The organism is Nocardia sp. NPDC047038, from assembly GCF_040644075.1.
Classification (GTDB): Bacteria; Actinomycetota; Actinomycetes; order Mycobacteriales; family Mycobacteriaceae; genus Nocardia; species Nocardia sichangensis.
Genome location: NZ_JBEYVQ010000015.1, coordinates 57672 through 113293, shown reverse-complemented (window position 1 = coordinate 113293; position 55622 = coordinate 57672). Strand labels below are relative to the sequence as shown.

Below are 55622 nucleotides of genomic sequence, written 5' to 3'. Positions count from 1 at the left end.
GGTACGGGCGCAACGGGCGGTCGACAATCTCGACAAAGCTTCGGCAGTGCTGCCGTGGGTGACGATCGCGGCCGCTGTGGCCGCGATCGCCGCGGCACCCGTCGGCCGTCGCCGCCGCGCCCTGGCCTTCGTGGGTCTCGCGCTTGCGGTGGGCATGCTGATCTTGGCGATCGCGCTGATGATCGCGCGAGCGGTGTATCTGGACAGAATGCCGCCCGATGTGCTGTCCCCGGACGCGGCCACCGTCCTCATCGACACGGTGCTGGTTCCGCTGCGGACCGCGCTGCGCGGGGTCGCCGTGCTCGGTCTCGTGATCGCGGTGGGCGCTTACCTCACCGGAGGGTCGGCCTCGGCCACCGTGGTGCGCCGCGATTTCGGGCGTGCCATGGACGCGGTACAGCGACTGCGGCGATCGCGTCCGCCGAACCCCGTGGAGACCTGGGCTTTCCGGGCGCGCACCGCGCTGCGCTGCGCGATCATCGGCATCGCCGCGCTGCTGCTGGTGTTCTGGCGCTACCCCACCGGTCTCGTGGTGGTGTGGATCGTCCTGGGCGCGCTGCTGGCGCTGCTCCTGCTGGAGCTGTTGATTCGTCCCGCTCGGGCCTGGCAACAACCAGCCGAGCCCGAAACGAAGGACGGGGCCACGGCCGGGACCGGTACGTGATGGCGGGAGCGGAGCGCCGCTCGGCGCAGCCGCCGATGGCTGGGCAGTGGTGGGCCAGGGCGGCATTCGCCGCCGTGATCGCCGCGGCCGTGCTGCCACTCGCGGTGGCCGGGCTGCTCGGTCTGCTCACCTTGCTGATCGCCGTGACGGGCGGCGTCGCGGTCGGCGTCGCCGGAATCTACTGGTCCTTGGTCAACCGTGGCGCGGTGCGGGTCGCTTCGGCGGCTCTGGCGATCCTGGCGCCGGTCGCGGTGGCGCTTCTCTTCGTCCGGGAGCGTCAGCTGTGGGTGGTGCTGGTCTCCGGAGCCCTGGTCGCGGTGGCCGTGGCGTGCGCACGCCGGGCATTGCGGAACGATCCCGGCGAGTCGCGACTGCCCGAGTTCCCCGCCGCCCCGGCACAACACCCGTTCCTGGTGATGAATCCCCGCTCCGGCGGGGGCAAGGTGGTCGAGTTCGATCTGCCACGCAAGGCCAGGGAACTCGGCGCCGAAGTGGCGCTGCTGTCCGGGTCGCATCCGATCGATGTCGCCGCGCTGGCCCGGCGAGCGGTTCAGCGGGGCGCCGACCTCCTCGGCGTGGCAGGCGGCGACGGAACGCAGGCCTCGGTCGCGGCGGTCGCCGCGGAACACCGGCTACCGTTCGTGGTGATCGGCGCCGGTACGCGAAACCATTTCGCGCGGGATCTCGGACTGGATACGAAGAACCCGGCCGCGGGCTTGGCTGCGCTGCGCGACGGTGTCGAGATCCTGGTCGACCTCGGCACCGTCAACGGGCGCACGTTCGTCAACAACGCCTCCTTCGGCGTCTACGCGGAGGTGGTGCGGAGTCCGCAGTATCGCGACGACAAGACCGGGACCGTGTTGCGCCTGCTACCCGACCTGCTCGGACGTGGTTCCGACACCGGGTTGCGAGCGCGCATCGGCAACGTGTCCGTGGACGGGCCCCAGGCGATCCTGGTCAGCAACGGCCCTTATGCCACCGGCGATCTCGCGGGCCTCGGCCGCCGCGCCCGCCTGGACGCGGGTCTGCTCGGCGTGGTGACGGTCACGGTGGCGAGCACGCGCCAAGCGGTGGGCCTGCTGCGGAGGGCGCACGATCGCGGTCTGGTGCGGCTCACCGCCACCGAGGTGGTCGTCGACGCGGACCGGGCCGAGATCCCGGCCGGTGTGGACGGCGAATCCCTCCGCCTCGAAACGCCGGTGCGCTGCGCGATCTCGCCGGGCGCGCTGCGGGTGCGGGTGCCGCGGACCCGGCCGGGCACGCGGGTGCCGCCACCGACGCTGAACTGGGCGCGGTTGCGAGAACTGGCCGGGCCGCGCAAATTTCGCTGACCGCTACCTGCGATGCACCCTGGCGCAAACCTGCTCGGTGAATTCGCTGGTGGATGCCAGTCCGCCGAGGTCGGCGGTGGCGATGCCCGCCTCGAAGGTCGCGGCGACGGCGCGTTCGATCCGCTCGCCCGCCCGCGCCAGGGCCATCTCGGCGTCCCGGGTCGCCAGCCAGCGCAAGAGCATCGCCGCCGACAGTTGCAGCGCCACCGGGTTCGCCCGGTTGTGCCCGGCCAGCGACGGGGCCGCGCCGTGCACCGCCTGCGCCATGGCCGTGGTGGCCGAACAGTTGAGCGACGCGGCCAGTCCGAGCGATCCGCTCAACTCACCGGCCAGGTCGGACAGGATGTCGCCGAACAGGTTCTCGGTGACCAGGACGTCGTAGTCGGAGGCGGCGCGGACCAGGTGCGCGGCCGCCGCGTCGACGTGTTCCTCGTCGACCTCGATTCCCGGGTAGTCCTGGCCGACCGCGCGGCAGACGTCGCGGAACAGGCCCATGGTCAGGGGCAGGACGTTGGCCTTGTGCACGATCGTCACCCGTTTGCTCCGGGTCGCGGCCAGCCGGAACGCCTGATGCGCGATCCGCTCGCAGGCGGCCCGGGTCACCAGTCCGACCGACATCGCGATGTCCGGCGTCGGCCGGAATTCCCCCGACCCGGCGAACATGTTGCGGTCGGCATAGAACCCCTCGCTGTTCTCCCGCACGATCACCAGGTCGATATCCGGGGCCGCCGCGTGCACACCCGCGAAGGCCCGCGCGGGACGGATGTTGGCGTAGAGGTCGAAATGCTTGCGGATCACCCCGCCCGGCGCGACGCGATGTTCGGCCGGATAGGACGCGTTGTCGTGCGGGCCGAGAATCCACGCGTCCACACCGGCCAGCTGCTCGAGCGTCTGCTCGGGCAGCGGAGTGCCGAACTCGGTGATGGCCTGGTGTCCCATGGCCAGTGGCACCCACTCGACCGGGGCGGCGCCCGCCGCGGACAGCGCCTCGTCGACGACCTGCCTGGCGGATCGCACCACCTCGGGGCCGATGCCGTCGCCGTCGATCAGGCCGAGTCGCAGTGCCCGGTGCGCCCGGGGTCGCTTCACGTCGTTCACCGGGACATCCTCCCGCCGGCGCGCCCGGCCGCCGGAACCGGCCCGCGGACACGCCGGTTGCGGCTACCTTCGGGAGACCATGGTGCAGTCGGTCGAACTACTCCTCGACGAGGCCGCCGACACGGAGATCCGCCGCCAGTGGCAACTGCTGGCGGAAGCAGGCGTGCCGAGCCTCGCCGCGCGCACCGACGAGTCCAACCGCCCGCACATCACCGCAGGGGTGGCCAGGCAGATCTGGCCGCGCATCGAGCAGGCGCTGGACGAGCAGGCCTTCGCGCCGATCCCCGTGCGGCTCGGCGGGCTGGTGGTCTTCGGCGCCCGCCGCTCCATCCTGGTGCGGATGGTGGTCCCGTCCGAGGCACTGCTCGCCCTGCACCGCCGGATCTTCCACACGATCTCCCCGTGCCCCGGCGTTCCGGCCAACCTGCATCCGGACGCGTGGACCCCGCACATCACCCTCGCCAGGCGGGTGCCCCCGCACCAGCTCGGCGAGGCCATCCACGCCGTCGCGCGGGACCGGGATTTCCCCGCGACGGTGCTGGGTATCCGTCGATGGGACGGGGATCAGCGGCGCGAGTGGCCGGTCGGCCGGATCCGTCGTGGAAGATAACCGAGGCAGCCCGCGTTGTAGCAGGCACACCGAAACGAGAGGACGTCATGGCCACCCAGACGCTGACCCAGCACAATTTCGATGAGGTAGTCACCGGAAACGACGTGGTACTCGTCGATTTCTGGGCCGATTGGTGCGGCCCGTGCAAGAGTTTCGCACCGACTTTCGAGGCCTCCTCCACCAAGCACCCCGACGTGGTGCACGGAAAGGTCGACACCGAATCCGAGCAGGGCCTCGCGGCGGCTGCCAACATCCGCTCCATCCCGACCATCATGGCTTTCCGGGAGGGCGTGCTGGTGTTCGCGCAGCCCGGCGCGCTGCCGCCCGCGGCGCTCGAGGACCTGGTGACCCAGGTCAAGGCGCTGGACATGGACGAGGTGCGCAAGCAGCTCGCCGAGCAGCAGAAGGCCGAACAGTAGTTCGCGTGGCGCGGTGCGGCACTGCGCCACAACGGAATTCACTCGGGCCCGGGGACGGACACGCGAAAGCGGCAGTCCGTGTCCGGGCCTGTCGCACGTCAGTGGCCGGGCGCGAACCTCGGGGCGGCAGGCCGCCGCCCCGAGGCCGAATGACCCGATGTCAGGACACGCCGAGCAGGTTGACGCCCGCGATCATGGCGCGGACCGTCGACTCGGCGCCGTCGTCGGCGATCGCCGCGCCCCAGCCGCGCCTGCCGTTGCATTCGCACTGCACGAAGGTGGCGGTGCCCTCGGCGGTGCGCCGCTGGTGGAATTGCAGGATCTCGACGGGGTAGCCCTCCTCGTAGAGGGCCGAGGTCATCGCCGCGACGGGGCTGCCGGTGGCGACGACGGTCCGCAGATGCCCGGCGAACTCCAGCGTGGCGGTGAACTCCGCGGTTCTGGCGCCCGCGGGCGACCACTCGCCGAGCCGGATCGGACCGCCGTGCGCACAGTAACGGCTGTGGAACTCCGCCGAGGTCAGCCCGGTGGCTTCGGCCCGTAGGCCCTTGGGCGCGGCGGCTTGGAACATGTCTGTATCAAGAGTCAGGATGGTCATTGAAAGTAGGTCTTCCCGAAGAATGTCGTGGCTCAGTTGACAGAGGGGACCAGCACTAACAAGTGGAAATGCCCGCAGCGAGGGGGCCGGCCCGAATCAGACCCCGCTACGGCGGGCTACTACGAGAACTCGGGGAAGCGGCGCCACCATCGCGGTGAGCGGAAGTAGCTCGGCGCGATCCTCGGACACGGAGGCGGTAGCCTGCGTTGCCACGGAGGGCCCGATGAGCGACGCCGAAAGCAAAGCGCTGTCGCGGTCTGCGACATGGAGCGCTGCGCTGCGGCGGTCGGCGGGTTTCGGCACGGCATCGAGGATAGGGACATCGCGGCGCAATAGCAACCACATTCGATGCCCGAATTGTCTACTGGCGAGTATCAAACGTGCAGTTCAGCGCGGTGCGGCCAGAGCGAGGGTAGCGTCGGTGACATGGGTCTCCTCGTGGCGATGACCATTCCGGGTCTGGCCGTCCTGCTCATCCTGTTCGCCTTCGCCGAAGTCGCCTGTAACAAACTCACCGGCGGCCGCGCGCTGCCCTGGACTCGCAAGCGGTCGGGGCTTCCCGTCGCGGCGGCGGGGTTCGAAGAGGTCACGGCGGTTTTCCAAGGCGGCAAGCACCACGAGTTCGAGCAGCGGATGACGACGCTGATGCATCGGGAGGACGCATCCGACGGCGCGCCACCCCGCGACGAGGTGGATCTCGGCGCCGGATCGGCGCGCCTGATCGTGCGACAGCCCTCGTGAAATACGCCACAACGCAGTGAGATCCGGGTGACTTCACCCGGATCCCACTGGCGCAGTGTGAAATTCGTCCCTATCGGGGCAGAACCTCGTTCAGCTTTCCGGTGGCGACGTCGAAGACGAAGCCGCGGATGGAGTCCTTGTGCGGCACGAACGGGCTCGCGACGATGCGCGCGATCGATTGGCGCACATCGGTTTCCAGGTCCGAGAAAGCCTCAGCCGACCACTCGGGCTTGATGCCGGTCTCCTCCTGGATGCTCGCCTTGAAGTCGTCGTCGGTGAAGGTGAGCATGCCGCAGTCGGTGTGGTGGATCAGGATGATCTCCCTGGTCCCCAGCAGCCGCTGGCTGATGGCCAGCGAGCGGATCTCGTCGGCTGTGACGACGCCGCCCGCGTTGCGGATGACGTGCGCCTCGCCCTCGGCGAGGCCGAGCGCGCCGTAGACATTGAGCCGCGCGTCCATACACGCGACCACGGCCACGCCCTTCGCGGGCGGCAGCGGCAGCGGGCCTTGGAAGGTGCTCGCGTACGCCGCGTTGTTCTCCAGGTACTCATCGGTGACAGTCATGGGCCATCCCCTGCGCTCGGTATGCGTGAATCCCTATATATGACCAGCCTCACGGTAGGTGGCCGCGCGGCACGGGACATGGGTCCTGTTCACCGTGATTCGTTTACTTGCGCGCGGTGGCCCGATGATAGCTCTCGGGATGCCTGATGCCGGGCCCGTGCGGTGGGGCCCGGCATGTCGGTGCGGTGCGCCCGCGCCGGTCAGTGCGCGGCGGAGTCCCAGCTGCGGCCGACGCCGACGGAGACCTCCAGCGGCACCGAGAGGGCGATCGCGGCGGACATCTGCTCACACGCCAGCGCCTCGAGCGTCTCCCGTTCCCCGTCGGCGACCTCGAACAGCAGTTCGTCGTGGATCTGCAACAGCATCCTGGAGCGCAAACCCGCCTCGCGCATCGCCCGGTGCACGTTGATCATCGCCACCTTGATGATGTCGGCCGCGGTGCCCTGGATGGGGGCGTTGAGCGCCATCCGTTCGGCGGCCTCCCGGCGCTGCCGGTTGCTGGAATCCAGATCGGGCAGGTACCGGCGGCGGCCGAACAGCGTCTCGGTGTAGCCGACCTTGCGTGCCTGCTCCACCACCTCGTACAGATAGTCGCGGATGCGGCCGAAGCGGGCGAAGTAGACCTCCATCTGCTCCTTCGCCTCGGTGGTGCTGATCTTCAGCTGCGCGGACAGACCGTAGGAGCTCAACCCGTAGGCCAGGCCGTAGGACATCGCCTTGATCCGGCGGCGCAGTTCCGAGCTCACCTCGGAGATCGGGATGTCGAAGGCCTTCGACGCCACGAAGCTGTGCAGGTCCTCCCCCGAGTTGAACGCCTCGATCAGGCCCTCGTCCCCGGACAGGTGCGCCATGATCCGCATCTCGATCTGGCTGTAGTCGGCGGTCATCAGCGACTGGTACCCGGAGCCGACCACGAAGGTGTCGCGGATCTGCCTGCCGGTATCGGTGCGGATCGGGATGTTCTGCAAGTTCGGTTCGGTGGAGGACAGCCGCCCGGTGGCCGCGATCGTCTGGTTGAACGTGGTGTGGATGCGACCGTCCTCGGCGACGCACTTGAGCAGGCCGTCGACGGTGACCTTCAAGCGCGTGGCGTCGCGGTGCGTGAGCAGATGCTCCAGGAAGGGGTGCTGGGTCTTCTCGTAGAGCGATTCCAGCGCGTCCGCGTCGGTGGTGTAGCCGGTCTTGGTGCGCTTGGTCTTCGGCATGTCCAGCTCGTCGAACAACACCACCTGCAACTGCTTGGGCGAGCCCAGGTTGATCTGCTTGCCGATCACCTCGTAGGCCGCCTCGGCCGCCTCGGCCACCCGGTCGGCGAACTGCCGCTGCAGCGTCGCCAACTGGTCGGTGTCCACCGCGATGCCCGCTTCCTCCAAGGTGGACAGCACACCCAGCAGCGGCAGCTCCATGTCCGCCAGCAGCGGGGTGGACTCGATCTGGGCCAGTTCCCCGTCGAGCGCGTCGGCCAGGTCGGCGACGGCACGCGCGCGCAGCATCTGCGCCCGCGCGAGTTCGGCGTCGACGGCGTCCTCGTCGTCGAGCAGCGACAGCTGCGCGGTCTCGCCGGTCTCGGCGCGCAACTCGCGGTGCAGGTAGCGCAGTGACAGGTCGTCGAGGTTGAACGTGCGCTGGCCCGGGCGGACCAGATACGCCGCCAGCGCGGTGTCGCTGGTCAGCCCGCCCAGTGCCCAGCCGCGGCCGCGCAGGGCGTGCAGGGCGGCCTTGGCCTCGTGCAGCGCCTTCGGCACGGCCGGGTCGGCCAGCCAGGTGCCCAGCGCCGCCTCGTCCTCGGGGGTGAGCACCGTGACGTCGATATAGCCGCTCTCGCCGTCACCCGCGGCGATGGCGAGCGCACGAACGTCACCGCCGGCCGGGGAGCCGGTGCCGAGGATCGAGACACCGTGGCGCACACCGGCTTTCGCGTGCTCGGCGAGCCAGTCCGCGACCGCGCCGATCTCCAGCGCGCCGCCGCTGATCTCGAAACCGGCCTCCGCCTCCGGCTCCGGCGGAGCCAGCGTCTCGAACAGCCGGTCGCGCAGCACGCGGAACTCGAGATCGTCGAACAGCTGATGGATCTTCTCGCGATCCCACGGCCCCTGCGCCAGCTGATCGGGGGTGTACGGCAGCGGCACCTCCCGCATCAGCTCGGTGAGCTGCCGGTTGAGCACCACGCTGCTCAGATTGGCCCGCAGCGCGTCGCCGACCTTGCCTTTCACCTGGTCGACCTTCTCGACCAGCGTGTTCAGGTCGCCGTACTCACGGATCCACTTGGCCGCGGTCTTCTCCCCCACGCCGGGAATGCCGGGCAGGTTGTCACTCGGATCGCCGCGCAGCGCCGCGTAGTCGGGGTACTGGTTGGGCGTGAGGCCGTATTTGGCCATCACTTCGTCAGGGGTGAACCGGGTGAGGTCGGACACGCCCTTGCGCGGGTACAGCACCGTGACGTTCTCGTTCACCAACTGGATGGAGTCCCGGTCGCCGGTGACGATGAGCACGCGGAAACCCGCGGCCGTCGCCTGCGTGGTGAGCGTGGCGATGATGTCGTCGGCCTCGAAGCCCTCGATCGCCATCACCGGAATGCCCAGCGCGCCCAATACGTCCTTGGTGAGTTCCACCTGCCCGCGGAACTCGTCCGGCGTGGTGGTGCGGTTGGCTTTGTACTCCGGATACGCCTCGGCGCGGAAGGTCTGGCGCGACACGTCGAACGCCGCGGCCACGTGCGTCGGCTTCTCGTCGCGCAGCAGGTTGATCAGCATCGCGGTGAAGCCGTAGACCGCGTTGGTGGTCTGCCCGGTGACCGTCTTGAAATTCTCCGCCGGTAGCGCGAAGAACGCGCGATAGGCGATCGAATGCCCGTCCAGCAACAGCAGCGTCGGCCGGTCTCCCGAGCCGGGATCGCCGGAACCGGACGCGGGGGCAGGACGCGGAGCGGTCGTGGGTGAACTCACGCCCCAGAGTCTAGGGACCGGCACCGACAAGGCGATACGCCGACACCCGGCAGCCGGAGCCGCCGGGACCGGATTCCGGTCCGCGGGGCGCGAGTACCGGTCGCGCCCCGCGCCGTCAGAGTGTGCCCGCCAGTTCCCGCAGCACCGGCAGACTCACCGATCCGGAGCCGAGCACCACGTCGTGGAAGGCCTTGATGTCGAAGTCCGCGCCGAGCCGCTCGGTGGCCGCCACCCGCTGGCGCAGGATTTCCAGCTGACCGATCTTGTAGCCGACCGCCTGCCCCGGCATCGCGATGTAGCGGTCCACCTCCACGGTGATCTCGGCCAGCCCGACCGGCGCGTTGGCCACCATGAAGTCGATGGCCTGCTGCCTGCTCCAACCTTTCGCGTGCAGGCCGGTGTCGACCACCAACCGGCAGGAGCGCCAGGAATCGCCCGCCAGCATGCCCAGGCGGCCGAGATCGTCCTCGTACAAACCCATCTCGTCGGCAAGCCGCTCGGTGTAGAGCGCCCAGCCCTCGACGAAGGCGGTGTTGGCGAAGGACTGGCGCTGGAAACGCGGCAGGTGATCGAGTTCGTTGGCGATGGTGAGTTGCAGATGATGACCGGGGATCGCCTCGTGGTAGGCCACCGACGCGGTCTCGAAGCGCCCACGGCCGGTGGGATGGTGCTGGTTGACGAAGTACGTGCCCGGCCTGGACCCGTCGGCGGCCGGCGGGAAGTAATACGCCGCAGGCGAATCCGCGGCCAGGAACTCCGGCACCGGGACGATGTCGCAGGACTCCTTCGGCAGGCGCCCGAACCAGTTCCCCATTTCGGCGGTCGCCACGGCCAGGGCGCGGCGGGCGTCGAACATGATCTGCTCGGCGTCGTCGTAGCGCAGCGCGGGATCGTCGCGCAGCCGACCGAAGATCGCACCGAGATCGCCGGTGCCGAACAGGCGCGCGCCCACCGTCGCGTATTCCTCGCGCAGCTTCGCCAGCTCGGCGAGGCCGAGTTCGTGGATCTCGTCGGCGCCGAGATCGGGCAACGTGGTGTGGTGGCGCAGCAGCCGCCGGTAGATGTCCTCGCCGTCGGCGCCGAGCCAGCACAGGCCCGGCTGGTCGTCGGGACGCGCGGCGGGCAGCAGTTCGTCGTACAGCGCGTCGCGGTAGACCTGGAACGCAGGCCGGATGACATCCCGCGTCACCTCGGTCAATTCGGAGCGCCATGCGGCCTCGCCGTCCCAGCCCTCCGGACCGGCGAAGGTGACGAACGGATCGGCGGCCACGTCGGAATCCAGGTAGCCGTCCAGCTGATTGAGCGAGCGCTCGATGGCGATCCGGGCGGGCGTGCGGCCCGCGGCCAGTCCCGCGCGGAACCGCTCCACGGCCTGGCCGAGCATGTCCCCGAACTGGCGGTAGCGGCGTACCAGCGCCAGCGCGTGCTCCGGCCGCGGCGCGTTCGTCTGCGGCGCCACCATCAGCACGCCCGCGTGCACGCCGTTCATCTGGTCGGAGGCCAGTTCCAGCGGCCGCCACTCCAGATGCTCGACCGCACCGTTCAATTCGGTGCGCAGCAAGCTGCGGGTGATGCGGTCGCCCTGGCTCAACCCCTCGGCGTCGAGCGCGTCGACCGCGCGCAGCAGATCGCGCCAGGTCGACAGCAACCGCTGTTCGGCGTCGACGGACAGATCCTCGATCCGATCGTCGAAGCGGCGGTCGCCGAGCAGGGTCGCCTCGCTCGGCGCCGCCTCGAGGACGCTGTCCCAGTACCGCTCGGCCAAGCTCATCAGCTCGTCGTGACCATCCATGGTCACGATCATGCCTCGAGCCAGGCCGCGCGGCACCGGAGTCTGCGGCGAGCCAGGCGAAGCCGCCCCAGCGAAGGCGAAGGTACGCATAATCGGCGCAGTCGCACGTAGTCCGTCCTCAGCCCGCGCATGGCCGCAGCGAAGGCGGAGGTACGCCTAAACGGCGCAGTCGGACGTAGTCCGTCCTCAGCCCGCGCATGGCCGCAGCGAAGGCGGAGGTACGCCTAAACGGCGCAGCCGGACGAAGTCCGTCCTCAGCCCGCGCATGGCCGCAGCGAAGGCGGAGGTACGCCTAGCCCACGCCGAGATACGCCGATTTCACCGCGGGATCGGTGAGCAATTCCGCGCCGCGGCCGGTCTTGGTGACCTCACCGGTCTCCATGATGTAGGCGCGGTCGCTGCGGGCCAGCGCCTGCTGCGCGTTCTGCTCCACCAGCAGCACCGTGGTGCCCTGCTGGTTGATCTCGCCGATGATCCGGAAGATCTGCTGGATCACCATGGGCGCCAACCCCATCGACGGTTCGTCGAGCAGCAGCAGCCGCGGCCGCGCCATCAGCGCGCGGGCGATGGCCAGCATCTGCTGCTCACCGCCGGAGAGCGTGCCGCCGACCTGCTTGCGCCGCTCCAGCAACCGGGGAAAGAGCTCGAACACCCACTCCAAGGTCCGGTCGTACTCGGCCTTCTGCTTGAAACCTCTTCCGTAGCAACCCATGTCGAGGTTTTCCTGCACCGTCATGCCGGGGAAGACGCCCCGGCCCTCCGGCGCTTGGATCAACCCGTGCAGCACCCGCTCGTGCGCCTTCATCTGGGTGATGTCGCGACCCTCGAACAGGATCCGGCCACGCGTCAACGGCAGCAGTCCCGACATCGCGCGCATCGTGGTCGTCTTGCCCGCGCCGTTGGCGCCGAGCAGGGTGACCAGCTCGCCCTCCGCGACGGTCAGCGAGATCCCGTGCAGCGCTTGGATCCTGCCGTAGTTGACGACCATGCCCTCGACTTCGAGCAGCGGTGTGCCCGCTGCGGTCTCGCGTGCCGTCTCCGCCACCGGCTCGGTGGCCGCGGCCTTGGCGAGCGGCACCGCCTCCGGCTCGGGCCCGGACGGCGCGACATCCCCGGACGCGCCGTCTTCGCCTGTGGCGGAGCCGGTTTCGACCGCTTCGGCGTCCGGCACGCCGAGATACGCGGCGATCACGGCGGGGTCGTCCTTGATGTCCCCGGGGAGCCCGTCGGCGATCTTGCGGCCGAACTCCAGCACCACGATCCGGTCGGTCACGCCCATCACCAGCCGCATGTCGTGCTCGATGAGCAGCACGGTGAACCCGTCGTCGCGGATCTTGCGGATCAGGTCCATGAGCGCGGACTTCTCGCTCGGATTGAACCCGGCCGCTGGCTCGTCCAGGCACAGCAGCTTCGGCTCGGTGGCCAGCGCGCGGGCGATCTCCAGGCGACGCTGGTCGCCGTAGGACAGGTTGCGCGCCTTCTCCACCGCGCGCGGAGCGATCCCGACGAACTCCAGCAGCGCCATACCGCGCTCGATGGCGTCGCGTTCCTCGCGCCGATGCCGCGGCGTCCGGAACACCGCGCCCGGCACCGACGTCTTGTGCCGCGCGTCGGTGCCGACCACGACGTTCTCCAGCGCGGTCATCTCACCAAAAAGGCGCACGTTCTGGAACGTGCGGGCGATGCCGAGGCGAGTGATCGCGTTGCGTTTGGTCTTGGTCAGCGGTTTGCCGTCGAAGTAGACCAGTCCGGAGGCGGGTTGGTAGACGCCGGTGATCGCGTTGAAGCACGTGGTCTTGCCGGCGCCGTTGGGTCCGATGAGACCGAGGATCTCGCCGCGGCGGATCTCGAAGCTCACCTGGTCCAGCGCGGTGAGCCCGCCGAACTGCACCGTTAGGCCCTCGGTCCGCAGCAGCGGCGCACCCACCGCGGTCTCGATCTCGCGGCGCGGGGCGACCACTTCCGCCACGGTCTCCGCGTCGGCGAGTTCCGGGATCACCTGGGTGACGTCGACCGTGCCCGCGGACTCGGCCTGTGGCTCGGCAGCGTAGCCCGCGGCCATGTCCTCGTTGTCGAACAGCGCGTCGCCCGCACCCGGCCCGGTCATCGGCCCGCTCCGATCGGCTCGACGGGGGCCGGTCTGCGCACGGCCTGGTACACCTGCCTGCCGTAGGTGAGCAGCTTCTGCCGCACCGGGAACAGACCCTGCGGACGCAGAATCATCATCACCACCAACGCGATGCCGAAGTACAGATATTTGAGGTCGCCCAGCGACTGCGCGCCGCCCTTGCGGAACAGCAGCACACTGCCGAGCAGCAGCAATGCCAGCACGCCGGTCACCACCATCGCGGTGATCACGCCGCGCCGCGGCCATACGCTCAGCCGGCCCGACCACAGCCGCCACGCGACGATCAGCGCGACGAACACCGCGACATCGATCGCCAGCAGGACGTACCCGGTCGACTCGTTGCTCACCAGGTTCACCGACTGCAACCTTGCGGGCAGATAGGCGATCACGAACGCGCCGAAGATCACCCCGAGCTTGTTGCCCTGCCCGCCGATGACCACCGCGCACAGGAACAGCATCGAGTTGATGATGTTGAACCCGGTGGGATTGATGAACTGCACCTGTCCGGCGTAGATCGCGCCGGACATGCCGCCCACCGCGGCGCCGATCATGAACGCCCACAGCTTGAACTTGAACGTCGGCACGCCCATGATCTCGGCCGCGTCCTCGTCCTCGCGGATGGCGACCCAAGCGCGGCCGACGCGGCTGCGCTCCAGGTTCCCGACCAAGAGCAGCACGATCACCACCAGCACCATGCCGAGCCAGTACCAATAGGTGCCGTAGCCGGCGCGGTCGAGCAGGTCGGCGCTGTCCGGGTTGCCGCTGTTGCCGCCGGAGAACACGCCTTCCGGTCTGCTCGCGGACTCGCCGACGTGCGGGTACGCGACACCCGACAGGCCGAGGCTGCCGTTGGTGATCTCGGTGAGGTTCTCCGCGAGCAACCGGACGATCTCACCGAAGCCAAGCGTCACGATCGCCAGGTAGTCGCCGCGCAGGCGCAGCGTCGGCGAACCGAGGATCAGACCGGACACCGCGGTCACCGCGACCGCGATCGGCAGGCACGCCAGCCAGGCCCATTTCGGATCGAGCCAGCCGCCGTCGGTCTGGTTCCACGGGCTGTTGGGGCTGGTGAGCAGGCCGACGGTGTAGGCGCCGACCGCGTAGAAGCCGACGTAGCCGAGATCGAGCAGGCCCGCCTGCCCGACCACGACATTGAGGCCGATGGCCAGCAGCGCGTACATCGCGACCTGCGCCATCACCAGGCCGAAATTGTAGGAAGGGGTGTTCAGCAGCGGCGGCGGGAACAGCGGGAGCAAGGCGAGCAGGAGCAGGATCGGGACGCCGACGCCCCACTGCGCGGGCCTGCTCAAGCCGTCCCACCAGGTCCGGATCGCGTCCCCGAGGCCGCGGCGCGCGGGGTCCGGCGTGGCCGCCGTCGTGGTCGTGTCGGTCATGCGCGCGCCCTTCCGAGACTCTCGCCGAGGATGCCCGTCGGGCGAACCATCAGCACCAGAACGAGCACCACGAACGCGACCACGTCACGCCACTCGGTGCCGAACAGCATCTGGCCGTACTGCTCCACCACGCCGAGCACCAGACCGCCCAGCAGCGCGCCGCGCAGGTTGCCGATGCCGCCGAGCACCGCGGCGCTGAACGCCTTGATACCGAGGATGAATCCGCCGGAGTAGATGATCCCGTTCGGGATCTTCAGCGTGTACAGCATCGCCGCCGCGCCCGCGAGCACACCGCCGATGAGGAAGGTCAGCATGATGACCCGCTCCCGCGAAACGCCCATCAGCGTCGCGGTGTCGGGATCCTGCGCCACGGCGCGGATACCGCGCCCGAACTTGGTCCGGTTGATCAGGACTTCGGTGACGATCGCCAGCGCCACGGCCGCGATCACGATGAGCAGCATGATGTTGGTGACGTCCGCGCCGCCGAAACTGAACTGCACGGTGGGCTCGACGAGCCGGATGGCCTGCTGCGCGTTGGTGCCGCCGAGATCGGGGCGGATCTTCGGCAGCACGAAGTGCACCAGTTCCTGGAGGACGAACGACATGCCGATCGCGGTGATCAGGAAGGCCAGCGGTTTGGCGCCGCGCTTGCGCAGCGGACGATAGGCCACCCGCTCCAATCCGACGGCCGCGCCTCCGGATACGAGCATGCCCACCACCATCGCCAAGCCCAGGTACACGACCGTGAGCGCCACGCCCTGGGTGTAGGCGTCGGGGCCTGCCGTGAATCCGAAGATCATCAATCCGATCAACTGGCCGAACAACCCGAGCATGAAAATTTCCGAATGGGCGAAATTGATCAGCCGCAATACGCCGTACACCAAGGTGTAGCCCACGGCGACCAAGGCATAGATGGCGCCATAGGTCACGCCGTCGACGGTCAGCCGCCAGAAATTATCGATCAGCCCCTCGTAGTTGAAGTCGACCGAGCCGGCCGCGAGTTGTACCCCGGCGGCCAATGCCGTTTGTTTCATTTATTTCTGCCCTCATCCATTCGCCCACCGAACAACGGCACGTACGGGGATTCGTCCGAATCCCCCGTACGTGCCGTGCGCCCGGGATCCGGGGCTACTTGACCTCGTACACCCAGATCAGCGCGTTCGACAGTTCACCGTTCGGGTTCCACTTGTACTGACGCGCGAGGCCGGCACCGTCGTACGTCCGCACATAGTCGAGCAGGTCCGGGCGGGTGACCTTCCCGCCGTCGATGCCCTTGGCCAGGATCGTGGTCAGGTCGTAGGCCTCGACCGAGTAGACGCCCGGCGCCTGACCGTTGAGCGCCTCGTAGTCCTTGGCGAACTTCTCCGGGGCCGGACCGCACGGGCACGACAGCTTCGCGCCCTTGGCCGCGCTGCCCGCCTGGGCGACGAACTGCGGGTCGTTGGTGCCGTCGGCGGAGACGAAGACCGCCTTCACGCCACCGGACTTCAACTGCTGGGCCAGCGGCGCGGCCTCGGAGTAGTAGCCGGAGTAGAAGATGGCGTCCGGATTCGCCGCCGCCACCTTGGTGACCGTCGCGGAGAAGTCCTTGTCGCCCTTCTTGATGCTGGCCGCGCACGCCGGGTCGGCGGCGGCGCCGAGGCCTTCGGTGATGGACTTCGCCAGGCCGGTGCCGTAGTCGGTGTTGTCCTGGATGACGCAGACCTTCTTGTAGCCGGCACTGTTGACCAGGTACTTCGCCACCGAGGGACCCTGAACGTCGTCGTTGGCCAGACCGCGGAAGAAGGTGGTCCAGCCGTTCTGGGTCAGCGTCGCGTTGGTCGCCGACGAAGTGACCGAGACCAGGCCCGCGTCGCTGAGGATCTTGCCGGTCGCCTTCGTCTCACCGGAGAAGGCGGGACCGACCAGGCCGATGATCGAGCGGTCGTTGACGATCTGCGGGATCACCTGGGTGGCCTTCTGCGGGTCGCCCTCGGTGTCGAACTGCTTGAGCTCGATCTTGCAGCCGGGGTTGGCCTTGTTGTGCTTGTCCAGGGCCAGCTTGACGCCGTTGACGATGTTGATGCCGAGCGCGGCGTCGGGGCCGGTCAGCGCGCCCGCCATCGCGATGGCCGTGCCCGGCGCGCAGGTCGCCTTGCCGTCGCCCGCGGGATCGGCCGCCGTGGCCGCGTCGGCCTTCGGCACTTCCTTGCCCTGCTGGTCGACCTGCAGAACCGGCTGGATGGAGAGGCCGCCCGCCCCGCTGGTACCCGAGGAATCCGAACCGCTGCTGGTGGATTTGTCGCTACAACCCGTCAGCACCAGCGCGGCGGCGGCGCCGACGGCCAGAACAGCTCGCGTCGAGCGACTGCGCCATGTCGAACTAAGCACGTTTCACCTCATCTAAGTTCTGTGCTCCCCCGGGATCGCCGAGGAGGCCGACTCACATCAGCCCGGTCAGAACATAGCGTCGGTACGTTAGTTCCGCATCACATTCGGATCATGCGCGCGACATCGTTTCGAATTCTTGTTCACGACTACGTTTCGTTCGCGTAAATTTTCCCGCGAACGGCGCCGTCACTTCGGTGTCAGGTTCTCCAGCACTACCTCGGCGACCGCCTTCATCGTCGTGCGGCGGTCCATTGCGGTGCGCTGAATCCACTTGAACGCCTGCGGCTCCGAAAGGCCCTGCGTCTGCATCAGCACACCCTTGGCACGCTCCACCAGTTTGCGCGTCTCGAGTCGCTCGGCGAGATTCGCGACCTCGCTCTCCAGCGCGGTGATCTCGTGGAAGCGACTGGCGGCCAATTCGATGGCGGGCACCAGATCCGATTTCGTGAACGGCTTCACCAGGTAGGCCATCGCACCCGCGTCACGGGCCCGCTCCACCAGATCGCGCTGGCTGAACGCGGTCAGGATGACCACCGGGGCAACGCGTTTCGACGCGATCTCCGCCGCCGCGTCGATCCCGTCACGGCGCGGCATCTTCACGTCCATGATGACCAGATCGGGCCGGTGCTCGACGGCGAGGTCCACTGCCTGCTGGCCGTCACCCGCCTCGCCGACCACCTGATAGCCCTCTTCGGTCAGCATCTCGACCAGATCCATGCGAATGAGCGCCTCGTCCTCGGCGACGACGACCCGCTTCGCCCCGGCGTCCTTCTTGGTGCCGGCGCCCCCAGCTGCTGTGCTCATAGGTAGACCCCTCTGGTTCCGATGCCCTGTACCCGACCCAACCAAAGGAAAGCCGCGCTCGCACGGGGCGAGCTCCGGCCATCCTTCGGGCTGTCGAGTGATGTAAAGAGTACCTTTCACTTCGGCATAGAACGCATATACCCTGCGCAAACCGCGCCTCCGCGCCGTTCGGGCCAACCCATTTCCGTCCACGCCACCCGACCCGCTATAGTTCCACCCGGTGCGCCGAGTTGGCGGAACTGGCAGACGCGACGGTCTCAAAAACCGTTGTCCGAAAGGACGTGTGGGTTCGAGTCCCACACTCGGCACCAAGGTGGAACGCGATCTCTACAATTGCCACTCCCTGATCCCGTCACGCGGCCCCCGCCGAGCGCAAGCGCGGTGCCACACCACGTGATGCCACGGCCACGCCTCCGCCTAAACGTCCGGCGTCGTCGGCTGCCGCAGCTTCGGCCGTGGTTGCCGTGCTTCGGCGTCTTCGGCGGTTCTGATCACCTCGCGAAGGGTTTCCCGGGCCTGCGCCAGGTCGGTCGCACGGTGATCGAGCCGGACCAGCTGGGTGCGTAGCTTCTCCAGCACCCCGGGGCAAGGGCGCAGGGAGCCCTCGTCCAGAGCGCAGGGCAGCACTTGTCGAACCAAGCGCGTCGACAGGCCCGCGGCCAGTAGGGCCCGGATCTGCCGGACGGTCTGTTCCGCGGTGCGGTCGTAGTCGCGGTAGCCATTGGCCTGCCGCTGCGGTGTGAGCAAACCGGCGTGCTCGTAGTAGCGCAGCTGACGTTCGCTGGCGCCGGTGCGTTCGGCCAATTCTCCGATCAACATGCGACGTCACTCCCGATCTCTTGACCTTGCACCGCGTCAACCTTCAACACTGCACCCGCGGCCCTATTCCTCGAACGCCACGGGAGGCATCCCTTGATCATCGACGCGCACAGCCATGTTCACGACCCGGTGCGGACTCATATCGAACTCATGGACGAAGCGGGAGTGGACCGGGCGGTGCTGTTCGCCACACGTCCGCATCCGGAACGGGCGACCGATCTCGTGTCGCTCCGAAACGAGATGAGCGCTTTGACCGCCGCCCTCGACGGGCGCGGGAAAGACGCCCACAGCTACCGCCTGGCGTGGCAGGAACTCGACGCGGCGCTCGCGGCATATCCCGATCGCTTCATCGGCTTCGGCACGGTGCGGCTCGATCTGCCCGCGTCGGAGATCGCCGAGTACGTGTATCGCGAGGTGGTCGGCCGAGGCCTGCGCGGCATCGGCGAACTGACACCGCAGCCCGACAACGCGGCGCGGATCGAACCGGTTCTGCGAGCCGCCGCCGACCACGGGGGTCTGCCGGTGGTGGTCCATGGATTCGCCCCGACCACGGCCCAGGACTTGAGAACTCTGGCGGACCTCGCACGCCGGCATTCGACCGTTCCATTGATCATCAGCCAGATGGGCGGGCTCAACTGGCTGTCGGCCATCGAATTGGTCCGTGAAATCCCGAACATGTACCTCGAACTGTCCACCGCCAACGTTATATTCGCTGTTCGGCTCGCGATCGACGAGCTTCCCGACCGCACTCTGTTCGGCTCGGACGCCCCCTACGGCGACCCCTTCCTGGCCCGCGCCACGGTGGAACGCGTCACCGCTTCGGGCGAAGTGCGGGAACGTGTCCTCGGCGGAACCATCGCCCGGCTACTGCAACTCTGACGCCGACCGGTCACTGCGATGGCTACCGCCGACACCCGCCGAAGCCGTGATCGACACGCCCCGGCCACTGTCGCAGCCAACCGTGTACCAGCGGATGACGATGGGTACTCGACGGCCGGGGCGATATCGCGGATGGCGAGCATGCGTCCTCATCGAACCGATCCGAGTGTCGAATCGTTGTCCCTGTGGCGGCATTCGACATCCGGCGCCAGCGGAGGTATGCAATGCGAGTGAACAGGACCACCGTGGATCTGTCGGAGTATCCGGATCTGGTGGTCATCTATATCGGCATGCGGGTGCGGCGGCCTCGGGGGATGCTGCGGTTGCTCGGGCTGGGGCCGAAACTCCATCGCTCGCACAAGGATCGTCCAGACGGGTTGCTGCTGCACGAAGATCTCGTGTGGGCGCTGTTCCCGCCGCATTGGGGCGCACGGCAGTACTGGCGTGATCTCGAGAGCCTCGAAGCCTGGACCCGGACGGCGCCACATCGGGACTGGTGGCGGGAGTTCCTGCGCGACTCCGGCGGCACCGGCTTCTGGCACGAGGCGTACTTCGCTCGTGGCGGCATCGATGCCATGTACGACGACATGGACCCCGCGACGGGACTCGCGCGGTTCGCGCCCGTGGTCGCCTCGCGCGGTCAGCGCTTCTCCACTCGCGGTCGAGTCCAGGGCAGACCGGCCGGGGTCGAGCCCGTGGTGAGCGAAAACGTTTACTACGGCAGCGAATCCGAGTAGCCTGCGCGCGCTGTCATATCACGAAGCAATCACAATGCAGCGTTTGAATGCCTGCGCGCCGGGGTACAGCAAGAAGGAGAATCGAACAGCACCACTCCTCGGAGTGACGTACGTCGCAGGCCAGAGGCCGGAAGCGGCGCACTTCGTGTACGGCGCGCTACGAGCAGATGAATATGTTGTTCCCACATGTGGGACTAACGACTCATGCCCTTCTGATAGCCTCTGCGCCGTTTATCGTTATCGGTATGCACGTCTTGTTCGTCTGCAACGGCAACGTTTGCCGTTCGGTGATCGCCGAGCGGCTCACGCGCGCCCTCGCGGTCGAACACGATCTCCCCTACCTCACCGCCGAAAGCGCGGGAACCCGTGCGCTGGTGGGATTTCCCGTCGAGCCACTGGCCGCGCAGACCATCACCGGGCTCGGCGCCGACGCGAGCAACTTCCGGGCACGTCGCCTGAAGCCGGAGCTGGTCGACAAGGCCGACCTGGTGCTCACGATGACCGAGCAGATCCGCGACCAGGTGGTCGACCTGGCCTTCGGCGCCGGAGCGCGCACCTTCACGCTGCTCGAGGCCCATCGCATCGCGCACGTCACCGGCGCGCGCACGGTCGCCGAATTACACCGGGCCCGCAACGATCTGTCGCTGGTCGGCCGGGAGAACATCGCCGACCCGGTCGGGCTGTCCCCCCAGGCGTTCTGCGAGGTCGGCGACCGCATCGCCGAGGCGCTGGTGCCGCTGCTGCTCGCGCTCGCCCCGCACGAGCAGCCGCGCTGGCCGCACGACGAGCGCCGTGGACTGGTGATCCGCCCCGGCGGCGCACCGGCGCCGCTGGCGACATTCCTCGCCGCCCAACGCACCCGGTGACCGCAGGCGAAAACCGCACGCGACAGCGCACGCAGCCGTCGCGTATCGAACCTGTTATCAACGGGCTGTGTTCATTTCCGCATCGGACCCACTAAACTCCCGCCCGACAACACTCTCCGCCGTTGCTGGTTCGACACAGGACAGGAATCGACATGCCGAAACGCATTTCGGATGTTTCGCTCCATGTTTATGTGACACCGGAAACTCTCGAACGCGTCGTCGACACCGTGCGAGAGGTGGTCGATGACCATCTCACCGACCGGGACGTGTTCGCCTGGCGCTTCACCCTGCCGGTCGACGCCGACGACCCGGCCCACGCGGCGCTCGAGAGCCGCTGCCCCGCGAGTCCTTCCGGCGGCATCTCCGACCGCCGCACCTACGAGATCGCGCTCAGTTTGGTCGGCGCACCCGACCAGCTGACCGACGATCATATGGCCGCACTGGAACGCCAACTGCTGCAGCGCATCTCAGGGCTGGCGCGAACCGAGCCGGGATCGGATATCCCGGTCTCGATCCGCGCATCGCAACGCACCGACGTCGATCTCGACATCGATCGCGATCTCGAACTGCTGTAACTCCGGACCTCAGCGCCGCGAGGGGAAGTGGCGGATGAGTCCCTCTTGCACCGTGGTGGCCAGCAGATCGCCGCTGCGGGAGTAGAAGCGGCCGGTCGCCAGGCCACGGGAGCCCGCGGCCACCGGCGACTCGGTGCAGTACAGCGCCCACTCGTCGAAACGGAACGGGCGGTGGAACCAGATCGAATGGTTGACCGTGGCCGCGACGATGCGGTCCAGACCCCACGACAGCCCGTGGGTGGTGATGATCGAGTCCAGCACCGTGGTGTCGGACGAGTAGCCCAGCGTCGCCACATGGATCAGCGGATCGTCGGGCAGCCTGCCGTCCGCGCGCATCCACACCCGGTTGTGGTTGAGCCGCTCCCCCGTGCCCTTCAGGATCCACGCCGGATCGTTGGTGTAGCGCATGTCGATCGGATGCGGCGCCTTGACGAACATCTCCAGCTTGTCCTCCAAGCCTTCGAAGCTCTCCTCGACCCGCGGCAGTGTCTCCGGGTCCGGCACCTCCGGCTGGGCGTGCGCGTGCTCGAGTCCCCTGCCCCAGTCCTGGAACGCGGCGAGCATGACGAACAGCTCCTGGCCGTCCTGGCTGGCGGTGACCGTGCGGTTGGCGAACGCCCGGCCGTCGCGATGACGGTCCACCCGGTACTCGATCGGCTTCTTCACATCGCCGCCGCGCACGAAGTGCGCGTTGACCGCGTGCACCGGCCGGTCGCCGACCGTGCGGCCCGCGGCGATGATCGCCTGCGAGACGAGCTGACCGCCGAAGGTACGGCTCCACACCTTCTCCGGGTGCTGGCCGACGAACACGTCCTCGTCCATCTGCTCGAGATCGAGCAGGGCAAGCAGCACATCCAGGTCGGAACGCTGCGTGCCGTCCGCGACGTCGACGGGGCTGCTCAGGGAAGCACTCACTAATGGTCCTCCTCACCGATTCGGTGAACGTGGATCAGGTTGGTGGAACCGACGGTACCGGGCGGCGACCCGGCGACGATGACCACCAGGTCACCCTTCTGGTATCGGTCCATCGACAAAAGTGCTACATCCACCTGGTGGATCATCGCGTCGGTGCTGCTCACGGTCGGCACGATGAAGGTCTCGGTGCCCCAGGTAAGCGCCAGCTGGCTGCGGACCTCCGGCAGCGGCGTGAACGCCAGCAGCGGCAGCGGGGTGTGCAGGCGGGCCAGGCGGCGCACCGTGTCGCCCGACTGGGTGAACGCGACCAGCGCCTTGGCGTTGAGCCGCTCGCCGATGTCGCGGGCGGCGTAAGAGATCACGCCGCGCTTGGTGCGCGGCACGTGGGTCAACGGCGGCACCCGGGTCGACTCGGTCTCCACCGCGTGCACGATGCGCGCCATCGTGCGCACCGTCTCGATCGGGTACTTGCCCACCGAGGTCTCGCCCGACAGCATCACCGCGTCGGCACCGTCGAGCACCGCGTTCGCGACGTCGGAGGCCTCGGCGCGGGTGGGGCGGGAGTTCTCGATCATCGATTCCAGCATCTGCGTGGCGACGATGACCGGCTTGGCGTTCTCGCGGGCCATCTGGATGGCGCGCTTCTGCACGATCGGAACCTGCTCCAGGGGCAGCTCGACACCGAGATCGCCGCGCGCGACCATGACCGCGTCGAAGGCCAGGACGACGGCCTCCAGGTTGTCGATCGCCTCCGGCTTCTCCAGCTTGCCGATCACCGGCACCCGGCGGCCCACCCGGTCCATCACGTCGTGCACGAGCTCGACATCGGACGGGGACCGCACGAACGACAGCGCGATGAAGTCCACGCCGAGCTTCAGCGCGAATTCCAAGTCCTCGATGTCCTTCTCCGAGAGCGCGGGGACCGACACGTCCATGCCCGGCAGCGAGACGCCCTTGTTGTTGGAGACCGGCCCACCCTCGGTGACCCGGCAGACCACGTCGTTGCCATCGACGCGGGTGACGATGAGGCCGACCTTGCCGTCGTCGACCAGCAGGCGATCGCCGGGCTTGGCGTCCTGCGCGAGTTCCTTGTAGGTGGTGGACACGCGGTCGTGGGTCCCGTCGATGTCGTCGACGGTGATGCGGACCTCTTCACCCGTCGCCCAGACGGTCTTGCCTTCCAGGAAGCGGCCGAGGCGGATCTTGGGACCCTGCAGGTCGGCGAGAATGCCGACCGCCCGGCCGAGGTGGTCGGAGGCCTGACGCACCTTCTTGTAGTTCTCGGCATGGTCCGCGTGCTCGCCATGGCTGAAGTTCAGCCGAGCCACGTCCATGCCGCTCTCGACGAGTTCGCGGATACGGTCCTCGGTGGCAGTGGCCGGTCCGAGCGTGCACACAATCTTCGTCCGTCGCATCACGGGTAGAGCCTAGTCCCGCTCGGTGGGCAGGTCCCGCCGTGGCCATGGTGAATCCTTGGTGAAAAAAATGAACGACAGCTCCATAGCAGGTACAAACGGATATTCAGCGAGCGACATGACGGGCCAACCTCGTTTCCAGCCGGGTCTGCCCGAACCCGAGGATCAGGCAGATCACCCAGTAGTACAGCGCCGCGACTCCGTAGAGCGCGAAGAAGTCGAAAGTGGGGGCGGCGGCGAGCTGGGCGACGCGCAGCAGTTCGGTCACCAGGATGGTGGAGGCCAGTGAGGTGTCCTTCACCAAGGAGATCAAGGTGTTCGACAGCGGCGGCACGGCGATGCGCGCGGCCTGCGGCAGGATGACCAGCCGCAGCATCATCGGGTACGACATGCCGAGCGCCTGCGCCGCCTCCCATTGCCCCGTGGCGACGCTCAGGATGGCGGCGCGCACCACCTCGGCCGCGTACCCGCCGACATTGAGGCTGAACGCGATCACCGCGGCGGGAAAGGGGTCGATCACGATGTCGAACTGCGGCAGCGCGTAGAACACGATGAACAGCTGCACCAGCAGCGGTGTGCCGCGAATGAGGGAGATGTAGAAGCGGGCCGCCGCCGACAACGGCCGCACCGGCGACATCCTGGCCAGCGCGACGAACAACGCGAGCGCAAGGCCGATGGCGAAGCTGATGGCGGTGAGCGGAAGGGTCTTGGTGACGGTGGCCTGCAGCATCGGCCACAGGTTGTGCCAGATGAGGTCCCGGGTGGCGGCGTCCATGAACGATGTCGGCTACTGGCTGACGTCTGTCCCGAAATACTTCTCGGAGATCTTCGCCAAGGTGCCGTCGGCGCGCAGCTGGTTCAGCGCGTTGTCCACGTCGGTGATCAGCGCGTCGCCCTTGCGCGCGGCGAACGCCTGCTTGCTCACCGATCCGGTCCGGCCCGCGATCTTCACGCTGGTGTCGCCGGTCTTCTTGGTGTATTCGGCGACGGCGAGATTGTCGTTGACGGTGGCGTCCACGCGGCCGTTCTTCAGCAGCTGGATGGCCTGCACGAAACCCTCGACGGCCTCGACCTTCGCACCCGCGTCGGTGGCGACCTTGCTCCAGTTGCTGGTGGCCGACTGCGCGCAGGTCTTCCCGTTGAGATCGGCGAGACCGGTGACGGCGTTGTTGTCGGCGCGGGTGACGATCACGCCCGCCGATGTGGTGTAGGGCGCCGACAGCGCGTACTTGACCGTGCGCTCGTCGTTCACGGTCACCTGGTTGGCTACCAGGTCGAAGCGCTTGGATTCCAGGCCCGCGAAGATGGCGTCCCACGGAGTCTGTACGAACTCGACCTTCTTGCCGAGCTTGGCACCGACCGCCTGGATCACCTCGACGTCGTAGCCGGTGAGCTTGCCGTCGGAGCCCTGGAAACTGAACGGGGAGTAGGTGCCCTCGGTGCCGACCTTCAGCACATTCGGGTCGCTGTCACCGCACGCGCTCAGTCCGGTGGCGGCGACGATGGCGAGCATGACGGCGGCGAACAGCTTGCGACGCACGGAATCCCTCTCTTCGGTGCGTGGAGCTCCACACACGGCACGCGAGTCCGGTCATGTTACGCCAGGATTTTCGCCGGCGACAGTATCGCGATCACGATGCGCGGAACGGTTGTGCTCGGCGCACGACACCGCGGAGGCGGGCTCCCCGGGCCCGCCTCCGTGGTCTGCCGATGCCACGATCAGTCGCGCAGCGGGCGACCGTCGCTGTCCGGTACCTTGCCGGTGAGCATCAGGATTCCGTCGACGACGCCCCAGATCCAGCCGACGGTGAAGCAGGTGAGGACGCTCACCACCAGCTGGGCGATGCCGAGGCCGGTGTACCCCAGGTAGAAGCGGCCGACACCGAAACTGCCGAGGAAGATCTGCAGCAGGCCCGCGACCAGTTTCTGCTTGTCCGACAGCGGAACACCGAACGGGTCGCGGCCCCAGGGCGCCTCCGGGTCGTTCGGGTTGTAGCCCTGCGGGCCGACCGGGTACGGCGCGGCCGGGTAGCCACCGGGCTGCTGGCCGTAGGCTCCGACGGGCTGGCCGTACTGGGGCTGCTGGCCGTAAGGGTCCGGCGGCGGGCTGTACTGCGGCTGGCTCTGTTCCTCCAGCGGCTTGGTCAGGTCAGGGCCGGTGCCCGGCGGGCCGTACTGCGGGCTCCCGGCGCCCGGATTCTGCTGGTAAGGGTCGGTCACTCATGTCCTCCTCATTAGTGCGGGCACCCTCTTGTCGGCCCCCGGCCTCACTGGATCGCCGAACCGCGGCTCGTCACGATCACGAGTCATTGTCACCGGGAACGACCGGGTTGTCGCCCCCGGAGCGTTCGGCGCTACCAGTGGTTATCGCGGCGGATCGCCCGATCGTTGCCGCAGAGGAGAGTCGAGGCCGCCCGCGACGGATCGGACCGTCGCGGCGACCGGCGGCGATCAGCCCTTGTCCGACGCGGCCGTGCCGGAATTCGTTTTCGCCGAACCGTTTTCGGAGCCATCGGGATGTCCGCCCAGCTCGGCAGCGGACGTCCCGGTCTCGGCTGCGTCGGCGGCGGACCCGGCCTTCTCGAATTCGCCGGTACCCGAGGACTTCTCGGTCGGCGCCGCTGCGGCGGCGGCACGCAGCGCGCGGAGCTGCCACGGCCACGGCCGGGGGCTCGTGCCGGGTTGCAACTGCTCGGGCGTCTCGCGTCCCTTGGTGGCGAACACGAAGTAGGCGATCGCGGCCAGGAACACGAGGGCGGAGGTGAACGAGTTGATCCGGATGCCCGCGATCTTCGTCGCCTCGTCGGCGCGCATCAGTTCGACGAAGAACCGTCCGAAGCAGTAGCCGGCGACGTACAGCGCGAACAGCCGTCCGTGACCGATCCGGAAACGCCGGTCCACGTACACCAGCAGCACGACGACCAGCAGGTTCCACAGCAGCTCGTACAGGAAGGTGGGGTGCACGATCTTTTCGACCACGCCGGTGGAGGCGCCGTTCATCATGTCGAGCTGACCGTCGTCGCCCACCCGCCGGTAGATCTCCAGGCCCCACGGCAGGTCGGTCTCGCGCCCGTAGAGCTCTTGGTTGAAGTAGTTGCCGAGCCTGCCGATGGCCTGCGCCAGCAGGATCGGCGGCGCGACCGCGTCACCCAGAGCGGGCAACGGGATCTTGTAAACCCGGCAGCCGATCCACGCTCCGATGCCGCCCAGCAGCACCGCACCCCAGATGCCGAGCCCGCCTTGGTAGATCTTCAGCGCGTCGACCGGGTGGCCGCCCGCGCCGAAGTATTTCTGCCAGTCGGTGGCCACGTGGTAGAGCCTGCCGCCGACCAGGCCGAACGGCACCGCGAACATCGCGACGTCCAGGATCGCGCCGGGCTGGCCGCCGCGAGCGCGCCAGCGCCGTTCGCCCCACCAGATCGCGACGATGATGCCGAGGATGATGCACAGGGCATACGCCCGCAGCGGGAACGGACCGAGCTGCCAGACGCCGCGCGCGGGGCTGGGGAGGTAGGCCAGCACGGCGCCGCTGACGCCGCCGTCGGCCAGGACACTGTCTGCGAGGACTCGTAACGTCACGGGGCCACCGTAGCGGAGATGCTCGACCGGCCCGCCACCACCGCACCGCCCTCGCCGCGTCGGGGTTCGCCGAAGACGCCCAGAGCACGCCCGTGCCGAGCCCGGATCATGACGATTCGGCGGCTACCGGGTCCGAAGTCCGGAAGTCGGAGCCCGTCGGACGGGCTTCGAAACCGTGCGCTGCGCTGGACTCCGACCGGTTGCTAGGACGCGACGGTCGCCGACCGCACGCCTTCGGCCAGCTCCGCGGTGAGTGCTCGCACCGCGTCCAGCCCTTGGCCCGCCGCGCTCACCAGCGCCGAGCCGACGATGACGCCGTCGGAGTAGGACGCGATCTCGGCGGCCTGCTCGCCCGAGCGGACGCCGAGGCCGACGCCGATCGGGATGTCGGAGTGGGCCCGGATCCGCGCGCACAGGGCGGGTGCGGCCGAGGACACCACGTCCCGCGCGCCGGTCACGCCCATGGTCGAGGCCGCGTAGACGAAGCCGCGACTGGCCTCCAGCGTCTTCACCAGGCGTTCCTCGGTGGACGACGGCGCGACCAGGAAGATGCGGTCCAAGTTGTGCGTGGACGAGGCGATGAACCAGTCGTCGGCCTCTTCCGGAATCAGGTTCGGGGTGATGATGCCCGCGCCGCCCGCGGCGGCCAGATCCCGCGCGAAGCGATCCACGCCGTACTGGAGCACGGGATTCCAGTAGCTCATCACGACGGCCTTGCCCCCGGCTTCGGTGATCGCCTCGACCACCGCGAACACGTCGCGTACCCGCACACCGCCGCGCAGCGCCTGTTCGGCGGCGGCCTGGATGGTCGGGCCGTCCATCACGGGATCGGAGTAGGCGACGCCGACCTCGACGATGTCGCATCCGGCTTCGACCATCGCGCGCACGACCTCGATCGAACCGGCCAGGTCGGGGTAGCCCGCGGGCAGGTAACCGATCAGTGCCGCGCGGCCCTCGGCTCGGCAGGCGGCGAAGGTGTTCGCCAAGCGGGACTGCTGGCTCACCGGCCCTCCTCCTTCGGCTCGTCGAACAGCCCGAACCACCGCGCTGCCGTGTCCATGTCCTTGTCGCCCCGGCCGGAGAGGTTTACCAGGATGATCGCGCCCTCGCCGAGTTCCTTGCCCAGTTGCAGGGCGCCTGCCACCGCGTGCGCCGACTCGATCGCGGGGATGATGCCCTCCTTGCGACTGAGCAGAAGCAGGGCGTCCATCGCCTCGGTGTCGGTGATCGGCCGGTATTCGGCGCGGCCGACGTCCTTGAGGTAGGCGTGCTCGGGTCCGACGCCCGGATAGTCCAGGCCCGCCGAGATCGAATGCGACTCGATGGTCTGGCCGTCCTCGTCCTGCAGCAGGTACGAGTAGGCGCCCTGGAACGCTCCCGGCGTCCCGCCGGTGAACGTGGCCGCGTGCCTGCCGGTGTCGACGCCGTCACCGGCCGCTTCGTAACCGATCAGCCGGACGTCGGGGTCGTCGAGGAACGCGTGGAAGATGCCGATGGCGTTGGATCCGCCGCCGACGCAGGCGACGACCGCGTCGGGCAACCGGCCGGTGGTGGCTTGCACCTGGGCGCGGGCCTCCAGGCCGATGATGCGCTGGAAATCGCGCACCAGCATCGGGAACGGGTGCGGGCCCGCGGCGGTGCCGAAGCAGTAGTAGGTGTCGTCGGCGTTGGTCACCCAGTCGCGCAGCGCCTCGTTGATGGCGTCCTTGAGCGTCTGCGAACCGGAGGTCACCGAGATCACCTCGGCGCCGAGCAGGCGCATCCTGGCCACGTTGAGCGCCTGGCGCGCGGTGTCGACCGCGCCCATGTAGACGACGCAGTCCAGGCCCAGCAGCGCGCAGGCGGTCGCCGTGGCGACGCCGTGCTGGCCCGCGCCGGTCTCCGCGATCACCCTGGTCTTGCCCATCCGCTTGGCGAGCAGCGCCTGGCCGAGCACATTGTTGATCTTGTGCGAGCCGGTGTGGTTGAGGTCTTCGCGCTTGAGCAGGATGCGGGCGCCGCCCGCCTGCTCGGACAGCCGCTTGCACTCGAACACCGGCGACGGGCGGCCGGTGTAGTCGCGCTGCAGCCGATCGAGTTCGTTGAGGAAGGAGTCGTCGAGCCGGGACTTCTCGTACTCGGCGGTGACCTCCTCGATGACGGCCATCAGCGCTTCCGGCACGTGCCTGCCGCCGTAGACGCCGAAGTGCCCGCCCACGTCGGGCTCGTGGCCGCTGCGCTGGGCGACGCCGTCGCTGGCCTGAGGTACCGCCGCCACGCCGGTCACCGACCCCGCCGTGCCGGCTTCGGGCAGGACGGGTGGGTGCCCGCGGTCACCAGCTCGGAGACCGCCGCGCGGGGGTCGCCACTGGTCACCAGCCCCTCGCCGACGAGCACGGCGTCCGCGCCCGCGCCCGCGTAGGCCAGCAGGTCGGCGGTGCCGCGGATGCCGGACTCGGCGATCCGGATGACCTCGGTGGGCAATCCGGGCGCGATCCGCGCGAACACGTCGCGGTCGACCTCGAGTGTCTTGAGGTTGCGGGCGTTGACGCCGATCACCGACGCGCCCGCCTCCAGCGCGCGGTCGGCCTCCTCCTCGGTGTGCACCTCGACCAGCGCGGTCATGCCCAGCGACTCGGTGCGGTCGATCAGGGAGGACAGCACGTCCTGTTCCAGCGCCGCGACGATCAGCAGGATGACGTCCGCGCCGTGCGCGCGCGCCTCGTGGATCTGGTACGGGCCGACGACGAAGTCCTTGCGCAGGATCGGGATGCTCACCGTGGCGCGGACCGCGTCCAGGTCGTCCAGCGACCCGTTGAAGCGGCGGCCCTCGGTGAGCACGCTGATGATCCGCGCGCCACCGTCCTCGTAGGCCTTGGCCAGACTCGCCGGGTCCGGGATGTCCGCCAGCTCGCCCTTGGACGGACTTGCTCGCTTGACCTCGGCGATCACGCCGATGCCGTCCTCGAGCAGCGCCGCGCGGGCGTCCAGCGGCGCGGAAGCCGCCGCGGCGGCCGCCTTGACCGCCTGGAAGTCCAGCAGGGCTTCCCGAGCGGCCACATCCGCGCGGACCCCGTCGAGAATCGAGTCGAGTACCGTCATCTGGCTCGAATCCTTTCTGGGGAGACGGACTTGCTACCTGAGAATCCCCCCAGGCGCTGTCTCACCGATGCTGTCAAAGAATAAATGGACCTACCGGGCGCGTTCGCGCCGGGGCTGGGGTTGAACCATGCGGAAGGGCTCCGCGCAAGGTGGCACCCGCCACACCCGCCGCGCGGAGACAGCTCAGCGGCCACGTCGGCCCGCCTCGCCCGGGTCGGAATCTTCTGGGGACGCCTGCCCGGCCTGCGGTTCGTCGGTCGGGTCGGTGCCCGCGTCCAGCGCGTCCCACAGCACGCGCTCGGACAGCTGAGGTGCCGACCGGTCGTCCGGAGACTGCGCGCGCCGCTGCGTGACCTCCGCCGTGGCGGCGGCGCGCCGGAAGACCGGGTTGTCGTACTTGCCGGACAGCCGCGCCGTCTCGGCGGGCATGCGGGCCAGCAGGGCGCCCGCGCCGAACGCGGCGATCGCGCCGAGCAGCGCGAGCACGGCGGGGAACGCCGAGGTGGTCGCCGTCTCGACCTGCGCGCGCGCCGGGAGCTCCGCGAGCTTCGCGGCCCGCTCGGCGGTCTTGCCGGAATCGGTCAGCAACGCGAACGCGGGTACCGCGGCCACCGCGGCGACCAACGCGATCAGCACGCCGACCACGCGACGCAACCAGCCCTTGGTGGCCAGCACGGCCGCGATCGAGGCGAGCAGGACCAGCGCCAGCGGTGTCAGCGCGCCGAACCACACGCCGCCGTTCAGATGATCGGTGCGGGGCTGGGTCAGACCGTCCGACGAGGTGACCGTCACCCAGGTCATCCGGGACGACGCCCACAGCGCGGCGGCGGCGAGGGCGAGCAACGCCACTGGAGCGACGGGGTAGTTGCGGCGCGAACGGCCTTCCGCGCTCGCCGATCCGGCCGAGCCGTCGGCCGCTGGAACGGCTTGTGGCCCCGCCGTGTCCGGGGTCGGTTCTCGCGCTCGGTCCGGTTCGTCTCCGGGATGGGCAGCCGTCATCGCGTGCCGCCGTCCGCCGCGCCGGGTTCCGTGCCGTAGGCCCGCACCGTTCCGGCCGCCGCGATCGCCTTGAGCACCGCCATCGCCTTGTTGCGGGACTCCACGTCCTCGTACTCCGGGTCCGAGTCCGCGACGATGCCCGCGCCCGCCTGCACGTAGGCCGTGCCGTCCTTCAGCAGCGCGGTGCGGATGGCGATGGCGGTGTCGGCGTCACCGGCGAAGTCCAGGTACCCGACGACGCCGCCGTAGACGCCGCGCCGGGTCGGCTCGAGTTCCTCGATCAGTTCCATCGCGCGCACCTTGGGAGCGCCGGACAGGGTGCCCGCCGGGAAGCACGCCCGCACCGCGTCCAGCGCGATCCGTCCGGGCGCCAACCGGCCCGACACCGTCGACACGAGGTGCATGACATGGCTGTAGCGCTCGATGTGCCGGTACTCGGTGACCCGCACGGTGCCCGGCTCGCACACCCGGCCCAGGTCGTTGCGGCCGAGGTCGACGAGCATGAGGTGCTCGGCGTTCTCCTTCTCGTCGGCGAGCAGGCCCTTCTCCAGCAGCAGGTCCTCCTCCTCGGTGCCGCCGCGCCAGCGGGTGCCCGCGATCGGATGTGTCGTCGCCACACCGTCTTTCACGGTCACCAGCGATTCCGGACTGGAGCCGACGATGGAGAACGCGGTGCCGCCAGCGCCGTCCGGGATGTGCAGCAGGTACATGTAGGGGCTCGGATTCGACGCGCGCAGCATCCGGTACAGATCGATCGGCGCACCGTCGTAATCCATCTCGAAACGCTGGGACAGCACCACCTGGAACGCTTCGCCCGCCTCGATCTCCTTGACCAGGCGGCGCACGCCCGCGCCGAACTCCTCGGTGGTGCGCTTGCGCCGGTATCGCGGCTCGGGCCGGTCGAACACCGACACGGTCGAGTCGGCGGGCGCGCCGAGCGCGGCGGTCATCCGGTCCAGGCGGGCCACCGCGTCGTCGTAGGCCTCGTCGACGCGCTCGGCGGTGCCGTTCCAGTTCACCGCGTTGGCGATCAGCGTGATCGCGCCCTCGTGGTGGTCGAACGCGGCCAGGTCGGTGGCGAGCAGCAGCACCATCTCCGGCAGTCGCAGATCGTCCAGCGCCAGGGCGGGCAGCCGCTCGATCCGGCGCACCGCGTCGTAGCCGAGGTAGCCGACCATGCCGCCGGTCAGCGGCGGCAGCCCGGGCAGCCGCTCGGTGCGCAGCAGCTCCAGCGTCTCGCGCAACGCGACCAGCGGATCGCCGCCGGAGGGCGCGTCGGCCGGGACATTGCCCAGCCAGGCCGCCTCGCCGTCCACGACGGTCAGCGCCGAGGGGCTGCCCGCGCCGATGAACGACCAGCGCGACCACGACCGGCCGTTCTCCGCGGACTCGAACAGGAAGGTGCCCGCCCGGTCGGCCGCGAGTTTGCGGTAGGCCGACAGCGGAGTCTCCGAGTCCGCCAGTACCTTTCGGGTGACCGGGACCACCCGGTGCTCCGCGGCCAGCTGATGGAACTGCTCGCGGGTCGTGGTGGTGGGAGTGGACGCGCCTGCCATGTACTCATCATCCCAGGCCGGACCGACCGGCGATTGAGCGGTGCCGCCGACGCGGCGACCCGGCGCGACAAACCCGACAAATCAGGTCGACCGTCCGGTTCCCACACGGTCGCCGAAGGTGTGGCGAGGCTCACTACACTCGCGGCGTTCCACGTCGCATGCGGTATCCATCTCGAGAGGAGACAACTGATGTACCCCTCGCAATCGGTAGCGCCCGAGGGTTCTCGGCACATCCCGAACCACAGCGTCCCGCGCCCGCACGCCCCGCGCACCGGGGGCACGAGTCATCCGGCCTACCAGCAAAGCGCCCCGGCCAACGCGCTCGCGTCCTTCGTCACCTACGTCAAAGCACTGGAGTCCCTCGACAAGAACCGCTTCCCCGACGAATACGCCGTCCACAGCGACCGCATCAAAGAGCTGAGGCCGTTCCTGCGGGCCCACGGCATCCTCGATGTGATGGCGATCAAGAACCCTGAGGTGGCGGCGCTCATCGGCGCGTAGCCGCCCCGCCCCTCGGCTCGTGCCCGATGACCGGCGCCGCGATCGGATCGCGGACAGCGCACGGCGGGCACGAGCACCAGGTCCGGGGCGCACGAAATACCCGATTCGACCGACCGCGCGGTAGTGTTCCCGGGTATGCAGCAAGGACAGCTCGCCCCTGATTTCGAGCTTCCCGATCAATCCGGCACTCGCCGCTCGCTCGACGCGCTGCTGGCGGACGGCCCTCTGGTCCTCTTCTTCTATCCCGCGGCGAACACGCCCGTCTGCACGGCCGAGGCCTGTCACTTCCGCGACCTCTCCGCCGAATTCGCCGCACTCGGCGCCACCTGTGTCGGCATCAGCGCCGACAACGTGGACACCCAGGCCGGGTTCGCCGAGAAACAGCGCCTCGGCTACCCGTTGCTCTCCGACGCCGACGGCGCCGTCGCCGCGAAGTTCGGCGTGAAGCGCGGGCTGCTCGGCAAACTCGCACCGGTGAAGCGGCAAACGTTCGTCATCGACACCGACCGCACCATCCGCAAGATCATCACCGGCGAGCTGCGCGCCGCTGTCCACGCCGACGAAGCGCTGAACTACCTGCGCAACCGGTAGACGAGCGCTGTCGGGCAGTCCGTGTCAGCCCTTCGCATGGCCGCAGCGAAGGCCGGAGGTACGTAAAGAGCGCGCGCCGTGACCGCTTCCCGATGACGGCGCGGCCTAGGCTGGACGCATGACTTCGACCGACGTGCAGCCGGGCGAGCGCAAACCCGCGGCAGCCGTCTGGCGCACGCGGATCATCGTCGGCGCGGCGATTCTCGCGGTGCTGGTCGTCTCGTACTTCGTCCTGTCCGCGTTCGTCCCGCGCTGGTGGGCGCAGCGGGTCGGGTCGATGGTGCACGGAAGCTTCGCCAAGGGCATCGGCTGGGGGCTGTTCTACGGCGGATTCTGCACCGTCGTCACGCTTTTCCTGCTGCTGTTCGCCGTGCTGGTGTGGCGGCGTAAGGCAGGCAGATTCCTGGCCGGAGCGGCCGCGGTGGTCGCGATCCTGTGCGCCATCCCCAACCTGATGACGCTGACCATCGTGCTGGGCAACAGCAGTGCCGCCCACGCGGGTCAGCGGATCTTGGATGTCGACGCGCCCGCCTTCCGTGGCGCCGCGCTCACCGGCGCCGTCATCGCGACGCTGTTGTTCCTCGTCGCCGTGGCGCTGTTGCTGCTGCGCAGGTGGCGGCGCACCCACCCGGCGAAACCGAAGGCCGAGGACACGCCGCCGCGCCACGTGTGAGTGAACTCACGTCATGCGGCATCTTTATGACGGTCGAGCGAAGTCGTGGCAAACTCAATGTCGCGGGTGACTGTGCACAAGATTTTCGACAATCACTAGGACAACGAACAAAACCACGTCACTTGGCTTGAAAGAAGGCACACAGTGACGAAGTGGCTCGACCCGGTCGAACAACGCGCGTGGCGTGCGATCGTGGCGCTGATGACGCGGCTGCCAGGAGCCTTGGACACCCAGCTGCAGCGCGAGTCCGGCGTGACGCATTTCGAGTACTGGGTGCTGACGCTGTTGTCGGAGGAACCGGGCCATCGCCTGCAGATGAGTGAGCTTGCCCACAAGGCAAATGCATCGCTATCGCGATTGTCGCATGTGGTGTCCAAATTGGAGCGCATGGGCTGGGCACAGCGTTCGGCGACGGCGGGGCGGCGCGGCGTGCACGCCGTACTCACCGACGACGGGTACCTGAAGGTCGTCGAGGCCGCACCCGGATATCTGGAAGCCGTGCGGCACTTGGTCTTCGACGGCTTGGACGAGGCGCAGAAGGCGCAGGTCGCCGAACTCGGCGAACTGCTGGCCGAGCGGCTGGCCGACGCACTCGACCGGCTCGGCGAACTCACGCCCGCGAGCCGGGACGACCAGCAACCGAACGGCTCCTGAACGTACCTCCGCCTTCCCTGCGGCCATGCGCGGGCTGAGGACGAACGACGTCCGACAGCGCCCATTCGGGGCATCCCCGGTTCAGGATCGCGCGGCCAGGAGCACGTCCGAGTCGAAGCAGGTGTGCGTGCCGGTGTGGCAGGCCGCGCCTTCTTGGTCGACGATCAGCAGGATCGTGTCGCCGTCGCAGTCGAGTCGTACTTCGTGCACGTACTGGGTGTGGCCGGAAGTCTCCCCCTTGACCCAGTACTGCCGACGGGAACGCGAATAGTACGTGGCCTTACGGGTTTCCAGCGTGCGCGCCAGCGCCTCGTCGTCCATCCACGCGACCATCAGCACGTCACCGGTGGCGCGTTCCTGCGCGACGGCCGAGACCAATCCGGCGTCATTGCGCTTGAGACGGGCGGCGATGGCGGGGTCGAGACTCATAGCACCGTTATAACAGGGGCGCCCGCGACCGAGCGCGCCCGGAGTGCACGATCAGCCCACCTGGGAGCGCTGGAGTTCGCCGAGCACCGCCCAGGTGCGCCGCTGGTCCTTCGGGGTGGTCAGATCGGTCTGCGAGAACACGACCTCCGTCGCGCCCGCCGCGAAGTACTCCGCGACGCGGGCCGCGATCAGGTCCTCGTCGCCGATCACCACGAGTTCCGCCGCCCGCGAGGCACCGGACAGCTCGATCACCCGCGCATAGGAGGGGATGTCGTCGTAGAACGTCGTCTGGGCCGCGGCGGCCGCACGGGCGGCATCGAGGTCGGCGGTGATCACGCCGGGAACCAGGACGGTGATCCGGGGTGCGGGCCGCCCGGCCCGCTCCGCCGCGGCGGTGAGCGGTGCGACGATGTGCTCGGCCAGCGCCTTCGGGCCGACCAGGAAGGGCAGGGCGCCGTCGGCCAGCTCACCCGTGACGCGCAGGGCCTGCGGGCCCATGGCGGCCACCAGGATCGGCGCCGGCGGGTGTGCGCCGGCCACCGCGGCGGGCAGCGGCGTGGCGGCGGTGAGCGTCTCGCCGTGGAAATCCACCGTGCCGGTGTGCAACACGGTGCGCAGCGCGGTGAGGAACTCGCGCAGCCGGGTGATCGGCCGGTCGAAGGATCCGCCGAAGACCGGGTCGGCGAGGAATTTCGCGCCCAGGCCGAGCCCGAGGGTGAACCGGCCGCCGGTGGCCGCCTGCGCGGTCTGCGCCTGGCTGGAGATCAGCAGCGGATGACGCGCCGTGATCGGCACCGCGGACGTGCCGACCGTGAGTCCCGGCACGGCGCGGCCGACGATCCCGGCCAGCGCGATGGCGTCGTAGCTGAGCGTCTGGCCGAACCACACGGACGACACTCCGGCGGCGAGCGCCGACTCACCCAGCGACACCGCCGTGTCCACGGCGTTGCCGGAGGCGTCGAGAGCGAACGGCGACAGCGCGATTCCGATGGTCATGCCCGATGCAACCGCGCCGCTTCGACCCGCCTTCCTGGTCGGCGAATTTCCGCCAGTCGCTACCGGACGACGATCTTCTCCGCCCGCATCGAATCCTTGACCTGGCCGATGGTCAGATCGCCGAAGTGGAACACGCTGGCCGCGAGCACCGCGTCGGCGCCCGCGTGCACCGCAGGGGCGAAGTGCTCGACCGCGCCAGCGCCGCCGCTGGCGATCACCGGGACGGTGACCGCCGCCCGCACGGCACGGATCATCGACAGGTCGAAACCGGCCTTGGTGCCATCGGCGTCCATGGAATTGAGCAGGATCTCGCCGACACCGAGTTCGGCGCCGCGTACGGCCCATTCGACGGCGTCGATGCCGGTGCCGCGTTTGCCGCCGTGGGTGGTCACCTCCCACCCGGAGGGGGTGTCGGGTTGCCCCTGCGGCACGGTGCGCGCGTCCACCGAAAGCACGATGCACTGGGAGCCGAATCGCTCGGACATCTCGCGCAGCACCTCCGGCCGCGCGATCGCGGCGGTGTTCACCGAGACCTTGTCCGCGCCCGCGCGCAGCAGGCGGTCCACGTCCTCGACCGTGCGCACCCCGCCGCCCACGGTGAGCGGGATGAAGATCTGCTCGGCGGTGCGGGTCACCACGTCGATCATGGTGCCGCGGTCGCCGGTGGAGGCGGTCACGTCGAGGAAGGTCAGCTCGTCGGCGCCCTGCGCGTCGTAGAGCGCGGCCAGTTCGACGGGATCACCCGCGTCGCGCAGGTTCTCGAAGTTGACGCCCTTCACCACGCGTCCCGCGTCGACGTCCAGACACGGGATCACCCGTACGGCCAACGTCATTGCCTCACCCTTTCTCCGCGGCCGCCGGATCGGCGACCGTGCAGATCATGTCGAGCAGTTCCTCGTGCACGCCGGGCGCGGCCGCGAGCACGGAGCCGGAGGCGATGGTCCACGGCTCGCCCACCAGGTCGGTGACCACTCCGCCCGCCGCGCGCACCAGCGCGACGCCCGCCGCGTTGTCCCAGGGATGGTGCCCGAACACGATCGCGCCGCCGAGCACGCCCGAGGCGGTGAACGCCAGATCGATGCCGGTCGAGCCGTGCATGCGCACCCGGGAGGACAGCCTGCTCAGCGGGCCGAGCAGGTCGAAGCGGAACTGGCCGGGGATGCGGCCGTGCGAGTCGACGTTGAACGCGCCGAAACCGATCATCGCCTCGGCCAGCTTGCCGCGCGGCAGCGGCGGCAGCGGTCGCCCGTCCAGCAGCACTGGGCCTCCGGTCATGGCGGCGTAGCGGCGGTCGAGCAGCGGCAGCCAGGTCAGCCCGAGCACCGGCTCGCCGTCGCGAACCAGCGCGAGCAACATGCCGGAGAGCGGATGCCCGGACGAGTAGTTGAAGGTGCCGTCGATCGGGTCGAGCACCCATGCGGTGCCCGAGGTGAGTTGCGGTCCGCCGAACTCCTCACCATGCACCTCGATGCCGGTGCGTCTGCGCAGTTCGGCGGAGACGGTGCGTTCCAGTTCCAGGTCCAGCTCGGTGGCGAAGTCGTTGCGGCCCTTGGCGACCGCGCTCGGCGCGCCGATGCCCTCGATGAACCGCGGGCGCACCGAGTCCAGGATCTCGCTCGCCTCCGCGAGCAGTGCCGACAGCTCCTGGGTCATCTCACCGCGGCCAGCGCCTCGGGCAGGGTGAACCGGCCCGCGTAGAGCGCCTTGCCGACGATCGACCCCTCGACGCCTTCCGGCACCAGTTCGGCGATCGCGACCAGGTCCGCGATGGTGGAGACGCCGCCGGAGGCGATCACCGGGGCGTCGGTGGCCGCGCAGACCTCGCGCAGCAGGTCCAGGTTCGGGCCGGTGAGCGTGCCGTCCTTGGTCACGTCGGTCACCACGTAGCGCGAGCAGCCGTCGCGCTCCAGGCGCTCGAGCACCTCCCACAGGTCGCCGCCGTCGCTCACCCAGCCGCGTCCGCGCAATCGGTGTTCGCCGTCGACGATGCGCACGTCGAGGCCGACGGCGATGCGCTCGCCGTGGCGGGCGATGGCCTTCGCGCACCAGACCGGGTCCTCCAACGCGGCGGTACCGAGGTTGACCCGGGCGCAACCGGTGCTCAGGGCCGCTTCCAGGCTCTCGTCGTCGCGGATGCCTCCGGACAGTTCCACCTTGACGTCGAGTTCGCCGACGACGCCGGCGAGCAGTTCCCGGTTCGAGCCGCGCCCGAAGGCCGCGTCCAGGTCGACCAGGTGCACCCATTCCGCGCCGGCTTCCTGCCAGGCCAGCGCCGCCTCACGAGGCGAGCCGTAGCTGGTTTCGCTTCCGGCTTCTCCTTGCACGAGGCGCACGGCCTCTCCGTTGGCGACATCGACGGCGGGTAGCAGCACAAGACTCACGAGAGCAGCCTAGTGGTTACCCGGCCGCGTCCGAGTGCAGGGCCTGGGCGGATGCGAGTTCGATCACGGATTCGGGCCGATCGACGTGAGCCGGTGGCCGCCGGTGTGCGACCCAGCCTGGCGGGCACCCCGCGAACCTTCACCTGCACGACGTCCACGCGGCCACCTCGCCAAAATTTGTTGGCTGCACCCACAATCTGTTAAGTTGGCGTAGCCAATGTTGGAATCGCCAACGTTATTCTGAAAGGTGCGTTCGATGCGCAAAGTCCGGCTCGCCCTCCCCCTGCTGACCCTCCCGCTGGCCGCACTCACCGCCGCCTGCGCCTCGGCCACCGCGACGCCGACTGCGGAGGTGCGCGAACTGCTGGACCGCGGGCAGATCACCGCGTTGGTCGACCGGCTCGGTCGCGCCCTGGACGAGGGACGATTCGACGACCTGCGGACGATCTACACCCCCGACGCGACCGCGAAGACACCCGGCGGCACGGCCGAGGGCCGCGACGCGCTGATCGCCCAGGCGAGCCGCAACCACGGCGAACATCTGCGCATCCAGCACGTCATCGGCAATGTGCTGATCGACCTGCGCGGCGACACGGCGGAGGTGCGGGCCAACCTGATCGCCACCTTCGCGCTCGCCGCCTCCGACGGCACACCTCCGCAGCCGGTCTACACCCTCGGCGAGGTCTACCGCTTCGACGCGGTCCGCACCGGCGAAGGATGGCGTCTGTCCCGGGTGCAGACGACCCCGATCTGGTCCACCGGCAAGCGCCCGTGATCAGGGGCGCGTCGAACACGCGAGAGCGGTTCCGGGCCGCAGCGGCGAGCACGGCCGTCACCACGGCCGCCGCGATCCGCGCACCCCGGTCGACCTGGACCTCCCTTCGCCGTCCGTTCGATCTCGGTGAGCGTGCGCGTGCTCCGGCGGCCGAACAGGATCCAGCCCCGCGGTCACGAATAGCGCCGAGCTACTGCCGCCCGGTCCGGTGGCGCAGGCGACACCGTGCCCGCGATCAGGGCCCAGCGTCGGCGCTGCACCGAGCGTGAGGTCCCCGCCGGGGACGGTGCTCGCGAATCGCTCGATGGGTTTCAGCGAAGCCGGGATGTCGTGATCCGTCACGAGATCGCCGCGATCCGGGGCGGCGCGGGCGGTATCGTCTCCGCTCGGCGATCACCCCCGGTCGCCGCTTCCATTTCGCACCGAGGAAGTGCATGTCACGATCCAAACTCGCTGCCGCCCTGTCTCTTTCGGCAGCCGTCTGCTCCGCGGCCTTCGTCGCCGCTCCCGCCGCCACCGCCGCCCCGCCCGAGGAGGCGCGCCTGGCGGGATGCGAATTCGGTTCCGCCGCGGCGACCTACGACTACGCGCGGTTCGGCGACCACGCGCGGCGAATGCTCGACCTCAGCACCGGGGAATTCCGGACCGAGTTCGAGAACTTCCGCGCCAACATCCAGTCGAGCGCGGAGGCCGCGCACATCCGCGCCGAGGCCAACTCGGCCGATTGCCGCATCGTCTCGGGTGACGACAACCGGGCCGAGGTGGACGTCGACGTGGTACGGACGGTGACCAGCGACGAGACCGACGGTCTCCCGCAGACCAGCCGCATGTCGATGACCGTGACGGTGGACCGGGTCGACGGGCGCTGGCTGGTCAGCAAGGTCAGGAAGCACTGACCGGACGGCCGGTCTCGCGCTCGTGCGCGGGACCGGCCTACAGCGCGTTCACCCAGTTGCGCAGCAGGTGTGCACCCGCGTCACCGGACTTCTCCGGGTGGAACTGGGTCGCCGACAGCGCACCGTTCTCCACCGCCGCCAGGAACGGCACTCCGTGCTCGGCCCAGGTCAGCTTGGGTGCGGCGAAGTGCTCGCTGGGCGGCAGATCCCACGTCTGGGCGGCGTAGGAGTGCACGAAGTAGAACCGGGTGTCGGCGTCGAGGCCCGCGAACAGCACGCTGTCGGACGGGGCGGAGACGGTGTTCCACCCCATGTGCGGCAGCACCGGCGCGGACAACCGTTCGACCGTGCCGGGCCATTCGGCGCACCCGTCGGTCTCCTCGCCGAACTCGACGCCGCGCTCGAACAGGATCTGCATGCCGACGCAGATGCCCAGCACCGGCCGCCCGCCTGCCAGCCGCTGACCGATCAGGCGCTCGCCCCGCACCCCGCGCAGTCCCGCCATGCACGCGGCGAACGCTCCGACGCCGGGCACGACCAGACCGTCGGCGGCCAGCACCGCTTCGGGGTCGGCGGTCACCTCCACCCGCGCGCCCGCCCTCGCCAGCGCCCGTTCGGCGGAGTGCAGGTTTCCGGAGCCGTAGTCGAGCAGGGCCACGGACTTGCCGCTCACAGGGTTCCCTTCGTCGACGGAATCCCGCTCACCCGGGGATCGAGTTCCACCGCGGTGCGCAGCGCACGCGCCACCGCCTTGAACTCGGCCTCGGTGACGTGGTGCTGGTCGCGGCCGTAGAGCACCCGCACGTGCAGCGCGATGCGCGCGTTCAGCGCGATCGACTCGAAGACGTGGCGGTTGAGCACCGTGGAGTACGGCGCGCCGGGCCCGGAACCGGGAATCACCGTGTGCAGCAGGTGATCCGGCTCCCCGGTGTGCACGCAGTAGGGGCGGCCGGACACGTCGACCGCGGCGTGCGCCAGCGTCTCGTCCATCGGGATGTAGGCGTCGCCGAACCGGCGGATGCCCGCCTTGTCGCCCAGCGCCTTGCCCAGTGCCTGACCGAACACGATCGCGGTGTCCTCGACCGTGTGATGCGCCTCGATCTCGATGTCGCCCTCCGCGCGCACGGTCAGGTCGAAGCTCGCGTGCGCGCCGAGCGCGGTCAGCATGTGGTCGTAGAAGGGGACGCCGGTGGCGATCTCGGTCTTGCCGGTGCCGTCGAGATCCAGCTCGACCACGATGCTGGATTCCTTGGTGACCCGCTCCACCCGGGCGGTCCTACTCATGCTCACGTCCAATCGAATTGTCGCCTGGGGATGTCCGGCGCTGGTTCATCGCGGCGCCAGGTCGGTGCCCGCCAGCAGTCCGCTGACCCGCAACAGTTCGTCGTTCTCGGCGGCTAGGCCGATCGTGGTGCGCAGGTAGCCGGGCAGGCCGACATCACGGATCAGCACGCCGTGATCGAGGTAGCGCTGCCAGCTGCGCGCCGCGTCGGTGAAGCGGCCGAACAGCAGGAAGTTGGCATCGCTGGGGATCACGTCGTAACCGAGTTCTCGCAGCGCCGCCGCCACCCGGTCGCGCTGCGCGGCCAGTTCGGCCACGCTGCCGAGGGTCTCCTCGGCGTGCCGCAGGGCGGCGCGCGCGGCGGCCTGGGTGACCACCGACAGGTGGTAGGGCAGCCGCACCAACAGCATCGCGTCGATCACCGCGGGTGCGGCGACCAGATAGCCCAGACGCCCACCGGCGAACGCGAAGGCCTTGCTCATCGTCCTGGTCACCACGAGCTTCGCGGGGAAACGGTCGATCAGCCCGATGGCGCTCGGCTGCGCGGAGAATTCGCCGTAGGCCTCGTCGACCACCACGATGCCGGGGGCGGCCGCGAGGATGCGCGCGAGGTCGTCCTGCGGGATGCTGTGCCCGGTGGGATTGTTCGGGCTGGTCACGAACACCACATCCGGCCTGCGCTCGGCGATGGCGGCCAGCGCGTGCTCGATGTCGAGGGAGAAGTCGGCGTTGCGCTTGGCCTCGATCCACTCGGTGTCGATGCCCTCGGAGATGATCGGGTGCATCGAGTACGAGGGCACGAAACCCAGTGCGCTGCGGCCCGGTCCGCCGAAGGCCTGCAGCAGCTGCTGCAGGATCTCGTTGGAGCCGTTGGCCGCCCAGACGTTGCCGGTCTGCACCGCAACACCGGTCTGCGCGGTCAGATACCGCGCCAGGTCGGTGCGCAGCGCGACGGCGTCGCGGTCCGGGTAGCGGTGCAGGTCCGCGGCGGCCGCCCGGATCGATTCGGCGACATCGTCGATCAGCGCCCGGCTCGGCGGATGCGGGTTCTCGTTCGTGTTCAACTGCACGGGGACCGTCAATTGCGGTGCGCCGTAGGGTTTCTTGCCACGCAGGTTCTCCCGCAGCGGCAGATCTTCCAGGGTCAGGTCCGCGCCGGGCGCGCTCACCGCGCGCGTCACGACAGGGCCTCGAAACGCGCCTGCACGGCCTGGCCGTGTGCGGGCAGGTCCTCGGCGTTCGCCAGCGCCACCACGTGGCCTGCCACGTCCTTCAGCGCCGCTTCGGTGTACTCCACGACGTGGATGCCGCGCAGGAAGGTCTGCACGCTCAGGCCGGAGGAGTGCCGCGCGCAGCCCGCGGTGGGCAGCACGTGGTTGGAGCCCGCGCAGTAGTCACCGAGGCTGACCGGCGCGTACGCGCCGACGAACACCGCGCCCGCGCTGCGCACCCTGGCCGCGACCGCGGGCGCGTCGGCGGTCTGGATCTCCAGGTGCTCGGCGGCGTAGGCGTTCACCACGCGCAGGCCCTGCTCGATGTCGTCGACCAGGACGGTGCCGGACTGCTTGCCGCGCAGCGCCTCGGTCACCCGGTGGGCGTGCTTGACCACGGCCAGTTGCGTGGTGAGCGCCGCGTCCACCGCGTCGGCCAGCTGCTCGCTGTCGGTGACCAGCACGCTCGCGGCGAGGACATCGTGCTCGGCCTGGCTGATCAGGTCGGCGGCGACGTGCACCGGATCGGCGGTCGCGTCGGCGAGGATGGCGATCTCGGTGGGCCCCGCCTCGGCGTCGATGCCGACCAGGCCGCGGCACAGCCGCTTGGCAGCGGTGACGTAGATGTTGCCCGGCCCGGTGATCAGATCGACCGGTTCCAGCTGCGCGCCGTCGGTGTCGACGCCGCCGTAGGACAGCAGCGCGACGCCCTGGGCGCCGCCGACCGCCCACACCTCGTCGACGCCGAGCAGTTGCGCGGCGGCCAGGATGGTGGGGTGCGGCAGCCCGCCGAACTGGGCCTGCGGCGGCGAGGCCACCACCAGCGAGCCGACGCCCGCGGTCTGCGCGGGCACCACGTTCATCACGACGCTGGACGGGTAGACGGCGTTCCCGCCCGGCACGTACAGGCCGACCCGCTCGACGGGCACCCAGCGCTCGGTGACGGTGCCGCCCGGCACCACCTCGGTGGTCTTGTCGGCGCGCCGCTGATCGGCGTGCACCTTGCGCGCCCTGGCGATGGATTCCTCCAGCGCGGCGCGGACCGCCGGATCCAGCCGCTCCAGCGCGGCTTCCAGCTCGGCCGCGGGCACCCGCACCGTCGCCGGGATGATCCCGTCGAAGCGCTCGCTGAACTCCATCGCCGCCGACACACCATGATCACGGATCGCCTCGACCACCGGGCGCACCTGATGCAGCACCGAGTCCACGTCGACTCCCCCGCGCGGCAGCGCGGCGCGCAGCTCGGCGACGGAGGGAGTACGACCGCGCAGATCGACGCGGGCGAGCTCGATGCGGGTTGTCATGTGGTGTCGGTCCTTGTCTCCAGCTGATTCCGCAACAGGAAAGTTGCCGCTACCAGCCTAATGGGCCGACGCCAGCCGTTATCCGCGTGGTCCGGGCGGCGGGGCCGCAGTGGACCCATGTGCGCAGGTCCGGGCAGCGGGGGTGTTCCCGCGGCGCGCCGAGTCCGGCACCGCTATCGATCTATCGCGGGGGGTGCGCCGGGTTCACGCGTCAGCGGGTGTCGCTGTCGATGAGCACGGACCCGTTTCCGGGATTGATCAACCGGAGCGTCACCGACTTGTTCCGGCTCCCGTAGGACACGCTGGCCACGTTGACGTCCACCGAACCGTCCGCGTTGGCGCCCGAACCGCCGCCGGTGTCGACGGTGTTGAACGTCGACACCCGATTCTGCGTCCAATAGTCCTCGAAGGCTTGCTGGCTGCCGTATACCTGCTGGGCGGCGGGGGTCAGCTGTTTCCAAGCAGCGGAGAAGCTCAAGTACGTCAGATTGTTGTAGAAGTTCACCACTAGATCGATGGACTGCCGCGAGTCGGCCTTGCCGACGCTCTTCGTCTCCCCAACCGAGGCGGCGGCCGACGTCGTGTTCGCACCAGGGCGCGTCGACGCGACCACGGAAGACGTGCTGCCCTGGGCCGTGCTGGTGCCCGAACCCGACGAACTCATCATGTTCACCACGATGGCCCCGACGACGGCGACCGCGCCGATCAGTGCGCCGATCAAGATCGCGCGGCGTTTGCCGCCCGAGCCCTGCCGGGACTGCGGCCGCGGCTGGGCCATGGTGCGGGGGTGCGTCGCGGTGTCCGGGTGGGCGGGTGGCGGCGGGGGGACCGGACGGGAGCGCGGCTGGCGCTCGGTCGGCGTGTAAGGCGTCGACGCCATCGCCGAAGGCCGCAGCTCGCGGGTCGCCGATTCGGACTGGCCCGCCCTCGGCCGGGCGAACGCCTCGCTGGCGGGCACGAATCCGGCGGCCACCGGGGCCGGACCCGCGTCGGCGAACGCGGCGAGGTGCTCGCGCGCCGCCCGCATGCTCGGACGCTCGCGCGGCTCGGGGCTGAGCAGGTCGAGCAGGAAATCCGTGGCGGGGCCCGCGTTGCGCGGTTCGCTCAGCTGACCGTTCGCGGCCGCGTAGAGCACCGCGAGCGGATTGGAGCCCGCACCGTAGGGCGGTTCGCCCTCGAGCGCGTGGAACAGCGTGGCGCCCAGCGCGAACACATCGGAGGCGGGACTCGGATCGGAGCCACGGGCGACCTCGGGCGCGAGGTAGGCGGCGGTGCCGCAGATCAGCCCGGTCTCGGTGAGGGTGACGTCGCCGGTGGCGCGGGAGATGCCGAAGTCGGTGATCTTCACCGTGCCGTGATCATCGAGCAGGATGTTGCCCGGTTTCACGTCACGGTGCACGATGCCCGCCTGATGCGCGGCGATCAGCGCCGAGGCGACCTGCTCGCCGATCCGCGCGACCTGGGTCAGCGGCAAGGTGCCCTGCGCGGCGATCACCGCGGCGAGGCTCTTGGACTTCAAGTACTCCATCACCAGGCAGGGGTCGCCCTCGTGCTCGGTGATGTCGAACACGACGATCGCGTTCGGATGCTGGAAGCGGGCGGCGTTGCGGGCCTCCCGGATCGCGCGCTGGCGCACCACGTCGCGTTCGGCCTCGGGCAGGCTCGGCTGGATGTGGATCTGCTTGACGGCCACGGAGCGCTGGAGGCGTTCGTCGACGGCACGCCAGACCACGCCCGTGCCGCCGCTACCAATCCGCTCGACCAGGCGGTAATGCTCCGCGATCAACTGACCGGTATCGATGGCGCCTACTCCGAACCTTCTCGAAATCGTGACATCCCGCATATTGATTACTCACGCGGTCCGGGGATGAGTGTAGCGGGCGTAGGAATGCTCGCACGCGTCAGCCGGGCCTTCACACTGCCTCGAATCGCCCGAAAGGGACTAACCACGGGCACGCAGCATCCGGCCCGCCGCGTCCACCGCGGGAGCCGAACTGCCCGCGTCGCTGATGAACACGGAAAAGGCCAGGTCGCCGTCGATGCCGACGAACCAGCCGTGGGCGTGGGCGTCATCGATGTACTCCGCGGTGCCCGTTTTGCCGAGCAGGCCGGGAATGTCGCGCAATTGGGTCGCGGTGCCACCGGTGATGGTCTCGCGCATCATGGCTTTCAGCTGGTCGTCGACCTGCGGCGGCAGCGCGTCCGAGGTGCGGTCCGGGGTGCCCGGCTTGCCCGCGACCAGGGTGGGCGCGGGCACCGAGCCGCGAGCGATGGACGCGGCGACCAGGGCCATGCCGAACGGCGACGCTGTCACCTGCCCTTGACCGATCGCCGACTCCACACGTAACGCGGAGGTCTCGGCCGCGGGCACCTTCCCCGTGACCGTGGTCAGGCCCGGTGTGACGAAATCGATGCCGAGGCCGAGTTGTGTGGCCGCTTTCGTCAGCGCGTCGGCGGGCAATCGCACGGCGAGGGCGCCCATCGTGGTATTGCAAGAGCGGGCGAACGCGGTGTGCAGCGGAACCGCGCCGAGATCGAAATTGTTGTCGTTGGGGATGCGGCGACCCTCGATGTTCGCGGTGCCGGGGCAGGGCAGCACGGTGTCGGGTGTGACCGCCCCCGCCTGCAACGCGGCGGAGACGGTGACCGTCTTGAACGTCGAACCCGGCGGGTACAGGCCGGTCAGCGCGATCGGGCCCTGCGCGTCGGCGGGGGCGTTCTGCGCGATCGCGACGACCTCGCCGGTCGACGGACGCAGGGCGACGATCGCCGCGGGCTGTGCGATCGGGGCGAGCGCCGCCTCGGCCGCGCGCTGCAAGCCGAGATCGAGCGTGGTCGCGATGTCGGCGGTGGGCGTGGGATCCGTTCCCGCGACCCGCTCGGTGCCCTGCGGCGTCTGGGCGCGCACGGCCCACCCGGCGTGCGCGTCGGCGGACTGCTGCCACAACTCGGCCAGTCCGGACAGGGTCGGGGCGGCCAACGCCTTGTCGGTCGTCAGCAGGCGGGTCTGCGGCGCGAGGGTGACACCGGGCAGCGCGGCCAGGCGGTCTCGGATCGGGGCGAGGTCGGAATCGCGCAAGGTGATCGCGGTGATCGGCTTTCCTTGCGCCGCCGCCAGTTCCGTTTGCACCGACCCGGCGGTGAGGCCGGGCGCGAGCGGGCCGAGCAGATCCGCGACCGCGGGGAGGTCGGCGCCGGGGCCGACGTCGACCAGCGTGACGACCTGTTCGGTCATCAGCTCGCCGCCTGCGGAATCGAGGATGCGGGCCGGTTGCGGATAAACCCTGCCGTAGCTCAACGGCCCCGCCGCGAGCCCGGGGGCGACCGTGGCGGGATCCCACTTCACCCGCCATCCGTTCCCGTCGTCGTGCGCGGCGCCGTTGGTGGTGTAGGTCCACTCCGACTTGCCGTCCGCGCCCAGCTTCCAGGTGGCGGCCAGGGCGAAGCGGTTGTCGTCGACCGAGCGGACGTCGAAGCGCACGTCCTTACCGAGTCCGTCGTACAGCGCGCCGAGGGTGTCGGCGGCTACGGCCGGATTGTCGGTGAGCGCGGCCGCGGCGGCGATATCGTCGCGGTTCAACGCCTCGGCGAACTGCCCTGCCACGGTATCGGGCTGGTCCGGCCCTGACGAGCAGGCGGCGACCACGAGCAGCGGTGCGGCGAACAGGACGAGGGCTTTCCGGTTGGTACGCACCCGACGACCATAATGGGCGCAGCCGGACATCGTCGTCAACAGCCCGCTCGCGGGGTCAGTCGCGTATCCACGGAGCATTCGCGAGTGCGGCGGCATCGGCCTCGGTGAGGTCGATGTCGAACACCTCCGCGAGGACCTTGGGCAGCTCGGTCGGCTCCAGTTCCCTTGTGTTGCCGGTGCCGTCGGGGTACTCGGTGACGAACGTGGTGCCGTCCAGCACGTGGTGGACCTCCGGGTGGAAACGCTGCACGAACGGCCGGGTGGTGAACGGGGAACGCGGCGAGGTCGACACGAAATGGTTGCCGACGGCGTAGTCGATGCCGTACTGCGGATTCAAGGTGAAGCTGTACCGGTCGATCCACCCGTCCCGGCCGAATTGGTGCAGTACCCACAGGTCGGAATCCAGTTCGCCGCGCCTGCTCTCCAGCCGGAACTGCCAGTCGCCGCCGGTGAATTCGCCCGCGGACAACTCGAACGGCACCAGCGGTCCGGCGCCGAAGCCGACGTCGCACAGCCAGACGCGGTCGTCGTCGGCGGTCGTCACGCGCAGCAAGGCATGGGTGGCAGGCCGCAGCGCCGTGCCCGCGCCCATGCTCACGCGACCGCTGAGGCCGGTGACACCGAATCCGAGCCGTTCCAGCGCGGCCGCGAACAGTCCGACGTTCTCGTAGCAGTAACCGCCGCGGCGGCGGCGCACGAGTTTGTCCTGCAAGGTCGCAAGATCCAGGGGGATCGACCGGCCCAGGATGATCTCCAGGTTCTCGAACGGGATCGCGGTGGTGTGCGCCCGCACCAGCTCGTGCAGCGTCCGGACGGTGGGGGCGCGCTCGCCGTCGAACCCGATCCGGGCCAGGTAGGCGTCCAGATCGAGATCCGCTCCGTTCCAGTGGTAAGCCGGGTCGGCGGGTTTGCTCATCGCGTCCTCACTTCGTCGTCGGTTCTTCTCGGTCAACTGCGCGCAACGGCGATCGTGTTCCCTCACGCCGCGCACTTCGCGCCCGGCGGGGCGGCCGGTGCGGTGACGACGTCGTGCGCGACGTCCACGAGGTAGTCGCGATCCGGGCCGTCGACCGGCTCCGCGCCGAGCAGCAGGCGCTCGACGACGCAACCGCCCTCGAAGAGGGCCGGTCCGACGCTGTGGTCGCCGGGAACCACTTGCCCGTTCAGATCGCGCCCGGTCACGACGGTGTACATCGAGGTGGGTCGGCCCGCGGCGAGCAGCCCCGCGCGCATCTCGACGCTGGTGGCATACGGCACCACGTCGTCGGCGGTGCCGTGCACGAGAAACGCCCGCCGCACGTCCATCCGGGCCGCCAGCAGCGCGGGCGAGCGTTCGGCATAGGCGAGCGGGCAGGTGGCGGGCGGGCAACCCCCCGCGTCGCGCTCGATCTGCGCGGGTAGCGCCGGATCCACGGACGCGGCGCCCAACCACATCGTGAAATCGTCGGCGGGACCGTAATTGTCGACCCAGTAGTCGAACATCCCGCGCGGGCCGTGCGCCACCGCGAGACCACTGGTGATGCCGCCCTGGCTCCAGCCCCACAGCACCGTGCGGGTGATCGAGCGATGGGTATCCCGGTACCACGTGGTCGCGGCGACGATGTCGCGCCACCCTGCCCACAGATTCCATTCTCCGGTGCGCCACATGCTCTGCGCCGAGCGCAGATCCATCGACAGGATCGGCGACGCGGTGCGCCGGGCGATCGACTCGAGGTAGCCCGCGAAATCGGCCGACGACCCGTCGTGCCCGTGCACCGCGACCACGAGCGCGTGCGCGGTCGCGTCGCCCTCGGCGCACCGATAGGGCTCGTATACCCGGCCGGTCGCCTCCTCCCCGTCCACGGTCAGCGAAACAGGGCGCACCACCACATCCCCGGCGCAGTCCCCATCCGCCGAAACCGGTGGCGCCACAGAAACTGTCGTCAGGAGCACACCGGCCAACGCGCAGCACGATACGAGAGATGCCCATCGCATCCCCGGATGATGTCACGCCGTCAGCGCGGCATCGCGGCGCAGGCGCGCCACGACGAGCAGTCCGCCCGCCGCGGCCGCGAGGCCGACCACCACGCCGAACGCGATCACACCTGCGCTCAATCCATAAGCGTCGCCGAGAAACCCGGCGGCCAGCGGTAGCACCGCGGCGGGGAGATACCCCCCGACGTTCTGCGCGGCGTTGGCCTCGGCCAGCCGCTCGCCCGGCACGCTCGCGCTGATCGCCGTCAGTCCGCCGAACTGGCCGAGCCCCTGACCGGCACCGGCGAGCACGGCTGCCGTCACGAACAGCGGAAGCGAGGTCGCGACCAGTGAGAGCACCAGCGCGGCCATGCTCGTCACGGTCGCGATCGTGCCGCCGAGCAGGATGACGCCCACACCGAACCGCCGGGCCGCGAACTGGACTCCGGTCGCGGCCAGGAACATCGCGAACGCCACCGCACCGGCGAGCACCCGGTCGGCGACACCGAGCAGATGTGCCAGCACCGACGGCCCCAGCGACAGGACGAACGACGTCGCGGTGATGCCCGGTCCGAACACCGCGATCCCCAGCAGCACCGCGGTGCGGCCTTCCCTTACGACCGACGGGATCCGGATCCACGGTCCGCGCCCGCCGGCACCGGCGGGCAGAGGCAACCGGGCCACCACCACGAAAGCCGTAGTGAGCATGGCGATCTCGACCAGGAAGACCGTCACCGTCGGGCCGGGCAGCGCTTCGGACAGGATGCCTGCCAGCAATGGCCCGCTCCCGGCTCCCAGCACCATCGCCGTGGACGCGGCCAGCGCGGCGACCCGTTTGCGGTCGGACCCGCCCACATCGGTGACCGCCGCCATTCCCGCCGACACCGTCGCGCCGACCGCCAGGCCGGTCAGCAGCCGCGCCAGGGCCAGCAGCGGGACCGACTGCGCGACCGCGAACAACACACAGGCCGCCACCGCCGCCGCCACCGCGGGCAGCAGCACCGGTTTGCGACCCACCCGGTCCGACACCACACCCGCGACCAGCAGCGCACCCAGCAATCCGGCGATGTAGCAGGCGAACACCGCGGTCAGCGTCCCGGCGGAGAAGCCGATCGCCCGCTGCCACACCACGTACAGCGGGGTCGGCGCGTTCGACAACACGAACACCGCGAACACCGGCCACGCCGCCGCCCACACCGAACGTCCGCCCGTCCGTGGTGCGTCCGTGCGTGGCACCGTCACCGTCGATCCCATCACCACTCCTTGGTTCGAATTTTTTCGTACTGGTACGACAGTAATCGAACTTAGCGCCTAGTACGATAGAAGTCGTACAAGTTGTCCGAAATCCGAGGAGAACGCGATGCCAGCGGCCGCCGACACCGCCGATGCCACCTCCGTGCTGCCCGAGCCGGCCCGCGCCGACCTGCGACTGGATCACGTGCTGGCCGCGCTGAGCGACCCGCTGCGCCTGACCATGGTCCGCCGGTTGCTACTGGACTCCCCCGACACCGACCGGTCGTGCTCCTGGTTCGGCATCGATCGCCCCAAATCCACGTTGACGCACCACTTCCGGGTCCTGCGCGAGGCGGGCGTCACCCGGCAGCGACGCTACGGACTGGAACGCCGCAGCCAGGTCCGCGTCGACGATCTCGAGGCGCGCTTTCCCGGCTTGCTCGACCTGGTCCGAGCCTGGGAGCCCGCCGACTGATCCAGAACTTTGGGGGCAGGACCCGACGCCCGAGCCCTGTTACGGTCCCGGTATTCATTCCGAGCCCGGATGGGTCCGCGCATTCGGACGCCTTCTCATGGAGTAACCATGATCAGCACGCCCGAGATCGCCGCGACCTGGCGCGAACAACTGCTCGCCAGGCGGAACGAATTGCGCGGCGGGTCCTTTCGCGACGCCGCCGTGGCCCGGTGCGCGCTGGTCGCCGTGGCCGACGACGCGACGTCGGCGGCGGACCGCGGCACGGTCGCCGAACTGGTCGCGGCGGATCCGGTGCTGCGCAACTTCCCGGTCGACGACTCGCGCGCCTTGTTCGAGGACAACTGCAATCGGCTGGCGAACGATCCGGTCCTCGACTGCGCGCACGTGCTGCGGCAGATCGCCAAAGCGGTGCACAAGCCGGCCGAGGCGGACGCGGTCGTCCGCACCGGCATCCCGATCGGCGGCGCGGCGGGCGCGTGCGGCCCTGCGGCGACCGAGGCCGTCCGCGACGCCTGCCGGACGCTGCGCCTGGCTCCGGAGCGCTTCGGCCTCTGACCCGACGGTGCGAACGCTACGATTCGCCTATGCGTTCGATTGATGTCGCCGAGCGGCGCGCCCGGCTGGCGGTGCGACACCGGCTGGCCACCCCGGAGCGGGCCGGACAGGTCGCGGAGATCGCCCGCTCGCTGGTCGCCCTGCACGCGACCGATCCGGCGACTGTCTTCCTCTCCGTCGCGGCCCGCGCCGAGGGGCTGGCGCCCGCGGATGTCGAACAGGCGCTCTACGACGACCGTTCGCTGCTGCGGATGCTGGCCATGCGCCGCACCATGTTCGTCGTGCCGGTGGAGCTGGTCGCGATCCTGCAGGGTTCGTGCGCGGACGCGCTGGCGCACAAACAGCGGCGCACCTACGGCAAGTACCTGGAACAGGCGGGCATCGGGGACGGCGATGTGCGGCGCTGGTGGGCCGAAGTCGAGACCGAGACGCACAAGGCGCTGCTCGATCGCGGCGCGGCGACCGGCGCGCAGCTGAGCAAGGACGTCCCCCGCTTGCGCACCCAGGTGAACACCGCGCCGGACAAGCCGTATTCGAAGCCGACGAACATCACCACCTGGGTACTGGTGACGCTCGGCTGCGAAGGCCGCATCGTGCGCGGGCGGCCGAACGGCAGCTGGACCAGCAGCCAGTACACCTGGGCGCCGATCGAATCGTGGTTGCCGGACCCCGTCCCCGTGATTCCGGCCGCAGAAGCCCGCGCCGAGCTGGTCCGCCGCTGGTTGCGCGCGTTCGGTCCCGCGCCGGTGTCCGACATCAAGTGGTGGACCGGGTGGACGCTGGGCGAGGTGCGCGCGGCGCTCGGGGCGCTCGAGCTGATCGAGGTCGACCTCGACGGCATGACGGGCGTACTACTGGCCGACGACGTGGAGCCGGTCGCCGCCCCGGAACCATGGGCGGCATTGCTTCCCGCGCTCGATCCGACGCCCATGGGCTGGCAGGCTCGAGAATGGTTCCTCGGCCCCCACGCACCGAACCTGTTCGATCGCAACGGGAACATCGGGCCCACCGTCTGGTGGGACGGGCGCATCGTGGGCGGCTGGGCGCAGCGCGGTGACGGCGAGATCGTCTACCGCCTGCTCGAAGACGTGGGGACCGACGCCGAGGCGATGATCGCCGCGCAGGCGCAGCGAGTCGCCGAATGGTACGGCGACGTGCGCGCCATTCCCCGTTTCCGGACGCCGCTGGAACGGGACCTCACCGCCTGACATGGAGATTCGCGCATTCGCCGAGTCCGACCGAGCCACGCTGCGCAGCTTGTGCGTTCGGGCGGGTACCTACATGTCCAGCCCGAGGTCGAGGACGCGGACCGAGTGGGTGAGCGCGCCGACGGCGAGGTAGTCGACGCCGGTGCGGGCGTAGTCGGCGGCGACGTCCAGGCTCAGGCCGCCGGAGGACTCCAGTTTCGTCCGCGGTGACGCGGCGTTGCGGCGCTGCACTGCCGCCTGGGTCTGCCAGAGCGGGAAATTGTCCAGCAGTACCAGTTCCACGTTCTCGGCGAGCACGGCGTCGAGCTGTTCGAGGCTGTCGACCTCGACCTCGCAGGCGATGTCGGGGGCGGCGGCGCGGACCGCGCGCAGCGCCTCGACCACCGACCCCGCGGCGACCACGTGGTTGTCCTTGATCAGGGCGGCGTCGCCGAGACCCATCCGGTGGTTGACGCCGCCGCCGACCCGCACGGCGTACTTCTGCAGCGCGCGCAGTCCGGGCAGCGTCTTGCGGCTGTCCCGGATGCGGCAGCGGGTGCCCGCGACGGCGTCCACCCAGGCGGCCGTCGCCGTCGCGATGCCGGACAGATGGCACACCAGGTTGAGCATGGTGCGCTCCGCGGTGAGCAGCCCACGGGTGGGCGCGATCAAGGTCAGCACGGACTGTCCGGGCGACACCCGGGTGCCGTCGGCGACGCGGTCGGTGATCTCGTAGGCGTCCGCGCCGATCACCTCGTCGAGCACCAGCAGCCCGGCGTCGAGCCCGGCCACGGTTCCCGGTTCCCGCGACACCACCGATGCCTTGATCACCGCGTCCGCGGGCACGGTGGCCGTCGTCGTGACGTCCGGGCCGTAGCGCAGGTCCTCGTCCAGCGCGGCGCGGATGACGCGCAGCACCTCGTCGCGATCCAGGGCGTCGTCCAGAGCCATCGAAGCGTTCCTCTCTGACCGAGCGGGGTTCTCGCGGTCCACCGGATGCCGCGCTCGGTGCGTGTGATCAGGGAATGGGGGCGTACTCGGGGACGCCGTCGCCGTTGAGCCGGATCGGGAGGCTGTGGCGGAGTTCGGGCAGGGCGTCCGGGTGATCGGACCGGGTGTGACAGCCGCGGCTCTCGGTGCGGGCGAGCGCGGCCAGCAGCAGCGCGCGGGCCGCGAGAGTGAGTGCGGCGTCCTCGATTCCGGCGATCGGGTGGGTGGCGGCGAGCGTGTCGCGGTGGGTGACCACGTCGTCGAGTCGCTTGAGCGCTTCCGCGAGACCGGCGCGGTCGCGGACCACCGAGGCGTGCGTGGTCATCAGGTGCTGCACTACGTCGCGGTCGACGTATTCGGCTACGCGAGTGGGTATCTCGCTCACCCGGGCCCGCTCACCGAGCCGCTCGGCGGCGGCGGCTCCGGCGCGCTCGCCGACCACCAGCCCCTCCAGCAGACTGTTGGACGCCAACCGGTTCGCACCGTGCAGTCCGGTGCGCGCGACCTCTCCGGCCGCGTACAGGCCGGGCACTCCGGTACGGCCGTGAGTGTCGGTGACGACGCCCCCACACTGGTAATGCGCGGCAGGCGCGACCGGGATGAGGTCGGTGCGCGGATCGATGCCCGCCGCCAGGCACGAGGCGGTGATCGTCGGAAACCGCTGCGGGAAACCGTCGATCGAGCGGGCGTCGAGATAGACGTGCTCGGTGCCCAGCGCCCGCATGCGCGCGGCGATGGCGCGGGAGACGACATCGCGAGGCGCGAGATCGCCCCGTGGATGCACCCCCTCGGTCACCGCGTTGCCTTCGGTGTCGACCAATGTCGCGCCTTCGCCGCGCACCGCTTCGCTGATCAGCGGCCTGCGCCCGATACCGCCGGGGGTGTACAGCACCGTCGGGTGGAACTGGACGAATTCGAGGTCGGCGACGGCGGCGCCGGCCCACAGCCCGAGCGCGATGCCG

Annotated in this window: 56 protein-coding genes, 1 tRNA gene and 1 pseudogene (2 of these 58 cut by a window edge); 19 read left to right on the top strand and 39 right to left on the bottom strand. The window is 69.5% G+C overall.

Annotated features, from left to right (window positions below; all coding sequences use genetic code 11):
• Positions 1 to 664: the 3' portion of a hypothetical protein gene (locus ABZ824_RS32570; RefSeq protein ID WP_355078238.1), read on the top strand. The gene continues 749 nt to the left of window position 1, outside the view; the window shows 664 of its 1413 coding nt (coding positions 750-1413); its start codon lies beyond the left edge, outside the window; it ends in the stop codon at positions 662 to 664.
• Positions 665 to 699: 35 nt separating this feature from the next.
• Positions 700 to 1995 carry a diacylglycerol kinase family protein gene (locus ABZ824_RS32565; protein ID WP_356967833.1) on the top strand — a complete coding sequence of 432 codons (1296 nt, stop codon included), beginning with the start codon at positions 700 to 702 and terminating at the stop codon, positions 1993 to 1995.
• 3 nt (positions 1996 to 1998) lie between these two features.
• Here the strand turns inward: ABZ824_RS32565 and ABZ824_RS32560 are convergent, their stop codons facing one another.
• Positions 1999 to 3093, bottom strand: coding sequence for an isocitrate/isopropylmalate family dehydrogenase (locus ABZ824_RS32560; protein ID WP_356967831.1), 1095 nt, complete (start codon positions 3091 to 3093; stop codon positions 1999 to 2001).
• A gap of 79 nt (positions 3094 to 3172) precedes the next feature.
• Here ABZ824_RS32560 and ABZ824_RS32555 point away from each other — a divergent pair, with 79 nt between their 5' ends.
• Complete coding sequence (locus tag ABZ824_RS32555; protein WP_355078240.1) at positions 3173 to 3703, top strand: 2'-5' RNA ligase family protein; 531 nt, start codon at positions 3173 to 3175, stop codon at positions 3701 to 3703.
• A gap of 47 nt (positions 3704 to 3750) precedes the next feature.
• Entirely contained in the window at positions 3751 to 4122 is a 372-nt protein-coding gene (gene trxA / locus ABZ824_RS32550) for a thioredoxin (protein ID WP_355078241.1), read from the top strand.
• A 160-nt stretch (positions 4123 to 4282) separates the two neighbouring features.
• Here trxA and ABZ824_RS32545 read toward each other — a convergent pair whose 3' ends face one another.
• A complete protein-coding gene (locus tag ABZ824_RS32545; RefSeq protein WP_356967829.1) occupies positions 4283 to 4720 on the bottom strand; it encodes a 2-keto-3-deoxygluconate kinase in 438 nt (145 codons plus the stop codon).
• Between the two features lie 426 nt (positions 4721 to 5146).
• Between ABZ824_RS32545 and ABZ824_RS32540 the strand changes: the two genes are divergently transcribed.
• The gene (locus ABZ824_RS32540) at positions 5147 to 5461 is read left to right on the top strand and encodes a DUF6191 domain-containing protein (protein ID WP_356967827.1); all 315 of its coding nucleotides are present in this window, start codon (positions 5147 to 5149) and stop codon (positions 5459 to 5461) included.
• Positions 5462 to 5531: 70 nt separating this feature from the next.
• On the opposite strand, the gene ABZ824_RS32535 is transcribed toward ABZ824_RS32540, so the two are convergent.
• The 9 genes and pseudogenes from ABZ824_RS32535 to ABZ824_RS32495 form a co-directional block, all read right to left on the bottom strand.
• Positions 5532 to 6026: a carbonic anhydrase gene (locus tag ABZ824_RS32535; protein ID WP_355078244.1), complete on the bottom strand. Its 495-nt coding sequence runs from the start codon at positions 6024 to 6026 to the stop codon at positions 5532 to 5534.
• Positions 6027 to 6226: 200 nt separating this feature from the next.
• Entirely contained in the window at positions 6227 to 8971 is a 2745-nt protein-coding gene (gene polA / locus ABZ824_RS32530; protein ID WP_356967825.1) for a DNA polymerase I, read from the bottom strand.
• A gap of 115 nt (positions 8972 to 9086) precedes the next feature.
• Complete coding sequence (locus ABZ824_RS32525; protein WP_356967823.1) at positions 9087 to 10763, bottom strand: DUF885 domain-containing protein; 1677 nt, start codon at positions 10761 to 10763, stop codon at positions 9087 to 9089.
• Positions 10764 to 11055: 292 nt separating this feature from the next.
• Positions 11056 to 11751 carry an ABC transporter ATP-binding protein gene (locus tag ABZ824_RS32520; RefSeq protein WP_245562527.1) on the bottom strand — a complete coding sequence of 232 codons (696 nt, stop codon included), beginning with the start codon at positions 11749 to 11751 and terminating at the stop codon, positions 11056 to 11058.
• A gap of 174 nt (positions 11752 to 11925) precedes the next feature.
• Positions 11926 to 12870, bottom strand: a pseudogene (locus tag ABZ824_RS32515) (ABC transporter ATP-binding protein); the annotation flags it as partial.
• Positions 12867 to 14285 carry a branched-chain amino acid ABC transporter permease gene (locus ABZ824_RS32510; RefSeq protein WP_356967821.1) on the bottom strand — a complete coding sequence of 473 codons (1419 nt, stop codon included), beginning with the start codon at positions 14283 to 14285 and terminating at the stop codon, positions 12867 to 12869. The pseudogene ABZ824_RS32515 and the gene ABZ824_RS32510, both read right to left, overlap by 4 nt.
• Positions 14282 to 15319: a branched-chain amino acid ABC transporter permease gene (locus ABZ824_RS32505; protein ID WP_355078248.1), complete on the bottom strand. Its 1038-nt coding sequence runs from the start codon at positions 15317 to 15319 to the stop codon at positions 14282 to 14284. The genes ABZ824_RS32510 and ABZ824_RS32505 overlap by 4 nt, the downstream gene beginning before the upstream one ends.
• A 94-nt stretch (positions 15320 to 15413) precedes the next feature.
• Positions 15414 to 16613: a branched-chain amino acid ABC transporter substrate-binding protein gene (locus ABZ824_RS32500; protein ID WP_355078345.1), complete on the bottom strand. Its 1200-nt coding sequence runs from the start codon at positions 16611 to 16613 to the stop codon at positions 15414 to 15416.
• Positions 16614 to 16841: 228 nt separating this feature from the next.
• Positions 16842 to 17459: an ANTAR domain-containing response regulator gene (locus ABZ824_RS32495; protein WP_039797267.1), complete on the bottom strand. Its 618-nt coding sequence runs from the start codon at positions 17457 to 17459 to the stop codon at positions 16842 to 16844.
• A 224-nt stretch (positions 17460 to 17683) separates the two neighbouring features.
• Here ABZ824_RS32495 and ABZ824_RS32490 point away from each other — a divergent pair.
• Positions 17684 to 17770: transfer RNA gene (locus ABZ824_RS32490), tRNA-Leu, on the top strand.
• A gap of 106 nt (positions 17771 to 17876) precedes the next feature.
• On the opposite strand, the gene ABZ824_RS32485 is transcribed toward ABZ824_RS32490, so the two are convergent.
• Positions 17877 to 18278: a MerR family transcriptional regulator gene (locus ABZ824_RS32485; RefSeq protein ID WP_355078249.1), complete on the bottom strand. Its 402-nt coding sequence runs from the start codon at positions 18276 to 18278 to the stop codon at positions 17877 to 17879.
• Between the two features lie 93 nt (positions 18279 to 18371).
• On the opposite strand from ABZ824_RS32485, the gene ABZ824_RS32480 reads away from it, so the two are divergent.
• The 4 genes from ABZ824_RS32480 (at position 18372) to ABZ824_RS32465 (ending at position 21335) form a co-directional block, all read left to right on the top strand.
• Entirely contained in the window at positions 18372 to 19157 is a 786-nt protein-coding gene (locus ABZ824_RS32480; protein WP_356967818.1) for an amidohydrolase family protein, read from the top strand.
• A gap of 224 nt (positions 19158 to 19381) precedes the next feature.
• Positions 19382 to 19894 carry a DUF4188 domain-containing protein gene (locus tag ABZ824_RS32475; protein WP_356967816.1) on the top strand — a complete coding sequence of 171 codons (513 nt, stop codon included), beginning with the start codon at positions 19382 to 19384 and terminating at the stop codon, positions 19892 to 19894.
• 245 nt (positions 19895 to 20139) lie between these two features.
• Entirely contained in the window at positions 20140 to 20760 is a 621-nt protein-coding gene (locus ABZ824_RS32470; RefSeq protein WP_355078252.1) for a low molecular weight phosphatase family protein, read from the top strand.
• A 152-nt stretch (positions 20761 to 20912) separates the two neighbouring features.
• A complete protein-coding gene (locus ABZ824_RS32465) occupies positions 20913 to 21335 on the top strand; it encodes a hypothetical protein (protein WP_356967814.1) in 423 nt (140 codons plus the stop codon).
• A 9-nt stretch (positions 21336 to 21344) separates the two neighbouring features.
• Here the strand turns inward: ABZ824_RS32465 and ABZ824_RS32460 are convergent, their stop codons facing one another.
• The 11 genes from ABZ824_RS32460 to ABZ824_RS32410 all read right to left on the bottom strand — a co-directional run bounded on the left by ABZ824_RS32460 (position 21345) and on the right by ABZ824_RS32410 (position 32880).
• A complete protein-coding gene (locus tag ABZ824_RS32460; RefSeq protein ID WP_355078346.1) occupies positions 21345 to 22157 on the bottom strand; it encodes an acyl-CoA thioesterase II in 813 nt (270 codons plus the stop codon).
• A 92-nt stretch (positions 22158 to 22249) separates the two neighbouring features.
• A complete protein-coding gene (gene pyk / locus ABZ824_RS32455; protein WP_355078254.1) occupies positions 22250 to 23668 on the bottom strand; it encodes a pyruvate kinase in 1419 nt (472 codons plus the stop codon).
• Positions 23669 to 23771: 103 nt separating this feature from the next.
• The gene (locus ABZ824_RS32450) at positions 23772 to 24440 is read right to left on the bottom strand and encodes an amino acid ABC transporter permease (RefSeq protein WP_355078255.1); all 669 of its coding nucleotides are present in this window, start codon (positions 24438 to 24440) and stop codon (positions 23772 to 23774) included.
• Positions 24441 to 24452: 12 nt separating this feature from the next.
• Positions 24453 to 25178, bottom strand: coding sequence for an amino acid ABC transporter substrate-binding protein (locus tag ABZ824_RS32445; RefSeq protein WP_356967892.1), 726 nt, complete (start codon positions 25176 to 25178; stop codon positions 24453 to 24455).
• Positions 25179 to 25384: 206 nt separating this feature from the next.
• Positions 25385 to 25885: an NINE protein gene (locus tag ABZ824_RS32440; protein ID WP_356967812.1), complete on the bottom strand. Its 501-nt coding sequence runs from the start codon at positions 25883 to 25885 to the stop codon at positions 25385 to 25387.
• 231 nt (positions 25886 to 26116) lie between these two features.
• The gene (gene lgt / locus ABZ824_RS32435; protein WP_356967811.1) at positions 26117 to 27244 is read right to left on the bottom strand and encodes a prolipoprotein diacylglyceryl transferase; all 1128 of its coding nucleotides are present in this window, start codon (positions 27242 to 27244) and stop codon (positions 26117 to 26119) included.
• A gap of 203 nt (positions 27245 to 27447) precedes the next feature.
• Complete coding sequence (gene trpA, locus ABZ824_RS32430; RefSeq protein WP_356967808.1) at positions 27448 to 28248, bottom strand: tryptophan synthase subunit alpha; 801 nt, start codon at positions 28246 to 28248, stop codon at positions 27448 to 27450.
• Positions 28245 to 29510: a tryptophan synthase subunit beta gene (gene trpB / locus ABZ824_RS32425; RefSeq protein WP_356967806.1), complete on the bottom strand. Its 1266-nt coding sequence runs from the start codon at positions 29508 to 29510 to the stop codon at positions 28245 to 28247. Before trpB ends, trpA begins: the two co-directional genes overlap by 4 nt.
• Positions 29507 to 30325: an indole-3-glycerol phosphate synthase TrpC gene (gene trpC / locus ABZ824_RS32420; protein ID WP_356967804.1), complete on the bottom strand. Its 819-nt coding sequence runs from the start codon at positions 30323 to 30325 to the stop codon at positions 29507 to 29509. The genes trpB and trpC overlap by 4 nt, the downstream gene beginning before the upstream one ends.
• Before the next feature lie 183 nt (positions 30326 to 30508).
• On the bottom strand, positions 30509 to 31324 hold the full coding sequence (locus tag ABZ824_RS32415; RefSeq protein WP_356967803.1) for a TIGR02234 family membrane protein: 816 nt from the start codon (positions 31322 to 31324) through the stop codon (positions 30509 to 30511).
• Positions 31321 to 32880: an anthranilate synthase component I gene (locus ABZ824_RS32410; RefSeq protein ID WP_355078261.1), complete on the bottom strand. Its 1560-nt coding sequence runs from the start codon at positions 32878 to 32880 to the stop codon at positions 31321 to 31323. Before ABZ824_RS32410 ends, ABZ824_RS32415 begins: the two co-directional genes overlap by 4 nt.
• A 189-nt stretch (positions 32881 to 33069) precedes the next feature.
• Between ABZ824_RS32410 and ABZ824_RS32405 the strand changes: the two genes are divergently transcribed.
• The 4 genes from ABZ824_RS32405 (at position 33070) to ABZ824_RS32390 (ending at position 35299) form a co-directional block, all read left to right on the top strand.
• Positions 33070 to 33381 carry a hypothetical protein gene (locus tag ABZ824_RS32405; protein WP_355078262.1) on the top strand — a complete coding sequence of 104 codons (312 nt, stop codon included), beginning with the start codon at positions 33070 to 33072 and terminating at the stop codon, positions 33379 to 33381.
• 135 nt (positions 33382 to 33516) lie between these two features.
• Positions 33517 to 33972, top strand: coding sequence for a peroxiredoxin (locus tag ABZ824_RS32400; protein WP_356967800.1), 456 nt, complete (start codon positions 33517 to 33519; stop codon positions 33970 to 33972).
• 118 nt (positions 33973 to 34090) lie between these two features.
• The gene (locus tag ABZ824_RS32395) at positions 34091 to 34645 is read left to right on the top strand and encodes a permease (RefSeq protein WP_356967798.1); all 555 of its coding nucleotides are present in this window, start codon (positions 34091 to 34093) and stop codon (positions 34643 to 34645) included.
• Positions 34646 to 34846: 201 nt separating this feature from the next.
• Positions 34847 to 35299, top strand: coding sequence for a MarR family transcriptional regulator (locus ABZ824_RS32390; protein ID WP_356967890.1), 453 nt, complete (start codon positions 34847 to 34849; stop codon positions 35297 to 35299).
• A gap of 81 nt (positions 35300 to 35380) precedes the next feature.
• Here ABZ824_RS32390 and hisI read toward each other — a convergent pair whose 3' ends face one another.
• Genes hisI through priA form a run of 5 tightly spaced genes read right to left on the bottom strand, consistent with a single transcriptional unit; the run spans position 35381 to position 39105 of the window.
• Entirely contained in the window at positions 35381 to 35728 is a 348-nt protein-coding gene (gene hisI / locus ABZ824_RS32385) for a phosphoribosyl-AMP cyclohydrolase (protein ID WP_195082714.1), read from the bottom strand.
• Positions 35729 to 35779: 51 nt separating this feature from the next.
• Positions 35780 to 36724: a TIGR03564 family F420-dependent LLM class oxidoreductase gene (locus ABZ824_RS32380; protein ID WP_356967796.1), complete on the bottom strand. Its 945-nt coding sequence runs from the start codon at positions 36722 to 36724 to the stop codon at positions 35780 to 35782.
• Positions 36725 to 36783: 59 nt separating this feature from the next.
• Positions 36784 to 37557, bottom strand: coding sequence for an imidazole glycerol phosphate synthase subunit HisF (gene hisF / locus ABZ824_RS32375; RefSeq protein ID WP_355078267.1), 774 nt, complete (start codon positions 37555 to 37557; stop codon positions 36784 to 36786).
• Positions 37558 to 37561: 4 nt separating this feature from the next.
• Positions 37562 to 38377, bottom strand: a complete 816-nt coding sequence (locus tag ABZ824_RS32370; protein WP_355078268.1) for an inositol monophosphatase — start codon at positions 38375 to 38377, stop codon at positions 37562 to 37564.
• Entirely contained in the window at positions 38374 to 39105 is a 732-nt protein-coding gene (gene priA / locus ABZ824_RS32365; RefSeq protein WP_355078269.1) for a bifunctional 1-(5-phosphoribosyl)-5-((5-phosphoribosylamino)methylideneamino)imidazole-4-carboxamide isomerase/phosphoribosylanthranilate isomerase PriA, read from the bottom strand. Before priA ends, ABZ824_RS32370 begins: the two co-directional genes overlap by 4 nt.
• A gap of 256 nt (positions 39106 to 39361) precedes the next feature.
• On the opposite strand from priA, the gene ABZ824_RS32360 reads away from it, so the two are divergent.
• Together ABZ824_RS32360 and ABZ824_RS32355 are read left to right on the top strand one after the other, a co-directional pair.
• The gene (locus ABZ824_RS32360; RefSeq protein ID WP_356967793.1) at positions 39362 to 39880 is read left to right on the top strand and encodes a nuclear transport factor 2 family protein; all 519 of its coding nucleotides are present in this window, start codon (positions 39362 to 39364) and stop codon (positions 39878 to 39880) included.
• Positions 39881 to 40314: 434 nt separating this feature from the next.
• Positions 40315 to 40776, top strand: coding sequence for a hypothetical protein (locus ABZ824_RS32355; RefSeq protein ID WP_356967791.1), 462 nt, complete (start codon positions 40315 to 40317; stop codon positions 40774 to 40776).
• Between the two features lie 37 nt (positions 40777 to 40813).
• Here the strand turns inward: ABZ824_RS32355 and hisH are convergent, their stop codons facing one another.
• The 9 genes from hisH to ABZ824_RS32310 all read right to left on the bottom strand — a co-directional run bounded on the left by hisH (position 40814) and on the right by ABZ824_RS32310 (position 51474).
• The gene (gene hisH / locus ABZ824_RS32350; protein WP_355078272.1) at positions 40814 to 41449 is read right to left on the bottom strand and encodes an imidazole glycerol phosphate synthase subunit HisH; all 636 of its coding nucleotides are present in this window, start codon (positions 41447 to 41449) and stop codon (positions 40814 to 40816) included.
• Positions 41446 to 42060, bottom strand: coding sequence for an imidazoleglycerol-phosphate dehydratase HisB (hisB, locus tag ABZ824_RS32345; protein WP_039797249.1), 615 nt, complete (start codon positions 42058 to 42060; stop codon positions 41446 to 41448). Before hisB ends, hisH begins: the two co-directional genes overlap by 4 nt.
• A 45-nt stretch (positions 42061 to 42105) precedes the next feature.
• A complete protein-coding gene (locus ABZ824_RS32340) occupies positions 42106 to 43239 on the bottom strand; it encodes a histidinol-phosphate transaminase (protein WP_355078273.1) in 1134 nt (377 codons plus the stop codon).
• A complete protein-coding gene (gene hisD, locus ABZ824_RS32335) occupies positions 43236 to 44573 on the bottom strand; it encodes a histidinol dehydrogenase (RefSeq protein ID WP_356967788.1) in 1338 nt (445 codons plus the stop codon). Before hisD ends, ABZ824_RS32340 begins: the two co-directional genes overlap by 4 nt.
• A gap of 211 nt (positions 44574 to 44784) precedes the next feature.
• The gene (locus ABZ824_RS32330; RefSeq protein ID WP_356967786.1) at positions 44785 to 46416 is read right to left on the bottom strand and encodes a protein kinase; all 1632 of its coding nucleotides are present in this window, start codon (positions 46414 to 46416) and stop codon (positions 44785 to 44787) included.
• Between the two features lie 99 nt (positions 46417 to 46515).
• Positions 46516 to 48267 (bottom strand): penicillin-binding transpeptidase domain-containing protein, encoded by a 1752-nt coding sequence (locus tag ABZ824_RS32325; RefSeq protein ID WP_356967784.1) that lies wholly within the window; start codon positions 48265 to 48267, stop codon positions 46516 to 46518.
• Positions 48268 to 48322: 55 nt separating this feature from the next.
• Complete coding sequence (locus ABZ824_RS32320; protein WP_356967782.1) at positions 48323 to 49183, bottom strand: arylamine N-acetyltransferase; 861 nt, start codon at positions 49181 to 49183, stop codon at positions 48323 to 48325.
• Between the two features lie 62 nt (positions 49184 to 49245).
• Positions 49246 to 50130 carry a prolyl oligopeptidase family serine peptidase gene (locus ABZ824_RS32315; protein ID WP_356967780.1) on the bottom strand — a complete coding sequence of 295 codons (885 nt, stop codon included), beginning with the start codon at positions 50128 to 50130 and terminating at the stop codon, positions 49246 to 49248.
• Between the two features lie 123 nt (positions 50131 to 50253).
• Positions 50254 to 51474 carry an MFS transporter gene (locus ABZ824_RS32310; RefSeq protein WP_356967778.1) on the bottom strand — a complete coding sequence of 407 codons (1221 nt, stop codon included), beginning with the start codon at positions 51472 to 51474 and terminating at the stop codon, positions 50254 to 50256.
• 106 nt (positions 51475 to 51580) lie between these two features.
• Between ABZ824_RS32310 and ABZ824_RS32305 the strand changes: the two genes are divergently transcribed.
• The 3 genes from ABZ824_RS32305 (at position 51581) to ABZ824_RS32295 (ending at position 53691) form a co-directional block, all read left to right on the top strand.
• Entirely contained in the window at positions 51581 to 51928 is a 348-nt protein-coding gene (locus ABZ824_RS32305) for a helix-turn-helix domain-containing protein (protein WP_356967776.1), read from the top strand.
• 108 nt (positions 51929 to 52036) lie between these two features.
• Positions 52037 to 52483 carry a TerB family tellurite resistance protein gene (locus ABZ824_RS32300; RefSeq protein WP_356967774.1) on the top strand — a complete coding sequence of 149 codons (447 nt, stop codon included), beginning with the start codon at positions 52037 to 52039 and terminating at the stop codon, positions 52481 to 52483.
• A gap of 29 nt (positions 52484 to 52512) precedes the next feature.
• Complete coding sequence (locus ABZ824_RS32295; protein ID WP_356967772.1) at positions 52513 to 53691, top strand: winged helix DNA-binding domain-containing protein; 1179 nt, start codon at positions 52513 to 52515, stop codon at positions 53689 to 53691.
• A 69-nt stretch (positions 53692 to 53760) separates the two neighbouring features.
• Here the strand turns inward: ABZ824_RS32295 and nadC are convergent, their stop codons facing one another.
• Positions 53761 to 54621, bottom strand: a complete 861-nt coding sequence (nadC, locus tag ABZ824_RS32290; protein ID WP_355078283.1) for a carboxylating nicotinate-nucleotide diphosphorylase — start codon at positions 54619 to 54621, stop codon at positions 53761 to 53763.
• Positions 54622 to 54688: 67 nt separating this feature from the next.
• Positions 54689 to 55622 carry the 3' portion of an L-aspartate oxidase gene (locus ABZ824_RS32285; protein WP_356967770.1) on the bottom strand. Its footprint extends 632 nt past the window's final position, so the window shows 934 of its 1566 coding nt (coding positions 633-1566); its start codon lies off the right edge, out of view; it ends in the stop codon at positions 54689 to 54691.

Bases quoted from the DNA above. Each gene is read 5' to 3' on its own strand.
- trpC (WP_356967804.1), bottom strand. From the start codon at position 30,325: ATGACGGTACTCGACTCGATTCTCGACGGGGTCCGCGCGGATGTGGCC.
- ABZ824_RS32295 (WP_356967772.1), top strand. From the start codon at position 52,513: ATGCGTTCGATTGATGTCGCCGAGCGGCGCGCCCGGCTGGCGGTGCGA.
- hisB (WP_039797249.1), bottom strand. From the start codon at position 42,060: ATGAGTAGGACCGCCCGGGTGGAGCGGGTCACCAAGGAATCCAGCATC.
- ABZ824_RS32400 (WP_356967800.1), top strand. From the start codon at position 33,517: ATGCAGCAAGGACAGCTCGCCCCTGATTTCGAGCTTCCCGATCAATCC.
- ABZ824_RS32330 (WP_356967786.1), bottom strand. From the start codon at position 46,416: ATGCGGGATGTCACGATTTCGAGAAGGTTCGGAGTAGGCGCCATCGAT.
- ABZ824_RS32460 (WP_355078346.1), bottom strand. From the start codon at position 22,157: ATGGACGAGGACGTGTTCGTCGGCCAGCACCCGGAGAAGGTGTGGAGC.
- hisF (WP_355078267.1), bottom strand. From the start codon at position 37,557: ATGACGTTGGCCGTACGGGTGATCCCGTGTCTGGACGTCGACGCGGGA.
- ABZ824_RS32485 (WP_355078249.1), bottom strand. From the start codon at position 18,278: ATGTTGATCGGAGAATTGGCCGAACGCACCGGCGCCAGCGAACGTCAG.
- nadC (WP_355078283.1), bottom strand. From the start codon at position 54,621: ATGGCTCTGGACGACGCCCTGGATCGCGACGAGGTGCTGCGCGTCATC.
- ABZ824_RS32505 (WP_355078248.1), bottom strand. From the start codon at position 15,319: ATGAAACAAACGGCATTGGCCGCCGGGGTACAACTCGCGGCCGGCTCG.
- ABZ824_RS32370 (WP_355078268.1), bottom strand. From the start codon at position 38,377: ATGACCCAGGAGCTGTCGGCACTGCTCGCGGAGGCGAGCGAGATCCTG.
- ABZ824_RS32410 (WP_355078261.1), bottom strand. From the start codon at position 32,880: ATGGCAGGCGCGTCCACTCCCACCACCACGACCCGCGAGCAGTTCCAT.
- ABZ824_RS32445 (WP_356967892.1), bottom strand. From the start codon at position 25,178: ATGCTCGCCATCGTCGCCGCCACCGGACTGAGCGCGTGCGGTGACAGC.
- ABZ824_RS32520 (WP_245562527.1), bottom strand. From the start codon at position 11,751: ATGGTCGTCAACTACGGCAGGATCCAAGCGCTGCACGGGATCTCGCTG.
- ABZ824_RS32525 (WP_356967823.1), bottom strand. From the start codon at position 10,763: ATGGATGGTCACGACGAGCTGATGAGCTTGGCCGAGCGGTACTGGGAC.
- ABZ824_RS32390 (WP_356967890.1), top strand. From the start codon at position 34,847: ATGACGCGGCTGCCAGGAGCCTTGGACACCCAGCTGCAGCGCGAGTCC.
- ABZ824_RS32470 (WP_355078252.1), top strand. From the start codon at position 20,140: ATGCACGTCTTGTTCGTCTGCAACGGCAACGTTTGCCGTTCGGTGATC.
- hisI (WP_195082714.1), bottom strand. From the start codon at position 35,728: ATGAGTCTCGACCCCGCCATCGCCGCCCGTCTCAAGCGCAATGACGCC.
- ABZ824_RS32305 (WP_356967776.1), top strand. From the start codon at position 51,581: ATGCCAGCGGCCGCCGACACCGCCGATGCCACCTCCGTGCTGCCCGAG.
- ABZ824_RS32380 (WP_356967796.1), bottom strand. From the start codon at position 36,724: ATGACCATCGGAATCGCGCTGTCGCCGTTCGCTCTCGACGCCTCCGGC.
- ABZ824_RS32465 (WP_356967814.1), top strand. From the start codon at position 20,913: ATGCCGAAACGCATTTCGGATGTTTCGCTCCATGTTTATGTGACACCG.
- ABZ824_RS32395 (WP_356967798.1), top strand. From the start codon at position 34,091: ATGACTTCGACCGACGTGCAGCCGGGCGAGCGCAAACCCGCGGCAGCC.
- ABZ824_RS32495 (WP_039797267.1), bottom strand. From the start codon at position 17,459: ATGAGCACAGCAGCTGGGGGCGCCGGCACCAAGAAGGACGCCGGGGCG.
- ABZ824_RS32510 (WP_356967821.1), bottom strand. From the start codon at position 14,285: ATGACCGACACGACCACGACGGCGGCCACGCCGGACCCCGCGCGCCGC.
- ABZ824_RS32555 (WP_355078240.1), top strand. From the start codon at position 3,173: ATGGTGCAGTCGGTCGAACTACTCCTCGACGAGGCCGCCGACACGGAG.
- ABZ824_RS32565 (WP_356967833.1), top strand. From the start codon at position 700: ATGGCTGGGCAGTGGTGGGCCAGGGCGGCATTCGCCGCCGTGATCGCC.
- ABZ824_RS32475 (WP_356967816.1), top strand. From the start codon at position 19,382: ATGCGAGTGAACAGGACCACCGTGGATCTGTCGGAGTATCCGGATCTG.
- ABZ824_RS32450 (WP_355078255.1), bottom strand. From the start codon at position 24,440: ATGGACGCCGCCACCCGGGACCTCATCTGGCACAACCTGTGGCCGATG.
- ABZ824_RS32545 (WP_356967829.1), bottom strand. From the start codon at position 4,720: ATGACCATCCTGACTCTTGATACAGACATGTTCCAAGCCGCCGCGCCC.
- ABZ824_RS32415 (WP_356967803.1), bottom strand. From the start codon at position 31,324: ATGACGGCTGCCCATCCCGGAGACGAACCGGACCGAGCGCGAGAACCG.
- ABZ824_RS32300 (WP_356967774.1), top strand. From the start codon at position 52,037: ATGATCAGCACGCCCGAGATCGCCGCGACCTGGCGCGAACAACTGCTC.
- ABZ824_RS32535 (WP_355078244.1), bottom strand. From the start codon at position 6,026: ATGACTGTCACCGATGAGTACCTGGAGAACAACGCGGCGTACGCGAGC.
- ABZ824_RS32320 (WP_356967782.1), bottom strand. From the start codon at position 49,183: ATGAGCAAACCCGCCGACCCGGCTTACCACTGGAACGGAGCGGATCTC.
- ABZ824_RS32540 (WP_356967827.1), top strand. From the start codon at position 5,147: ATGGGTCTCCTCGTGGCGATGACCATTCCGGGTCTGGCCGTCCTGCTC.
- trxA (WP_355078241.1), top strand. From the start codon at position 3,751: ATGGCCACCCAGACGCTGACCCAGCACAATTTCGATGAGGTAGTCACC.
- ABZ824_RS32405 (WP_355078262.1), top strand. From the start codon at position 33,070: ATGTACCCCTCGCAATCGGTAGCGCCCGAGGGTTCTCGGCACATCCCG.
- ABZ824_RS32310 (WP_356967778.1), bottom strand. From the start codon at position 51,474: ATGGGATCGACGGTGACGGTGCCACGCACGGACGCACCACGGACGGGC.
- ABZ824_RS32355 (WP_356967791.1), top strand. From the start codon at position 40,315: ATGTCACGATCCAAACTCGCTGCCGCCCTGTCTCTTTCGGCAGCCGTC.
- hisD (WP_356967788.1), bottom strand. From the start codon at position 44,573: ATGACAACCCGCATCGAGCTCGCCCGCGTCGATCTGCGCGGTCGTACT.
- ABZ824_RS32360 (WP_356967793.1), top strand. From the start codon at position 39,362: ATGCGCAAAGTCCGGCTCGCCCTCCCCCTGCTGACCCTCCCGCTGGCC.